The sequence below is a fragment of the Amycolatopsis sp. lyj-346 genome, from assembly GCF_046548975.1.
Taxonomy (GTDB): Bacteria; Actinomycetota; Actinomycetes; order Mycobacteriales; family Pseudonocardiaceae; genus Amycolatopsis.
The window spans coordinates 1,343,351-1,399,593 of the sequence record NZ_JAJPWT010000001.1; the positions used below are offsets into that span (position 1 = coordinate 1,343,351).

General features: G+C 69.8%; 55 protein-coding genes, 3 tRNA genes and 2 pseudogenes (2 of these 60 running past the window's edge). 36 read left to right on the forward strand and 24 right to left on the reverse strand.

Annotated elements, in window-relative coordinates:
- The 3 genes and pseudogenes from ACLJQE_RS06595 to ACLJQE_RS06605 all read right to left on the reverse strand — a co-directional run.
- Positions 1-410 carry the 5' portion of a tyrosine-type recombinase/integrase gene (locus ACLJQE_RS06595; protein WP_410638337.1) on the reverse strand. The gene continues 40 nt to the left of window position 1, outside the view, so the window shows 410 of its 450 coding nt (coding positions 1-410); the start codon lies at positions 408-410; its stop codon lies beyond the left edge, outside the window.
- The gene (locus ACLJQE_RS06600) at positions 338-1,108 is read right to left on the reverse strand and encodes a tyrosine-type recombinase/integrase (RefSeq protein WP_410638074.1); all 771 of its coding nucleotides are present in this window, start codon (positions 1,106-1,108) and stop codon (positions 338-340) included. The genes ACLJQE_RS06595 and ACLJQE_RS06600 overlap by 73 nt, the downstream gene beginning before the upstream one ends.
- A gap of 542 nt (positions 1,109-1,650) precedes the next feature.
- Positions 1,651-1,845, reverse strand: a pseudogene (locus tag ACLJQE_RS06605) (IS481 family transposase); the annotation flags it as partial.
- 324 nt (positions 1,846-2,169) lie between these two features.
- Here ACLJQE_RS06605 and ACLJQE_RS06610 point away from each other — a divergent pair.
- Entirely contained in the window at positions 2,170-2,901 is a 732-nt protein-coding gene (locus ACLJQE_RS06610) for a type 1 glutamine amidotransferase (protein ID WP_410638075.1), read from the forward strand.
- Here the strand turns inward: ACLJQE_RS06610 and ACLJQE_RS06615 are convergent.
- Complete coding sequence (locus tag ACLJQE_RS06615; RefSeq protein ID WP_410638076.1) at positions 2,898-4,109, reverse strand: hypothetical protein; 1,212 nt, start codon at positions 4,107-4,109, stop codon at positions 2,898-2,900. The genes ACLJQE_RS06610 and ACLJQE_RS06615 overlap by 4 nt on opposite strands.
- 646 nt (positions 4,110-4,755) lie before the next feature.
- Between ACLJQE_RS06615 and ACLJQE_RS06620 the strand changes: the two genes are divergently transcribed.
- From ACLJQE_RS06620 to ACLJQE_RS06630, 3 genes and pseudogenes are all read left to right on the forward strand, one after another.
- Positions 4,756-5,334 carry an STAS domain-containing protein gene (locus tag ACLJQE_RS06620; protein ID WP_410638077.1) on the forward strand — a complete coding sequence of 193 codons (579 nt, stop codon included), beginning with the start codon at positions 4,756-4,758 and terminating at the stop codon, positions 5,332-5,334.
- Between the two features lie 102 nt (positions 5,335-5,436).
- A pseudogene (locus ACLJQE_RS06625) lies at positions 5,437-5,985 on the forward strand (acyl-CoA desaturase); the annotation flags it as partial.
- A gap of 25 nt (positions 5,986-6,010) precedes the next feature.
- Positions 6,011-6,322 (forward strand): iron-sulfur cluster biosynthesis protein, encoded by a 312-nt coding sequence (locus tag ACLJQE_RS06630; protein ID WP_410638078.1) that lies wholly within the window; start codon positions 6,011-6,013, stop codon positions 6,320-6,322.
- A 231-nt stretch (positions 6,323-6,553) separates the two neighbouring features.
- On the opposite strand, the gene ACLJQE_RS06635 is transcribed toward ACLJQE_RS06630, so the two are convergent.
- Both ACLJQE_RS06635 and ACLJQE_RS06640 read right to left on the reverse strand, forming a co-directional pair.
- Positions 6,554-7,351 carry a GAF and ANTAR domain-containing protein gene (locus tag ACLJQE_RS06635; protein WP_410638079.1) on the reverse strand — a complete coding sequence of 266 codons (798 nt, stop codon included), beginning with the start codon at positions 7,349-7,351 and terminating at the stop codon, positions 6,554-6,556.
- Between the two features lie 5 nt (positions 7,352-7,356).
- Entirely contained in the window at positions 7,357-8,055 is a 699-nt protein-coding gene (locus ACLJQE_RS06640) for a GAF and ANTAR domain-containing protein (RefSeq protein WP_410638080.1), read from the reverse strand.
- Between the two features lie 918 nt (positions 8,056-8,973).
- On the opposite strand from ACLJQE_RS06640, the gene ACLJQE_RS06645 reads away from it, so the two are divergent.
- Entirely contained in the window at positions 8,974-10,008 is a 1,035-nt protein-coding gene (locus tag ACLJQE_RS06645) for a fatty acid desaturase family protein (RefSeq protein WP_410638081.1), read from the forward strand.
- Here the strand turns inward: ACLJQE_RS06645 and ACLJQE_RS06650 are convergent.
- Positions 10,005-10,559 carry an STAS domain-containing protein gene (locus ACLJQE_RS06650; protein ID WP_410638082.1) on the reverse strand — a complete coding sequence of 185 codons (555 nt, stop codon included), beginning with the start codon at positions 10,557-10,559 and terminating at the stop codon, positions 10,005-10,007. The two genes, ACLJQE_RS06645 and ACLJQE_RS06650, sit on opposite strands and share 4 nt — an antisense overlap.
- A 1,101-nt stretch (positions 10,560-11,660) precedes the next feature.
- Between ACLJQE_RS06650 and ACLJQE_RS06655 the strand changes: the two genes are divergently transcribed.
- A complete protein-coding gene (locus tag ACLJQE_RS06655; RefSeq protein WP_410638083.1) occupies positions 11,661-11,825 on the forward strand; it encodes a hypothetical protein in 165 nt (54 codons plus the stop codon).
- A gap of 150 nt (positions 11,826-11,975) precedes the next feature.
- Here ACLJQE_RS06655 and ACLJQE_RS06660 read toward each other — a convergent pair whose 3' ends face one another.
- Positions 11,976-12,767 carry a hypothetical protein gene (locus ACLJQE_RS06660; protein WP_410638084.1) on the reverse strand — a complete coding sequence of 264 codons (792 nt, stop codon included), beginning with the start codon at positions 12,765-12,767 and terminating at the stop codon, positions 11,976-11,978.
- Between the two features lie 479 nt (positions 12,768-13,246).
- On the opposite strand from ACLJQE_RS06660, the gene ACLJQE_RS06665 reads away from it, so the two are divergent.
- Positions 13,247-13,981, forward strand: a complete 735-nt coding sequence (locus tag ACLJQE_RS06665; protein ID WP_410638085.1) for a hypothetical protein — start codon at positions 13,247-13,249, stop codon at positions 13,979-13,981.
- 125 nt (positions 13,982-14,106) lie between these two features.
- A complete protein-coding gene (locus tag ACLJQE_RS06670) occupies positions 14,107-14,913 on the forward strand; it encodes a hypothetical protein (RefSeq protein ID WP_410638086.1) in 807 nt (268 codons plus the stop codon).
- 117 nt (positions 14,914-15,030) lie between these two features.
- On the opposite strand, the gene ACLJQE_RS06675 is transcribed toward ACLJQE_RS06670, so the two are convergent.
- A complete protein-coding gene (locus ACLJQE_RS06675; protein ID WP_410638087.1) occupies positions 15,031-15,444 on the reverse strand; it encodes a contact-dependent growth inhibition system immunity protein in 414 nt (137 codons plus the stop codon).
- Between the two features lie 258 nt (positions 15,445-15,702).
- On the opposite strand from ACLJQE_RS06675, the gene ACLJQE_RS06680 reads away from it, so the two are divergent.
- Together ACLJQE_RS06680 and ACLJQE_RS06685 are read left to right on the forward strand one after the other, a co-directional pair.
- The gene (locus tag ACLJQE_RS06680) at positions 15,703-16,212 is read left to right on the forward strand and encodes a SixA phosphatase family protein (protein ID WP_410638088.1); all 510 of its coding nucleotides are present in this window, start codon (positions 15,703-15,705) and stop codon (positions 16,210-16,212) included.
- A 108-nt stretch (positions 16,213-16,320) separates the two neighbouring features.
- Complete coding sequence (locus tag ACLJQE_RS06685; RefSeq protein ID WP_410638089.1) at positions 16,321-17,622, forward strand: alginate lyase family protein; 1,302 nt, start codon at positions 16,321-16,323, stop codon at positions 17,620-17,622.
- Positions 17,623-17,677: 55 nt separating this feature from the next.
- On the opposite strand, the gene ACLJQE_RS06690 is transcribed toward ACLJQE_RS06685, so the two are convergent.
- From ACLJQE_RS06690 to ACLJQE_RS06700, 3 genes are all read right to left on the reverse strand, one after another.
- Positions 17,678-18,352 carry a S1 family peptidase gene (locus ACLJQE_RS06690; RefSeq protein WP_410638338.1) on the reverse strand — a complete coding sequence of 225 codons (675 nt, stop codon included), beginning with the start codon at positions 18,350-18,352 and terminating at the stop codon, positions 17,678-17,680.
- A gap of 255 nt (positions 18,353-18,607) precedes the next feature.
- Complete coding sequence (locus ACLJQE_RS06695; protein WP_410638339.1) at positions 18,608-18,979, reverse strand: hypothetical protein; 372 nt, start codon at positions 18,977-18,979, stop codon at positions 18,608-18,610.
- Between the two features lie 22 nt (positions 18,980-19,001).
- On the reverse strand, positions 19,002-19,367 hold the full coding sequence (locus tag ACLJQE_RS06700; RefSeq protein WP_410638090.1) for a hypothetical protein: 366 nt from the start codon (positions 19,365-19,367) through the stop codon (positions 19,002-19,004).
- 444 nt (positions 19,368-19,811) lie between these two features.
- Here ACLJQE_RS06700 and lanKC point away from each other — a divergent pair, with 444 nt between their 5' ends.
- The gene (gene lanKC, locus ACLJQE_RS06705) at positions 19,812-22,379 is read left to right on the forward strand and encodes a class III lanthionine synthetase LanKC (protein WP_410638091.1); all 2,568 of its coding nucleotides are present in this window, start codon (positions 19,812-19,814) and stop codon (positions 22,377-22,379) included.
- Between the two features lie 650 nt (positions 22,380-23,029).
- On the opposite strand, the gene ACLJQE_RS06710 is transcribed toward lanKC, so the two are convergent.
- Both ACLJQE_RS06710 and ACLJQE_RS06715 read right to left on the reverse strand, forming a co-directional pair.
- Positions 23,030-23,443, reverse strand: coding sequence for an acyl-CoA thioesterase (locus tag ACLJQE_RS06710; protein WP_410638092.1), 414 nt, complete (start codon positions 23,441-23,443; stop codon positions 23,030-23,032).
- The gene (locus ACLJQE_RS06715) at positions 23,437-24,768 is read right to left on the reverse strand and encodes a hydroxyacid-oxoacid transhydrogenase (protein ID WP_410638094.1); all 1,332 of its coding nucleotides are present in this window, start codon (positions 24,766-24,768) and stop codon (positions 23,437-23,439) included. Before ACLJQE_RS06715 ends, ACLJQE_RS06710 begins: the two co-directional genes overlap by 7 nt.
- Before the next feature lie 84 nt (positions 24,769-24,852).
- Between ACLJQE_RS06715 and ACLJQE_RS06720 the strand changes: the two genes are divergently transcribed.
- From ACLJQE_RS06720 to ACLJQE_RS06765, 10 genes are all read left to right on the forward strand, one after another.
- Positions 24,853-26,511: a thiamine pyrophosphate-binding protein gene (locus ACLJQE_RS06720; RefSeq protein ID WP_410638340.1), complete on the forward strand. Its 1,659-nt coding sequence runs from the start codon at positions 24,853-24,855 to the stop codon at positions 26,509-26,511.
- A 171-nt stretch (positions 26,512-26,682) separates the two neighbouring features.
- Positions 26,683-26,898 (forward strand): hypothetical protein, encoded by a 216-nt coding sequence (locus ACLJQE_RS06725; protein ID WP_410638095.1) that lies wholly within the window; start codon positions 26,683-26,685, stop codon positions 26,896-26,898.
- 210 nt (positions 26,899-27,108) lie between these two features.
- Positions 27,109-27,312, forward strand: a complete 204-nt coding sequence (locus ACLJQE_RS06730; protein WP_013222289.1) for a cold-shock protein — start codon at positions 27,109-27,111, stop codon at positions 27,310-27,312.
- A gap of 64 nt (positions 27,313-27,376) precedes the next feature.
- Positions 27,377-27,601 carry a heavy-metal-associated domain-containing protein gene (locus ACLJQE_RS06735; RefSeq protein ID WP_410638096.1) on the forward strand — a complete coding sequence of 75 codons (225 nt, stop codon included), beginning with the start codon at positions 27,377-27,379 and terminating at the stop codon, positions 27,599-27,601.
- Positions 27,602-27,802: 201 nt separating this feature from the next.
- Complete coding sequence (locus ACLJQE_RS06740) at positions 27,803-28,837, forward strand: ATP-NAD kinase family protein (RefSeq protein WP_410638097.1); 1,035 nt, start codon at positions 27,803-27,805, stop codon at positions 28,835-28,837.
- On the forward strand, positions 28,834-29,583 hold the full coding sequence (locus ACLJQE_RS06745) for a thiamine pyrophosphate-dependent enzyme (RefSeq protein WP_410638099.1): 750 nt from the start codon (positions 28,834-28,836) through the stop codon (positions 29,581-29,583). Before ACLJQE_RS06740 ends, ACLJQE_RS06745 begins: the two co-directional genes overlap by 4 nt.
- Positions 29,584-29,668: 85 nt before the next feature.
- On the forward strand, positions 29,669-30,931 hold the full coding sequence (locus tag ACLJQE_RS06750; protein ID WP_410638100.1) for a GAF domain-containing protein: 1,263 nt from the start codon (positions 29,669-29,671) through the stop codon (positions 30,929-30,931).
- Positions 30,932-31,257: 326 nt separating this feature from the next.
- Positions 31,258-32,667, forward strand: a complete 1,410-nt coding sequence (locus tag ACLJQE_RS06755) for a hypothetical protein (RefSeq protein ID WP_410638101.1) — start codon at positions 31,258-31,260, stop codon at positions 32,665-32,667.
- A gap of 29 nt (positions 32,668-32,696) precedes the next feature.
- The gene (locus ACLJQE_RS06760; RefSeq protein ID WP_410638341.1) at positions 32,697-33,635 is read left to right on the forward strand and encodes a glutamate ABC transporter substrate-binding protein; all 939 of its coding nucleotides are present in this window, start codon (positions 32,697-32,699) and stop codon (positions 33,633-33,635) included.
- Positions 33,636-33,726: 91 nt separating this feature from the next.
- A complete protein-coding gene (locus ACLJQE_RS06765) occupies positions 33,727-36,384 on the forward strand; it encodes a tetratricopeptide repeat protein (RefSeq protein WP_410638102.1) in 2,658 nt (885 codons plus the stop codon).
- A 28-nt stretch (positions 36,385-36,412) separates the two neighbouring features.
- Here the strand turns inward: ACLJQE_RS06765 and ACLJQE_RS06770 are convergent, their stop codons facing one another.
- Complete coding sequence (locus tag ACLJQE_RS06770; protein WP_208630112.1) at positions 36,413-37,006, reverse strand: PaaI family thioesterase; 594 nt, start codon at positions 37,004-37,006, stop codon at positions 36,413-36,415.
- 238 nt (positions 37,007-37,244) lie between these two features.
- Between ACLJQE_RS06770 and ACLJQE_RS06775 the strand changes: the two genes are divergently transcribed.
- Positions 37,245-38,579 carry an MFS transporter gene (locus tag ACLJQE_RS06775; protein WP_410638343.1) on the forward strand — a complete coding sequence of 445 codons (1,335 nt, stop codon included), beginning with the start codon at positions 37,245-37,247 and terminating at the stop codon, positions 38,577-38,579.
- Between the two features lie 171 nt (positions 38,580-38,750).
- Here ACLJQE_RS06775 and ACLJQE_RS06780 read toward each other — a convergent pair whose 3' ends face one another.
- The 4 genes from ACLJQE_RS06780 to ACLJQE_RS06795 all read right to left on the reverse strand — a co-directional run bounded on the left by ACLJQE_RS06780 (position 38,751) and on the right by ACLJQE_RS06795 (position 41,472).
- Positions 38,751-39,230, reverse strand: coding sequence for a hypothetical protein (locus ACLJQE_RS06780; RefSeq protein WP_410638103.1), 480 nt, complete (start codon positions 39,228-39,230; stop codon positions 38,751-38,753).
- A gap of 5 nt (positions 39,231-39,235) precedes the next feature.
- Positions 39,236-39,790 carry a SigE family RNA polymerase sigma factor gene (locus ACLJQE_RS06785; RefSeq protein WP_410638104.1) on the reverse strand — a complete coding sequence of 185 codons (555 nt, stop codon included), beginning with the start codon at positions 39,788-39,790 and terminating at the stop codon, positions 39,236-39,238.
- 4 nt (positions 39,791-39,794) lie between these two features.
- On the reverse strand, positions 39,795-40,103 hold the full coding sequence (locus tag ACLJQE_RS06790; protein ID WP_410638105.1) for a hypothetical protein: 309 nt from the start codon (positions 40,101-40,103) through the stop codon (positions 39,795-39,797).
- Between the two features lie 169 nt (positions 40,104-40,272).
- On the reverse strand, positions 40,273-41,472 hold the full coding sequence (locus ACLJQE_RS06795) for a L,D-transpeptidase (protein WP_410638106.1): 1,200 nt from the start codon (positions 41,470-41,472) through the stop codon (positions 40,273-40,275).
- Positions 41,473-41,938: 466 nt separating this feature from the next.
- Between ACLJQE_RS06795 and ACLJQE_RS06800 the strand changes: the two genes are divergently transcribed.
- Complete coding sequence (locus ACLJQE_RS06800; protein WP_003097368.1) at positions 41,939-42,142, forward strand: cold-shock protein; 204 nt, start codon at positions 41,939-41,941, stop codon at positions 42,140-42,142.
- Between the two features lie 123 nt (positions 42,143-42,265).
- On the opposite strand, the gene ACLJQE_RS06805 is transcribed toward ACLJQE_RS06800, so the two are convergent.
- A complete protein-coding gene (locus tag ACLJQE_RS06805) occupies positions 42,266-42,709 on the reverse strand; it encodes a hypothetical protein (protein ID WP_410638107.1) in 444 nt (147 codons plus the stop codon).
- A gap of 855 nt (positions 42,710-43,564) precedes the next feature.
- On the opposite strand from ACLJQE_RS06805, the gene ACLJQE_RS06810 reads away from it, so the two are divergent.
- From ACLJQE_RS06810 to ACLJQE_RS06835, 6 genes are all read left to right on the forward strand, one after another.
- On the forward strand, positions 43,565-43,819 hold the full coding sequence (locus tag ACLJQE_RS06810; protein WP_387050698.1) for a hypothetical protein: 255 nt from the start codon (positions 43,565-43,567) through the stop codon (positions 43,817-43,819).
- 158 nt (positions 43,820-43,977) lie between these two features.
- Positions 43,978-44,754, forward strand: coding sequence for an SCO6745 family protein (locus tag ACLJQE_RS06815; protein WP_410638108.1), 777 nt, complete (start codon positions 43,978-43,980; stop codon positions 44,752-44,754).
- Between the two features lie 117 nt (positions 44,755-44,871).
- A tRNA-Glu gene (locus tag ACLJQE_RS06820) sits at positions 44,872-44,944 on the forward strand.
- Between the two features lie 38 nt (positions 44,945-44,982).
- Positions 44,983-45,056: transfer RNA gene (locus ACLJQE_RS06825), tRNA-Asp, on the forward strand.
- A gap of 31 nt (positions 45,057-45,087) precedes the next feature.
- A tRNA-Phe gene (locus tag ACLJQE_RS06830) sits at positions 45,088-45,161 on the forward strand.
- A gap of 151 nt (positions 45,162-45,312) precedes the next feature.
- The gene (locus ACLJQE_RS06835; protein WP_410638109.1) at positions 45,313-46,104 is read left to right on the forward strand and encodes an arylamine N-acetyltransferase family protein; all 792 of its coding nucleotides are present in this window, start codon (positions 45,313-45,315) and stop codon (positions 46,102-46,104) included.
- Here the strand turns inward: ACLJQE_RS06835 and ACLJQE_RS06840 are convergent.
- The 3 genes from ACLJQE_RS06840 to ACLJQE_RS06850 form a co-directional block, all read right to left on the reverse strand.
- Positions 46,098-48,422: an EAL domain-containing protein gene (locus ACLJQE_RS06840; RefSeq protein WP_410638110.1), complete on the reverse strand. Its 2,325-nt coding sequence runs from the start codon at positions 48,420-48,422 to the stop codon at positions 46,098-46,100. The genes ACLJQE_RS06835 and ACLJQE_RS06840 overlap by 7 nt on opposite strands.
- Positions 48,423-48,486: 64 nt before the next feature.
- A complete protein-coding gene (locus ACLJQE_RS06845; protein ID WP_410638112.1) occupies positions 48,487-48,822 on the reverse strand; it encodes a hypothetical protein in 336 nt (111 codons plus the stop codon).
- Positions 48,792-49,202, reverse strand: coding sequence for a rhomboid-like protein (locus ACLJQE_RS06850; RefSeq protein ID WP_410638113.1), 411 nt, complete (start codon positions 49,200-49,202; stop codon positions 48,792-48,794). The genes ACLJQE_RS06845 and ACLJQE_RS06850 overlap by 31 nt, the downstream gene beginning before the upstream one ends.
- A 167-nt stretch (positions 49,203-49,369) precedes the next feature.
- On the opposite strand from ACLJQE_RS06850, the gene ACLJQE_RS06855 reads away from it, so the two are divergent.
- A complete protein-coding gene (locus ACLJQE_RS06855; RefSeq protein WP_410638114.1) occupies positions 49,370-49,903 on the forward strand; it encodes a hypothetical protein in 534 nt (177 codons plus the stop codon).
- Here ACLJQE_RS06855 and ACLJQE_RS06860 read toward each other — a convergent pair whose 3' ends face one another.
- Complete coding sequence (locus tag ACLJQE_RS06860) at positions 49,904-51,235, reverse strand: nucleobase:cation symporter-2 family protein (protein WP_410638115.1); 1,332 nt, start codon at positions 51,233-51,235, stop codon at positions 49,904-49,906.
- A gap of 118 nt (positions 51,236-51,353) precedes the next feature.
- On the opposite strand from ACLJQE_RS06860, the gene ACLJQE_RS06865 reads away from it, so the two are divergent.
- The 6 genes from ACLJQE_RS06865 to ACLJQE_RS06890 form a co-directional block, all read left to right on the forward strand.
- On the forward strand, positions 51,354-52,493 hold the full coding sequence (locus ACLJQE_RS06865; RefSeq protein WP_410638116.1) for a 5-methyltetrahydropteroyltriglutamate--homocysteine S-methyltransferase: 1,140 nt from the start codon (positions 51,354-51,356) through the stop codon (positions 52,491-52,493).
- A 91-nt stretch (positions 52,494-52,584) separates the two neighbouring features.
- Positions 52,585-52,905, forward strand: a complete 321-nt coding sequence (locus ACLJQE_RS06870) for an NIPSNAP family protein (protein WP_410638118.1) — start codon at positions 52,585-52,587, stop codon at positions 52,903-52,905.
- Complete coding sequence (locus ACLJQE_RS06875; RefSeq protein ID WP_410638120.1) at positions 52,902-53,684, forward strand: IclR family transcriptional regulator; 783 nt, start codon at positions 52,902-52,904, stop codon at positions 53,682-53,684. Before ACLJQE_RS06870 ends, ACLJQE_RS06875 begins: the two co-directional genes overlap by 4 nt.
- A gap of 57 nt (positions 53,685-53,741) precedes the next feature.
- Positions 53,742-54,956, forward strand: a complete 1,215-nt coding sequence (locus tag ACLJQE_RS06880; RefSeq protein WP_410638121.1) for an NAD(P)/FAD-dependent oxidoreductase — start codon at positions 53,742-53,744, stop codon at positions 54,954-54,956.
- A complete protein-coding gene (locus ACLJQE_RS06885) occupies positions 54,956-56,128 on the forward strand; it encodes a 4-hydroxybenzoate 3-monooxygenase (protein ID WP_410638122.1) in 1,173 nt (390 codons plus the stop codon). The genes ACLJQE_RS06880 and ACLJQE_RS06885 overlap by 1 nt, the downstream gene beginning before the upstream one ends.
- A 52-nt stretch (positions 56,129-56,180) precedes the next feature.
- Positions 56,181-56,243 carry the start of a Clp protease N-terminal domain-containing protein gene (locus ACLJQE_RS06890; RefSeq protein ID WP_410638124.1) on the forward strand. Its footprint extends 663 nt past the window's final position, so only the first 63 of its 726 coding nucleotides appear in the window; it begins with the start codon at positions 56,181-56,183; its stop codon lies off the right edge, out of view.

The following is a 56,243-nucleotide window of genomic DNA, read 5'->3' on the forward strand; positions in this document are numbered from 1 at the left end:
AGGACGTGGGGGATGGTGGCTTCGGCGGCTCGGCAGGCCGGGTCGGGTAGGACGCTGACGTAGGTGTCGGCGGTCAGCGCGATGCTGGAGTGCCCGAGCATGGCTTGCACGGTTTTGAGGTCGTTTCCGGCGGCCAGGGAAAGGCTGCCCGCGCCGTGCCGTAGGTCGTGCAACCGGATCGGCGGCAGGCCGGATTTGTCGTTCACGGCGCGGAATAGGTAAGTCAGATGTTGCGGTGTGAGCAGGCTACCGGACCGGGTCGTGAACATGAAGTCCTGCGATCCAGGATCGACGTCTGTGGCGACGTTTTCCCGGTACTGACGGAGCAGGGCGATGGTTACGCTGTCGAGACTGATGACCCGGTTACTGGCTTCGCTTTCGGTTTGCCGATTTCGAGGTGTCGGCCGTATTGGTGGATCTGGTGGGAGATGCTCAGCAGGCCTTGTTCGAGGTCGATGTCGCACCACCGCAAACCCGCCGCTTCGCCACGGCGGAGCCCGAACAGGGCGATGAGATGAAACAGGGGATAGAGCGGGTGGTCGTGGATGTGCTCGAGGAATGCGCGGGTCTGCTCGACGGTCCAGACCGCAACCGGTGGTCGTTGCCCGGTGGTCTGCCATTGCGCAATCCGGGGCGCGGTCCACACGACTGCGTGCGGGCGTCCGCCGGTGGGCACGTGGGCGTGCCAGGCCGGGTTGGTGGGGAGGAGGCCGCGCCGCACGGCGGCGTTGAGGGCTGCCCGCAACGTCGCGTGGACGTGCCGCAGCGTGCCCGGCCGTAGTGGATGGCCGGACGCGCCGCCGTCGCGGATGAGGTCGGCCACCATCGCCTGGATCCGGTCCGCGGTCAGCTCCCGCACCAGGACACCGCCCAGACAGGGGATCAGATAGTTCTCGACGCTGGTGCGGTACGAGCACAACGTGGAGTCCCTCAGATGGACGAGCGTTGCCAGCCACAGGCGCAGCCACTGGCCTACGGTCACCGTCGCGTCCGCCAGCTCCCGTCCGCCGGTCGCGCCGAACCGCTCTCGTTCGCTGCGTGCGGCCTCCGCGGTGGCGAATCCGCCGCGCCGCGGCTGCCGTCGCCGGCCGTCCGGCCACGGTGTCACCTCCAGGCGGTAGTACCAGCTCCCGTGCCGTTCCCGGGCTGCTCCGACACCCGCACCGCTTGAACACACCCGCCGACGAATCCACTTCCACGTCCGTTCCAAAGATCAATAGAACCCGGCTCGGCCATCCTCGCGTCCATGGCGCAAGTCCAGCTGCGACCTCAAACCCGGTGCAGCGATTGGCTGGGGTGGATGAATGACCCGCGTGCCGCACGTCAGCGGTCGGAGTTTCGCTACGACGAGGCCGAAGCTTGAACCATGCCTGGCTCCCTCGCCGTGCCGATACCGCGGCGGTGGCAAGGGAGCCAGGCATGGTTCCCGCGCAGGGCGCCTTCGTCGAACTGGGCACGTGGGGAGTCTGCGGATGCTGGCTGAGCAAGTTGCCTCCAGCGGGAGCCCAGCACGTCAGCGTCTCACGGCGGCCAAGCGCGATCCGACGTCGAACCCGATGCGCGGCGACGAGAGTTCCCGGTACTTCGGACTCGCGAGATCGAACTCGGCCACGGTGACCAGATCGATGTGCGCTGTTTCCACAAGCATGGCGGCCGGTGGGGGCGCGTGCGTCTGTGAACGATGCCCGCCTCGCGCAGCGCGTCGCACCAGAGGCAAGACTTGTAGCAAGGCTCGTTGTCGGTCAGTACCCGCGCGACGGTGACCCCGGCGGCGGTGAAGAACGCGACCGCGGTTTCCTCGGTCTCATCACCCAGGATCTCGCTGTAAACCAGCCGAGAATGATCGGCCGCCTCGCGACGTCGGGTGCCACTGGGCCGGCTCCAGCCTGCCACTTCCGGCGTACAGCAACCGTCGACGTCGAGTGACACGGTCAGCACACGTCAAAGCGGCGGACAAGTGGTAGCGTGACTGGCATCCGGCAAGACGGATTCCGGGGCCACGTTTCTGCTTCGCAACAGTCCGGCCCCGATGGAGATCCGCCTGATGTTCGCTGCAGTGCTGCCCGGCTGGCGAGTATCGGCCGGCCGGGTGACGTACCGAGGATGCGCGGCAACTTCATCAACGGCGTCAAACGACGCCCTCCGTGTGACCACGTCCTAGGGAGGCGTATGCGCGCACTGTTTGTGCTGCACGACGCGGCATCGGAAACCGGGCTCATCGGCGCAGCGCTCCGCGAGCGTGGATGGCAGGTCGACGAACTGGTTGTCGTGCCCCAGGAACGCCACAACCAGCCTAATGTGACAAGGTCGTTTCCGGACAGCGCAGATTATGATCTACTCGTGCCGATGGGCGCGCCCTGGAACGCCAACGACGACCAGCACATCGGTAACTGGTTACGACCTGAACTACGTTGGCTGGCCGACACTGTTGCCGATGGTGGCGCAGTGTTCGGAATCTGTTTCGGCGCTCAAATCATGGCCAGGGCGCTGAGTGGCTCCGTGCACAGGGCGCCGGCGCCGGAAATCGGCTGGTGCACCATCGACTCCGACGAACTGGCCGCCGGACCGTGGTTCCAGTGGCACTTCGACCGCCTCACCGCGCCGGATGGCGCGACGGTCCTGGCCACCAACCAGGCTGGTACACAGGCATTCCGGATCGGCCGCAGTCTCGGCGTGCAGTTTCATCCCGAAGTGACGACGGCCTGCATCACACGATGGAGCGAAAACGCCGGTTCCCAGCACCTGCGGAACCTCGGCATGACAGTAGAAGCAATGATCGCCGACGCGGACCAGCACGCCGACGCGGCACCAGGACGTGCGAGTGCCTTGGTCTCGTACTATCTGAATCAAGTCTTTCCGCCTCAAGCCGGATCCACCGGCAGATTCGCTGACGTGTCCTAGGATTGGCCTGGCTGGAGGCGCAGACCGGTCAGCAGGGTCGCGTCGGCGTTTGACATTCCGTCGATGTGCTCGCCGTCCCAGTTCATGTCGCCGACGACGGCGACGATTTGGCCTATGTGCTCGCGGAAGCTCTGTCCGACGGAGTGACACATAGCCAGCGCCGAGTACAGCGTCGGCAGCGGGTCGTTCCAGCCGCTGCCCGCGTCGCGGACCTGCGCGAGGTCGTCGATGGACTGGGGCAGGCGTTCCAGCTGGTCGGCGAAGCCGTCGGCCAGCACGGCGAGCGAGAGCTGTACTTGGCTGCCGGGCTCGAGCACGAAGGTCTCCGGCCGCGGGGCGAGCAGCCCCGCCGCCAGCTCCTCTCGGGGCATCAGCAGCAGGCCGTCGGTGGCGCGGGGATTGCACTCCACGAAGGTGAGCCCGTCATCGGTGATCAGGAAGTCGAAAGAGATCTGGCCGGTGTAGCCGAGCTCGGCCACGATCGGTTCGATCAGCTTCAACGACTCGGCGGCGTCGATCGCCTCGAACTGGATGCCGGTGCTGTGCCTGCGCTGCCGGGGGATCCGGTACATCAGATGGGAGCTCACCCGGCCCTGGTGGGCGGTGCTGTAGGTGCAGACCGTCTCACCGTCCAGGAAGGGCTGCACCAGCCACGGGGATGCTGGCGTGGGGTGAACGTCGTCGATCTCGAGTGCATCGGCCAGCGGGCCGGTGTTGGTCAGGCAGCAGACCCCGCCGCGTGAGAAGACGCCGCGGGCGAAGTACCGGTCGAAACGACCGGTAGTCTCGCGCAGCTCCTCGTCGGAGGCCACCACGACCGTCTCGGGGATCGGCAGCCCGAGATGGGTGACCAACCGAGCGAAGGCTCCCTTGTCATGCAGCCGGGCGAGCGTCCTGAAGGGTGATGCGAACACTTTGGTGGCCTGGCTGAACCGCTCGATCTGGGTCGAGATGTAGAAGGCCTCCTCGTAGGCCGGCACGATCACGTCGATCTCGTGCTCCCGGACGATCCGCTCCAGCTCGGCGAGGAAGCCCGCGGTGTCGCTGCGCGGCGAGGGATAGACGAAATGGCCGGCAAGGTACTTGGAGTGGTTACCAGGCGACAGTACGTGATCGTCAGCGGCGTAGATCTCGCGGCCTTCGGCCGCGAGCTTGCGCACCATGCCCAGCGCGAACGGCATCCGCGAGCTCGTGATCAGCACCTTCACAGGTCCACCCTCCGCTAGCGAACGACCGAGACGAAGGACTGAGCGAGCACGAGCAGCCCGCCCAGCGTCACCGGGGCGCGTCCTGGCGACCGCTCGCAGCCAGCTTCGCACGTTTGGCCGGGTTGCCGTCAGCACCAGACAGAGCAGAGCAGATGATCGCCAGCTGACGCGAGTCGGTCTACCGGTCGCGGACGCTCAGCGCGGATCGACGCTGGAACTGTTGTGTAGCAAGTGAAATTGCCCACCTGGCTAGTGATGATCAGAGTTGCTGAAGCCCTGATACCACGCAGAACGGAAGGCGCTTCCGGTGAGATGGTTGCATGCGTGGACGCGCGCGACAACGTGCGCCGATGACCCGGCCACGTGTCGTGCGCAGGGCTGATACCTGTGATGACACTGGCCGAACAGGCGGGTCTGTCCGAATCAGCCACCGTGGCTGTGCCTGGCCATTGACAGGCAGAAACCGGCCCGGAAACGCCGCTGCGGCCTCGGCATCGCGGTATGATCCAGGTGACAGCGCCGGAGCGCCCAGTCCCTGCCCTCGCGACGATCGACCGCCAACGACGGCCGCATCTGTCCATCGGCCGCGCGCTCGTCATCACAGCGGTGAGGATCAGTAGCGGTCGGTAGGCTGAGGAGCCCGATCGTGAAACTCAAGAAACTCGATCTTCGCCGTCGGCGATCACCGGCAGCCGTACCGCCGGCGATCCCCATCGCACACAGCCGCAGCGGCGGTAGGACAGAGCTCGGTGTCGTTCATGCGGTCATCGAGATGCCGGCCGGCGGGCGTGAGCCCCCGATACCCCGGCACCCGCCGCTGACCGTGGCGACCGAGCAATGCGGACGGACGCTCGTGCTCCTCGTGGACGGCGACATGGACCTGCACACCGCCCCCGCGGTGCACCAGGCGCTCGAATCGGCGTTGAGCAAGAGGCCGCAGCGGCTGGTCGTGGACCTGTCCTTCGTCCGGTTCCTGAACTCGGCGGGCCTGGAGGTCCTGCTGGCCGCGCACCGGCAGGCCGCGCCGCGCACGGATCTGCGGGTGGTCGCCACCACCCGCGCGACCTGGCGCCCCATTCAGATCACCCGGCTGCACGAACAACTGGCCATCCACACCTCGCGGGCCGAAGCCATCGCCGCGCCCGCCCGGCGCGGAAATGAAGACCGCCCTCCCCGAGGGGAAACCCGCCAATCCTTCTCATCGCTCGAAGCGACACCGTCATGACCCCTACCGAACACACCTCGCCGTCACAACTCTTCCCGTCCGGACCGAAACCCATCGTCGACGGGGAGCATTCCCGGGGTGAGCTGGTCACCGCTGGCGTAGGCCCACGGGTTCTGGCACGCGCACCTGGGCTGGCTCTTCGGCCGCGACAAGACCAACATCGCCCGGTTCGCACCGGATCTGGCCGCCGACCCCGACATCCGCGCGGTCGACCGGCTCTTCCCGCTGTGGGTCGCGGCCACCGTTCTGGTGCCCGCCGCTCTCGGCGGCCTGATCGGCGGGTCCTGGTGGACGGCGCTGACCGCGTTCCTCTGGGCCGGGCTGGCGCGGGTGTCCCTGCAGCACCACGTCACCTGGTCGGTCAACTCGATCTGCCACATGATCGGCAGCCGCCCGTTCGCCAACCGCGACCGCTCCGCCAACTTCTGGCCTCTGGCGATCCTGTCGATGGGCGAATCCTGGCACAACTCCCACCACGCCGACCCCACCTGCGCCCGCCACGGCGTGCTCCGCGGGCAGATCGACATCTCCGCCCGCGTCATCCGGATCTTCGAGCAACTCGGCTGGGCCACCAAGGTCCGCTGGCCCACCCCGCAACGCCTCGCCAGGATGACCGCCCCACGGAGCGACAACGGGAAGCCTGCCGGGTGAACCACACCAGTTCCGCGATCACCGGATGCAGAAGGCGAGACCGTCGATGTTCACCATGACCGAATCGGCCACCGAAGCGATCAACCAGCTCACCGCGGCCCAGAACGTCCACACCGAAGGCGGCCTGCGCCTGACCCTCGACGGCCCTCCCGAGGAGGGCGCCGAGCTGAAGGTCGAGGTCGCCGCGCACCCGATGGCCGGCGACCGCGTCATCACCACCGCGAACACTCAGGTGTTCCTCGGCCGCGAGACCCGGGTCCACCTTGCCGACAAGGTCCTCGACGTCCGCAAAGACATCGACGGGCACTACACATTCCTGATCACGACCCCGAACTGACGCACGATTCGAACTCGACGTCTTCGAGGGCTTCGATCTGCTCATCCAGGGACTGGACGGCGTCGAAGTGTCTTCGGTGGGAGCCGCCATGTCCAGCCACACCACGGCGGTGGGATCGGCGAGGTGCTCGGAGATGTCGGCGACCGGGAAGTCTTCGGCTTCCAGGGCGCCGTCGCGGTAGAGCCGGGTTCGCGCCATGGCGGGTAACGGTAGTTCCGCGCGCGGGAGTCGTCAGGGGCGTGACCGGGCGGCGTAGGCGATGATCGCCTGGACGTCTGCGGTGCCGTCGGCGACGTCGCGGGACAGGTCAGCGAGCCGCCGGTTGTGCGCGCGGGCGTAGCCGCGCAATGCGCTGAAGGCGTGTTCCATGTCCGGGTCTCCGCTTTGTGCGGAAAGCGCGCCCTTGGCCTGCTCGATGATCACGCGGCTGTTGAGAGCGGTCTGGAGCTGCTCGGTGAGGATCTCGCCCCGGTCGATGGTGCGGTGTTGCAGCAACCCGATGGTGGCGACGTCGGCCAGCGCCTGGGCCAGGACGGTGCGGTCCGGGTCTTCGGGCACGGGGTCGCCGTTGAACAGGGTCAGCGCGCCGATGACCTGACGGCGCAGCCGCATCGGGATGGCTTGTGCGGCCCGGAATCCGGCGGCATCTGCTGCTGCTGTGAAGCGCGGCCACCGGTCGGCGTCGCGGTGGAGGTCGGTGCTGAGCACGGGACGTCCGCTGCGGACGCATTCGATACACGGCCCGTCGTCGGCCTGCACCGCGAGGGTTTCCAGTAGCCCGGCCCGTTCGGAGGACGCCGCGGCCATGCGTAACCGGCCGTCGGGGTCGGTCAGGACGACACCGGCGGCGGAGACTTCCATCAGGTGCAGGCACTGCTCGACGAGGGTGCGCAGGAAGTCGCTGACGTCGAAGTCATCGACCAGGGTGTCCGCGAGTTCGACGAACGTGCGGGCGAGGAGCCGTTCACGGTGTGCGGCCGTGGTGGTGCCGACCGGTGCGGACGCGGCGTCATGCGGGATTCCTGGCATGTCTGTCACTCTTCCGTCTGTAGGTGCAGCTCGTGGCCGACGATTCGCCTGCCCACCTCGTTGAGGGTCAGCTGGTGGGCGTAGGCGTGGGCGCGGATCCGCAACAGGGCGTCGCGCACGCTCACGCCCAGCTGGACCGTGAGGACGCCGGTGGCCTGATGGACCGCGTTGTGCACATCGCCCTGCCCCAGCAGCCTCGTGCTGCCCGGCGCCTCGACATCGGCCAGCAGAGCCACCGTGGCGGCCTCGGCCAGCGTGAACGCACCGGAAAGCTGCTGCCCGGTCAGCGGCCCCGAAGTGGTGCGGTGCAGGTTCAGTACACCGAAGCGGGCCGCGCCGACCTGCAACGGGAGTGAGCAGACCGCCGCCACGCCGAACTCGGCAGCGCCGGGAGCGAACACCGGCCATCGGCGATGTTCGAGCTCGAGATCCGGCACGATCACGGGCCCCCCGGAATTGTAGGCGTCCACACTGGGGCCTTCACCCACGGTGAGCTGCAGGTCCTCCAGCTTCACCCCGACTTCGTCGGTGGCGTGCAGCAAGACCTGGGAACCCTCGGTCAGGGGGCCGCCCATCACGCTCACACCGGCTCCGGACACAGCCAGTTCGGTGACACACAGCTCACAGATGCGCCGGACCACCTCAAGGCCGCCGCCCGAGTCGCCGAGAAGCGCCAGAAGCCGTTCAGAGCCGCTATCGGCCATGGCAGGCCTCGTTCCAGCGGCGGCTGAGGCGAGTACATCCGACCTTGTTCACGTTTGCGCAGCACACACCGACTGGGGACGGGTGGGGTTCCTCGCCGCACTCACCATTCATCATGATTCGGACCCTCGGCTCGCCGTACTCGGACGTCAGCACCAGGGACCGGGGTGCCACCACGGCCCATTCTACTCATCGCCGGTTACAACGCAGTCAGAAGTGCGACGGTCCGGTAGCTCTTCGGTTCGGGCACGGTTTCGGATCTTGTGGAAGTCAGTCAGCTTGCCTCCCAGTCGAGACCGCGTTCGTCGGGCCTGACCCCGGCGGTTGACTGGTCCAGCACCGGGCATCGCCTGTACACGGCATTGGCCTGCACATGGCGACCCGAATGGAACCCGCAAACAGCCGGCACAGCAGCGCGGGGGATGCGGCTTCCGCAGTTCGACGTTACGCCGACTGCTCGGCGCCCTCACATGGGGCGGCTGGAACGCCGTCAGCTTTGGTAGGGGTGCGGGCGCGCGATCTTGACCGCACGGAGACGATGTAGAGCCGCCTGCATCCGCCGACGACGGTTCTCCACCATCGGTCCTCCAGGCGCTCGACCTTCGTGCGACTACCCGCAGCTTACGGCTCCGACACGCGCAGGTAGCGACGAACGGACTCGCCTGTCCGGCGCGCGTCGGCCGGTCTCCGTGATCGAGCGGTTGGTCACGGGGCAGCGTCCCTCGTCACCACAGGGCGTTATCCGGACGGTCAAGGCGCACCGCCACAAAAGTCGTCGCGTCGCGCGCTCGGAGAAACGACACCCGATCTGATCTTGTTTACCGCCGAGCAGGTCCGGGAACCCGCACCGGGTAAAGAGTGGGTGCCCCAGTCCCCGGCGCCGCAGGACTTGGGGAAGGACATACATGACTGCGTCTCCGATGAGCGCCGAGGCTGGCGCGCGCGCGACGTCGCGCAACGACTTCGGTGATCTCGGCCGCCTCGTGCGAGGCGAAGGATTGCTCGACCGGCGTTATGGTTACTACGCGGTGAAGATCAGCCTCACGCTGCTCGCCCTGGTCGGCGGTTGCGTGGCGTTCGTGCTGCTGGGCGATTCGTGGTGGCAGCTGGCGACCGCGGTGTTCTTCGCGGTGATGTTCGCCCAGATCGCGTTCCTCGGCCACGACGCGGGCCACAATCAGATCTTCCGCACCGGCCGAGCCAACGACCGCCTCGGCTACGCTCTCGGCGGGGTCATCGGCATGAGCTACGGCTGGTGGATGGGCAAGCACACCCGGCACCACGCCAGTCCCAACCACGAGGACGACGATCCCGACATCGACATCCCGCTGCTCGCCTTCACCCGCGGGCAGACCGGCGACAAGCGCGGGCTCGTGCGCTGGACGTCGAAGCACCAGGCGTTCCTGTTCTTCCCGCTGTTGCTGCTGGAAGGGCTGAGTCTGCACTGGTCCGGCATCCAGGCCGTACGGGACGACAAGGTCAAGCACCGCCGGCTCGAAGCGGTGCTGCTGTTCGCCCACATCGGTATCTACCTCGGCGCGGTGTTCGTGGTGCTGTCCCCGCCGGTGGCGCTGGCGTTCATCGCCGTCCACCAGGGACTGTGGGGCGTGTACATGGGCTGCTCGTTCGCGCCGGGCCACAAGGGCATGCCCACCTACACCGACAAGACGAAGCTCGACTTCCTGCGCAAGCAGGTGCTCACCAGCCGCAACGTCCGCGGTGGCCCGTGGGTCGACTTCACCCTCGGCGGCCTGAACTACCAGATCGAGCACCACCTGTTCCCGAGCATGCCGCGCGTCAACCTGCGCCGCGCGCAGCCCCTGGTGCAGAAATTCTGCGCCGACCACGGGATCGACTACGCCCAGTGCGGGCTGTTCAAGACCTACTACTACGTCCTGCGGCACCTGCACGAGGTCAGCGCACCGCTGCGCGCCGGGAGCGCACCGGCCCGCTAGCCGCGGAGTCGAGCGCGCTCAGCGCTATCGGCTGCGGCCCGTCGAATCGCCTGACCTACGGTGAGATCGGTACCGACGGGAGCGGTCAGCGCCGCGTCAAGGGAGTCGTACACCGCTAGGTACTGGTCCAGCTCCGTGAGGCTCAGCGGCCGCCGGGTGACCCTGCCGGTGGCCACCACCCGCAGCCAGGTCCGCTGCTCGGCTCGCCGGCGGGCCTCGACCAGGACGGTCAGTCCGGCGCACCCCAGGAACCGGACCTGCGACAGATCCACCACCACCAGGCGCGTACGCGCCGCTAACGCGTGCTCGAGAACGTTGTGCATCTCGGGCGCGGTATGGGCGTCCACCTCCCCTGCCACCTGTACGACCAGAGACCGCGGATGGCGCAGCGCAGTAACCGTCAGCGGTACCGGGTACCGATCGTCGTCGCTGGGACTCCCCGCAGGCGCGGGGTCCTCCGCGGGGACGACGCGAAGATGACGGTTGACGTTCTGTCCAGGGTTTGTCACGACCAGCTCCAGATCTGGCCGACCGCTACTCGCCTGCCGCACCCACGGGTACGGGCCTACGAGACAAGTGCAGCCTGCTCACGAACGGTGTTCGTCGTGAGAGCGAGGTCCAGGCACTCCCGGCGGGGAGTTACCACCTTACCGCCTTTCGAATCTCGCAGCGACTGGTCGTGAACCCGATCGCGCAGCCGCGCAATTCCAGGCTTGTGATCCCAGCGCACAGGGGCATGTCCAGCAGCGATGAGGGACCAGGCGCTCGGAGTTCGGGACCACCGTGGACGCCGGCGCCGCGCCGCTTCCACCCACCGTGCCGCTCTGCCGACCAGACATCACGTACCGCCCTGGTCGGCCTGCGCCGTCGCGTGACGACCACACCCGGTCTCGTCGAATCCCAGCTGCCGAGTGCAGGCGATGCTGGCCTGGACGGTAGGTGAACTTCAACCTCGGCGAGGTGGCGTGGGGCGAAGAGTTTGCTGATCGATCATCGGGGTACTTGGGGCTTACAAGCGCTGCCCCAGCCCCCGGCGGCACGAATCCGTGCGTCGACTTGGGAGCGGCAGTGGTGACCGACAGCGACAACTCCAGGCTCTGCCGGACGCTGCTGCAGCGGGCTGGGCAGGCCACACCACCGCGTTCGCCGAACTGTACGACCGCACCGCACCAGAGGTGTTCGGGCTGCTCTGCGGCATCCTGGAGGACGTGAACCAGGCCGAAGACAGCACCCTCGAGGACCGACGTTGGTGACCCCGAGCATCGCCGTTTCCGGGCAGGCCTGGACCTCTTCGGTGTGGACGAACCCGCCGTGGGTGAGCTGGGTGTAGCCGCGGCCGGTGCCGCCGCTGGCCTCGCGGATGGCCTGCTGGACGGTGTGCAGCGGGGTGCGGGTCTCGGGCATCGGCTGCAACGTCCACCCGGTCACGGCGCCGGCGCCGTAGAGGTGCCGCAGCTGCTCGGCCATCTCGCTGGTGCCGATGACGTGCAGCACCCGGCCAGGCACGACCCGGCACACCCGCGCGGTGCCGAACGGGGAGTCCTTGGCCAGCCGGTCGCCGGCGGTTTCCCAGTGCCCGGGCTGGTCGTGGAAGTCGAACGCCTCCGCGATCGGGCTAGAGCCACGGTGAGGGGGGCGTTGTCGGTGAGGTCGTGGGTCAGGGTGGCCAGGACGCGCAGTCCGGCCCACAGCAGTGCCCGGAGCTGCTCGCGGCTTCGCCGTTCGTCGGCGTCCTCATCGAGGTCGTCGCTGCGGCGGTTCCATTGCAGCTGATGACATTCGCCGACATTGTTTTCCCGCAATCTTTTAATCCGTAGGTTCTGGGTTCGAGCCCCATGCGGCCCACCAGAAGACCAGGTCAGAGGCGGCCTGGCTGTCAAGGAGCCAGGCCGTCTCCCCGGCTTTGCGGCGGCCGACGCTCGCGACCGCCGCCCGGTCACCACAACGAAGATCTGCCTGTGGTGGGACTATCGCCGGAACCAGCGCCGCCGCTTCGGTGAGTCTTCGGCAGGGTCGGTCGGCTGCAGTCCCAATCTTCCGGTCAGGAAGAACGTCCCAGTCACGACGTTGCCGCGCGCGGGTGGTTGCTCGAGGTCGGTGGTCGCGATAGCGACGCCGAGCTCGATCCCGGCGATGGTGCGGACCCGGATTCGATGGAATGCCGACCCGGTAACGGTGTTCACGGGAGTGTCGACCTCGATGACCTCGCCGGCGAACAACGCGTGGGCGGAGGGCGTCCAGCCGGGCGAGGGTTCTGCGAGCTGGAAACTCCCGGAGGGGATGAAGTGGTCGGCGGCGAACTTCGGCCCGTCATCGTCCTGAGAGGCGAAGTATGCCTCGGCATCGGCGTGCACGGTGACGTCTTCGGCCAGCGCCGCCAGCACCAGGGATCCGGTCTCGAGCCGCCCGCCGAAGTGGGCGAGGACCGCTCGGTCTTCCAGCTCCACCGCGACGGGACAGACCAGCTCCCCGTCGACGCCATCGAGGAGTTCGAGCATCGCGGTCTCGTCATCGACGAGGCGAACGTCGCGCACCGGCACAGCGGGCGTTGTGCCGGCCAGGCACGGCAGCAGGAAATCGATCTTGCCGTTGCGGACCTGCGCGACCAGCCTGGCGCCCGAGGGATCGGTCCAAACGTGCTCGCTGATCTTCGTGGCGATCTGCCGGGCTGCGCCCGCGTTGATCAAGGAAACGACCCGCTCCCCGAACTCCTCCTGGCTGGTGACGCCGATCCCGATCGCCTCGAAGTGGCTGGACACCGATCACTTCCCCCTTGTTCTACCGTCCACTGGAGACTAGTACCGGGCGGAAACAAGGTCATCCTGGTTTACGTGGATGACCGCGTGTGGCGAGTGTCGTCGGCGGGAGGGTGCAGGCGAGGCCGCGGTTCACGCGCAAGTCACTCGATCGGGTCAGTCGGAATCGGTGAGATTCCGTGGTCTTGTCGCTAATTCGAGTGAATCGGACGCAATCGCGCTCGACGTACACTTGCCGGGTTCGCCGATGGATCCCCGCAGGTCAGCCACGCGGCTGTCGGATTCGATTCGAGCGAATTCCGATTTGTATCGTCCCGAGAGCGGGGTATGGCGGAAGCGGAGAACGGGTTGCGGTTATGGTGAAGCGGCCGATCGGCGTGATTGATCGTCGGCGGCGGAAGAGTCGGTGAGCAGGCGGGATCGCGATCGTGGCGGGTGCGGCTAGGCGGGGAGACGACACGGCGAACGCCGGTCGGATCCTGGTGCGCGCGCTGGTCGTGACCGGAGGTGCCGCTGCGGCTTGCGCATTCGCGTGGTTGACGGCCACGGCATCGGCCAGCACCGTCACTGATATCGCGGACGGGCCGCTCGGAAAAGGTTCCCCGGCTGTCGAGATAACCACCGATGACCCGCAACCGCCCGTACTCGTGCAGGTAGCCGACTCGGCTCCCGCGGTACAAGGCGCTCGCGACGCGGCGGCTCGGCTGGTCGATCGCCTGGAGACGAACGTGCCCTACGCGGTGGACGCGCTTCCCGCGACCGTCGCCGCGGTCGGGCGCATCGCCGTGGCGGCGACCGAACTGGCGAGTGCACCGACCGATGGCGTCCGTGACGACGCCGAAAAGCCGGCGGCCGGCCTCGACACCCCGGCGCCGGACGACGCTTCGCGCGCACCGGTGAACAGTCTCCCGCGTGAGCGATCAGCCGACATCTCCTCCGCGATGCTCCCTCTTCGTGTCGTCGCGGCCGAGGTTGCGGGTCAATTGCCGGCTGACGACCGAGCCGACCACGGAGCAGATGATCTCGGCGGACGGTCCTGGCCGCCGTCCTGGACGGTTTCGGCGAATGCCGGTCCCGCATCCGGACATGACCGCGGTTGTGGCGACGTCGCCCAGCCAGATGCCGGGGAACACCCGCAGCAGTGGTATCGCAAAACTGGTGTGCAACACCGTGCCGTCACGGCGGCAGAAATTCAGCCCGGCGTCACGCCCGACTGATACATCTCGGCGCGCCGGCTCTGATGCCCGCGTCGTGTTCGATTGCCGACTTCACCAGTTGGCGCCTCTGTTTTATTTGCGAATCGGTCTGTCATTTCATTACCTTGATCCAAGGAGTATTTGTCATGCGCATTCACACGAAGCGGACCATGCAGGTCGCACTGGTCAGCGGCGGCCTGCTGCTGGTGGGCACGGGCAGTGCCTCCGCGGCCGTGGCTGTCGACCCGGGTGTTGCTGATTCGCCCCTGGACCAGCTCGTCACGCAGCCTGCGCTTCACGGCGTCACCGATGACCTTCAGGCGGCGCAGCCGCTGGAGCAGGCCTCGACCGGCCTGGACCTGCGGCACCCGGCCCAGGCCCTCGACGCGGTGCTGCACACGGTGCCGGTGCACCTGTTCGAGCAGGAGCTGGCGCCGAGCGCCGAGGTCGTCGGCGACCTGCCGGAGCACGACCTCAATGCACCGCTGGGGAGTGAGCTCGCGGCAACCGACCTGCCGGCTCTCCCCGTCGCCGTGCCGCTGACGGCAACTCCGAACACGGCGCCGGAGCGGGCCACGCTCATGCCGGTCGACGGCGAGTTGCCGGTGCTGTCGGCGCTGCCGGTGCACGGAGACGTCTCCGGCCGGCCCCTCGACCCCGAGGAGGGCACCCGGGTCACCGGCCTGCACACCTCCGCCGGGCTGGCCGAGGCGGCGGCGCCGGGCCGGCCTCCGGCCGAGCCGACCCACGACCAGCGTGCGGACACGTCCGCGGCGGGGCTTCCGCTGCTGGGCGGGCTGCTGCCGAACATCAACGGACTTCTCCCGACGCAGGCGCCGGCCCTGGCCGGAGTGCCGGAGCTGGCCTCGCTCAACTCGCTTACTCACCTGGCCGGGAGCACACCGCTGACCCACGGCAGCCGCTACAACACCGGTGCGGTCACCGCACCGTGACCCCTCCTGCGTAGGTAACAGCGCAGCGCACTCACACACTCAGGGCCGGAAGCACATGCGCTTCCGGCCCTGAGCCGTGTCCACGGTCGAAAAGGTGGGGACGTACCTGAGCGGATGTCAGCTGCGGAATGTATGGATCTTCTGCCGGATGGTGTCGTGGTCGTCGAGGTTGCCGAGGGTCTCGAACGCGGTGATCACGGCTGATGTGCGACTTTCCTGGTCGGGGTGCTGCTCCCAGTACGCTCGCGGAATCTGCAGCACGGCGGTGAGCAGGTCGCCGGGGTAGAAGTCGCCTTCGGCGAGTGGGTTCCGCTCGAGGTGGGTCAGTGCGATGGGGACCAGGACGGCGGGGCTCTCCTGCTGGAGAAGCAGGACGCGGAGGTCTTCGATGTCCATCGTGCCGATCGGCTTGTGGCGCAGCTCGTAGACGGTCTTGATCAGCCGGGTCGCGTCGGCTGGCGGGTCGCCCCAGTGGTGGTCTTCGATCTGTTCGAGGGTGAGCGATTCGTCGACGTCAGGACTGGTCCCCATGGCTCCTCATGCTAGCTGTCGCGTCGTTGCCGACGGGTGAACCGGTGCCCGCAGTCGGCTCAGCCGCGTGGTTCCGCGCCGTGCCAAAGGGGTCCGCGTCCGCAGCCAGGAGTCCCTTGTGCCGGGCCTGGTTCAAGAGACGCCAAGGACTTCACCACTCAGGTGACCAGCTTCCTGGCCGCCTGACCCACCTCCGGTGTGGGAACCGGGGCCCTGGAGCGACCCGCTCCATGGCCCTTGGCCGTTAGGGTGGCGGGCATGGACGCGACCAGGTGGCTCATCGTTGTCCGGCACGCGAAGTCGGACTGGTCGGAGGGCCTGCCCGACCACGAGCGGCCCCTCGCGCCGCGTGGTCTCCGTGATGCGCCCAGGCTCGGCCGGTGGCTCGCGGAGGAGGGGCACGTTCCCGAGCTGGCCGTCTGCTCCACCGCGCGCCGCACCCGGGAAACCTGGCTGCGCGTGAGCGACGAACTTCCCGCGCCGCCGACCGTCGAGTACGACGACGATCTCTACGGCGCCGACGTTCCCGAGTTGCTGAACGCCGCCCGCCGGACGCCCTCCGGCGTCACCACGCTCGCGCTCGTCGGCCACGAGCCCGGAGTCAGCGACGTGACCCTGCACCTCGCCGGGCACGGAGACGAGACGTTGCCGGTCCAGACCAAGTTCCCCACCGGTGCTGCGGCCGTGCTCGCGACCACGGATCCCTGGGACGCCCTCCGCACCGCCCGGCTCGTCGCCTTCTTCCGGCCTCGCGACTTCGCCGGCTGACGGTCCGGCAGTCCGGAGGTCTGGACCAGGCGTTGCGCTGCGGATGTTCACATGCGTACGCTCCATTCACTATTGAGTCTTCTGTTCATATTTGTGAATGGAGCGGACATGGTATTCCGCCACACCGTCGTGGCCACACTCGCCGCCTTCGGCCTCGTCGCTTCTTTCGCCGCGCCGGCCGAGGCCGCGTCCCTACCCGCCGGCTGCACCGTTCCGGTCATCGGGCCGGTGTGCGCGCCGCAAACCGCCGTCCTCGACGGCAAACAGCTGCTGGGCACGAAGTTCGCCGCTCTCGTCGGCGAAAAGACGTCCCGCACCGCGCTGAACAACCTGCTCGCCGCCGCGAAAACCGACCTCACGGCCGGACCGTGGAGTGTCACCTCGAAGAGACAGGTCCCGCCCAGCGGCGACAAGCACGACTACCTCAGCCTCGCGCCCTACTGGTGGCCGACAACGCAGCCGACCGCGGAAAACCCGTGGGGCTGCCCGTTCGTGCAGCGCGACGGCCAGCGCAACCCGAGCGTCGACGAAATCACCGACCACGCCTACCGCGGCCGCGCGTTCGCCGCGATCTACCGGCTCGCGCTCGCCTGGTACCACACCGGGGACGCGCGGTACGCCCGGCGCGCGGCCCTCGACCTGCGCACGTGGTTCCTCGACGCGGCCACGAAGATGAACCCGAACATGAACTTCGCCCAGGGCATCCCGTGCAAGGTGGACGGCCGCGGCATCGGCATCATCGAGTTCGCCTACACGTTGACCCAGGTCGCCGACGCCACCGCGATCCTGGCCACCGGTGCGCCCGGCTGGACGAAGACCGACCAGGCCGGCATGACCGGCTGGTACACGCAGTTCCTGGATTGGTTGCGCACCAGCAAGAACGGAACCGACGAAGCCAGGGCCCAGAACAACCACGGCAGCTTCTACGACATGCTCGTCGCGGCGCTCGCCCTCGGCACGGGACAGCGCGAACTGGCCGCGGCCGTCGCGCGGGACGCCGGGCCGAAGCGGATCGCGTCGCAGATCCAGGCCGGCGGCTTGCAGCCGCAGGAGACGAGCCGGACCCGCAGCTGGCACTACTCGACGTTCAACCTGGTCGCGCTGACCCGGCTCGCGCAGATCGGCCGGCACGTCGGCGTCGACCTGTGGCACTACACGGCGCCGAGCGGCGCGACGCTGTTCGCCGCGGTCGACTTCCTGATCCCGGCGGCCACGCGGGGACAGCCGGCGTGGCCGTACCCGGAGCTGGACTTCCGGCCGTACGCGGCGCTGGACGTCCTGCACGCCGCGGCCGACGTGGGTGACCAGGCGGCCCGTTCGGCCTTGCCGCGGGTACCCGTGCCGCCGGGCGGCGACCTCTACCCGGTGCGGCCGGCTGCGGAACAGCTCGACGACATTTCGAAGTCCTGACGTTCCGGCGCGGAAAGAGCCCGGCCGTTCGCGGCCGGGCCCTTTCCCGGCGGAATCAGACGCCCGCCACCTGCGAAATCCAGCTGCGATAACGCGTGATGTTGGTGTACGCGGTGTTGTTCACCCGGTCACTGGTCGACGCGACGCCGACCTGGCGGCCGGAGGCGAACATCGGGCCACCGGAGTCGCCGCCGGCGGTGATGCCGTTGACGCGGTTCGCGCACACGGCGACGCCACCGTTGTAGTCGCTGCAGCTGATCGAGTTCACCCGCACGGTCGCGACCTTGAGGTAGCGCGACTGGCAGTTGATCTCGGAGCCGCACTGGCTCGTTGCGCCCCAGCCGTAGACCGAGACGTTCTGGCCGACCGAGACGTCACCCACGCTGCCGAGCGGCGAGTAGGTGGCGTTCACCGAGGTGGTGAGCCGGACGATCGCCAGGTCGGCGGAGCCCGGGTACCGCGTGATGGTGGAGCCGGTGGCCATCGTCCCGCCGCTCGACTGGTCCAGGCTGCCGATGCGGAACGTGTAGGTGCCGGCGCTGCTGACGCAGTGCTTGGCGGTGAGGATGTACTGCGGGGCGATGATCGTCGCGGTGCAGTTCTGCCGGCCGTTGACGAACAGGCGGGCGGCCCAGGGCCCGCTGGTGGCGTTGCTGCCGCCGATGATCGACGGCTGGGCCTGCGGGGTGCTGTCGGCGACCGCCGGACCGCCGAGGCCGACGACGGCCAGTGCGGTGCTCGCGGCCAGCAGGACGAACTTGCCGAATTTCACGCTCACTCCTTTTCACGCGGGGGAGAACCGCGTGGGGAAAGCCGGTGGGGACCGAACTCGAAGATTGTCCGAGTTTTCGGTGAATGTCCGGAACCGACGAAAGTCGCCGGTCGAATCCGTATTTATTTCCCGGAGTGGGCTACGTGCAGTTCCCGTACTGTTCCGTGCTCGGTACGGGGCGAGCCGTTCGGGACGAGCCGTTCGGGGCGACGGTCAGGCGGCGACCTTCGCCGGGGCGGTCTTCCGCAGCCAGTACAGCCCGACGACCGGCAGCACCAGCGGGATGAACAGGTAGCCCTCGCCGTAGCCGGACCAGACGGTCGGGTGCCGGAAGGCGGCCGCGTCGACGAGGCTCAACGTGCCGATGGACAGCACACCCAGCAGTTCGACCGAGCAGGCGACGAGGGCCACCCGCCACCAGCCGTCACCACGCCGGGCCAGCGCGATGGTCGCGACGATGTAGACGGCCGCGGCGAACGCCGAGAGCAGGTAGGCCAGCGGGGCTTCGTGGAACTTCGTCCCGATCTGGACGCCGGCCCGCGACGTCGCAGCCAACGCGAAGATCGCGTACACGGCCACGAGCACCCGTCCGGGGCCGCTGGCCGTCCTACGCTGTTGCTCCACTCCACACCTCGCTCAGTCGCAGCACCATCACCGGGACGGCCAGGCAGGCGATGCCGAGCACGGCGGTGCTCGAACGGCTCCGCTCGGCCAGCGCCCAGGCGGCGCCGACGGGCAGCACGACCAGGCAGCCGATCAGGTAGGCCAGGTAGGTGGCCAGGCTGCCGGGCCGGTCACCGCCGGCGAGCAGCACGATGCCGATCACCAGCTGCGCGACCAGCAGCAGCTCGAGGATCGCGAGCGCAATCAGGAGCGGATTGTCCGGAAGCCGGTTCCGAGCCGACTGGACGAAGCTCCAGAGCGCGACGAGCGTGGCAGCCACGGCGACCGTCACGGCGAATCCGAAGATCACCCGTTCCTCCTTCCGGTCCGCCGGCCGCCAACTTACTCCGTGGTACCGGCGGGCCTGTCCGCCGAGGTGCCGCGGCGTGGCGCGGACCACCACCGTGGGCGCTGCGTGCACCTCGCCTCCGACGCGAACGGCGGCCATCGGGTAAATCGGTCACCGGCCGGGCTTGATGGCATTCTGCCAATTCGGCGGAAATGCGGCGCGGTCCCTCGGTGGACCAGCGGAAATGCCGAAAAGATCTTCACGTTACACCCCTATAGTGTGGTGTTCCGACTGGACAAAATCACCCAGGGTTCTGCTACCAGCGGGTACCCGTCCTTTTTACTTACCTCGGATAGCCCAGTTGAACCGCCGGGTTGGCGGATTGGCCCAGACCTGCTCGGCATGGGGGAATATTCTCGTCCCAGGACTGTGACGTCCGCGGACTCGCGAGGAGGGGTATATCGGATGGACCTGCGCTATGAAGCATTTTGCTTCGCCGACCCGCTGTTCTACGACGAACAGCAGGAAAACGGCGCGCCGGTCGAAAGTTTCGCGATGGCGCTCCCGGCGCCGGACGCCGGCTGGGGCAGCACTGACCGTGGTGTGTGGCGCGAGCTCTGCCCTGACGGTCGTGTCCTCCCCGCTCAGGGCTGGCAGATCCACGTTGCCGCCGGCCTGGACAACGCAGGCCGTGTGCTCGCGCAGGTGTACGAGTGCTGCAACGAGCACGCGGTCGCCTACAAGCACCTCCGTTCGCCGCTGACGTTGCTCGCGCGAAATTCGAAATACGCGTCCGGCGACAGCGGAGTCGAGCTGGCGACCATTTACCCGGCCGACCACAACGAACTCGAGCGCGTACTCGCTGACCTGTCAACGCGGCTGGAGGGCGAACACGGCCCCGGCATTCCGAGCGCGTTGCGGTACGGCGACGGACCCCTCTACGTGCGTTACGGCGGATTCGCCGAACAGTGGGTCGAACACAACGGCAACCGCGTCCCGGCAGTCCGCAAGCCGGACGGCCGTCTGGTCCCCGAGAAGCGGGAACCGACGTTCTCGGTGCCCGACTGGGTCAAACTCCCGGCCTGTTTGCGAAGCAGCATGCCCGCACGCAAAGGAGAGGCCCCGGCTCGGTTCCCCTACCGGATGGCGAGGCCACTGCACATCTCGAACGGCGGCGGCAGCTACCTCGCCGACCCCAAGGCGGGTGGTGACCAGGTCGTCCTCAAGGAGGTCCGCCCGCACGCAGGCCTCGACGAGGCGCGGATCGACGCCGTCGAACGGCTCCGCCGAGAGCACGACGTGCTCAGCCGGCTCGACGGCATCCCGGGCGTGCCGCGGGTCGTCGAGCGGTTCACCGTCTCGGAGCGCCACTACCTCGCCACGGAGTACCTGCCGGGTACCTCCCTGACCGGCTGGCTGCGCCGCAACTACCCGATGACCAGGTCAAACACGACGACCAAGGACCTCGCTGCCTACGCCCGGCGCGCGCTGGACATCGTCGAGCGGGTGGAGAAGACGATCGCGGAAGTCCACGCCCGCGGCATCGTCCTGGGTGACCTGCACCCCCGGAACATCTTGATCGACGAGGACCACCACGACCGGATCTCCCTGACCGACTTCGGGTCGGCGTTCGACGCCGAGTCCGCCGGCCGCGTGGCGCCGGGCACGCCCGGCTTCCGCGCTCCGGCCGACCGCCGCGGCTTCGCGGTCGACGAGCACGCGCTCGCAGCGTTGCGGCTGTGGCTGTTCCTGCCGCTGTCGCCACTGGCCGAGCTCGCTCCGGCGAAGCTGCGCCGTTTCGCCGACTTCGTCCAACGCCGGTTCCCCCTGCCTGAGGGCTACGCCGACGCCGCAGTCGCGGTGCTGGCTCCCCGGGCAGTGCCCGCGGAGCCGGCACCGGACCACACCGAGCTCGACCACGACAAACCGGACTGGACGCTGGTCCGCAAGCAGATCGCCGAGGCGATCCTGGCCGGCGCCACGCCCTCGCGCCAAGACCGGCTGTTTCCCGGGGACATCGAGCTGTTCCACGTCGGCGGTGCCTGCTTCGGCGTCGGCGCGGCCGGCGTGCTGCACGCCCTCGACGTCGCCGGTGCCGGCCGCTTCCCCGAGCACGAACGCTGGCTCGTCGAGGCGGTCCGTCGTGAGCCGCCGACCCGGCCCGGTTTCTACGACGGCAGCTCCGGCATCGCCTACGTGCTGGAGAACTTCGGGCACCACGACGAGGCCGGCAAGCTGCTGGCGTCGTCCGCGCGGCTCGTCGAGCAGACGACCGACCACTCCCTGGAGCGCGGGCTGGCCGGCATCGGGCTGACCATGCTGCACTTCGCGACGGTCCGCCAGGACAACGAGTTCGGGCGCCAGGCGCTGACCACGGCCGTCCGGCTGGCCGAGTCGCTCGAGACCGCGGCGCCGCCGGGGAACTCGGCCCGCGCCGGCCTGCTGACCGGCTGGGCCGGGCCGGCCCTGCTGTTCATCCGGCTCTTCGAGCGCACCGGCGAGCCGGCCTGGCTCTCCTTCGCCGATCAAGCGCTGTGCCGCGACCTCGAAGAATGCGTCGAGGCCGACGACGGCTCGCTGCAGGTCCGCGACGGTGCCGCCCGCACGTTGCCCTACGTCGGCGTCGGCAGCGCCGGGATCCTCCTGGTCGCCGAGCAGCTGGCTCGGCACCTCCCGGACACGGAGTCCGGTGACAGCCTGCCCGCTTTGCGGGAGGCGTGCCTCGGCGAGTTCGCCGTCCAGCCGGGCCTGCTCGACGGCCGGTGCGGGCTGGCGGTCGCGTTGGCCGCGAATCCGGAGGCCGCGCAGGCGGGCCGCGCGGCGGCGATCGACCGGCACCTGGCGTGGCTGGCCTGGTACGCGGTGCCGCACAAGGGGGGCCTCGCGTTCCCGGGCAGCCGATTGCTGCGCCTCTCGATGGACGTCAAGACCGGCGGTGCGGGGATCCTCCTTTCTCTGGCTTCGCTCCTTGACGGCAAGGAGGTGTTGCCCTTCGTGGGTGACGCGCCGTCTTCTCCGGCTGCCGGTCACTGACCGGACCCGCTACGACGGCCGGTGCAGGCAGCCCACCGCCCAGTGGCGGGAGGCGGCTGCCTGCGGTAGTGGTGCGGGCCGTCGGCGGGGCGCCTGCCGGCGACGGGCCGCGACCACTACCGGGCCGTCTGTGGTGGGAGCGATTCGCGTCGTCGGCGGGGCGCCTTCCGGCGACGACTTCGCGGCCTCCACCCGGCCACCTGGGGCAGTGGCGCGTCCGCTCCCGGGGCGTCTGCCGGAAGCGGACGCGCGACCACTGTTGGTCCACTTCTGTGGTGGGTGCCGCCACCGTCGCCGGGACGCCTGCCGGCGACGGGTCCGGGACCACTCTCGAGCTGTCGGCTCACCACTCTGCCGCTGCAACCGGATCGACGCCTAGGCCGCCATCCGTGTTACTAGCCGATCCGGTGAGGAAACAGCTCGTCCACTGTGGACCGATCTCGTGCGCTTTCCAGCTTATCGCCGTCGAGGGGGCGGGGAACCCCTCGACGCGAATCTGTGGACAACTTGCGGGTGTCCGGGCCGCCTGTGGACAACTCGGGCCGATCAGCCGGTTCTGTCGGTGCCGTGGTGCATGATCGGAAGTGCGGGAAGAACACGTCCCGGAATCGACACCGTCGGAGAGAGGAGGTGACACGGCGGCGGTGCCGTCATCCGGGTTGCAGTGCTTCCAGCGCCTCGCGCAGCTTGCCGGAGACCGGTGTCGGCCGGCGGGACTCGCGGTCCACGAAGACGTGCACGAAGTGCCCTTCCGCGACCAGGGACTCGTCGGCTGCGTACATCCCGATCTCGTAGCGGACGCTGGACTTCCCGAGGTGCGCCACCCGCAACCCGACCCGCAGCGAACCAGGAAAGGAAACCGATGAGTGATACCCGCAGTGCGACTCGACGCACAACCCGATCACCGCCCCGGCTTCGATGTCGAGGCCGCCCTGCTCGATGAGCCACGTGTTGATCACGGTGTCCATCAGCGAGTAGTGGACGACGTTGTTGACGTGCCCGTAGACGTCATTGTCCTTCCAGCGCAACGGAACCGTCTGCCAGTGCGGGTACCCGTTCACCACAGCGATACCGACTCGCGCAGGATGCCGGCAAGGTCGTCCGCGGACGCCTCGCGCGGTGCGGTGGCCAGCAGGCGCTGCTGCTTGAGGGTTCCCTCGACGAGGGAGTCCACATCGGACTCCGTGTAGCCGACGGCGCCGATGCCGTCCGGGATGCCGATCTGCTGCATCAGGTTGATCAGCACCGCGGGCAGGTGGTCGGCGAAGTCGCCGGGCCACTCGAAGTCGGGTGCCAGCAGGCGGGCGACGCGCAGGTGGCGGTCCGGTGCGGCGTCGAAGGTGAAGCGGAACGCGGCGGGCGCGGTCAGGGAGACGGCCATGCCGTGCGGGACCATGGGTTCTTCGCCCGGGTAGCCGTCCGGGTGGAAATCCCTGACCTGACCGGCGATCGGGTAGGCGTTCGCGTGGGGGATGTGCACGCCGGCGTTGCCGAAGCCGAGGCCGGCGAACGTCGCGGCCAGGGCCATGGCCTCGCGGGCCTTCAGATCCGAACCGTCGCGCACGGCGGTCGGAAGGGCCCACGACAGCAGTCGCAGCGACTGCTCGGCGAACATGTCGGCCAGGGGGTTCGAGCCGCAGTACGGCACGCGCTGCTCCGGGCGCTTGCGCTCGAACTCGGTGTACGGCTTGGCCGTGTAGCTCTCCACGGCGTGGCAAAGGATGTCCATGCCGCTGGCGGCCGTCACTCCGGGTGGCTGGCTGACGGTGAGCCGCGGGTCGACGACGGCCAGGGCCGGGCGCAGCCGCAGGTGGCTGATCCCGCTCTTGACGCGCAGCGACAACACGTCCAGGACGCAGACCGTGGTGCTTTCGGAGCCCGTGCCGGTGGTGGTGGGCACCGCGACCAGCGGCTTCAGCGGACGGGCCGGTGCGCGGCCACCGCCGACGGGGGCGTTGACGTAGTCCATCAGGTCGCCGTCGTTGCTCGTCAGGAGGTTCGCCGCCTTGGCGGTGTCGATGGCGGACCCGCCGCCGACGGCGACGAAGGCGTCGTACGGGCCGGTTCCGCGGGCGAAGTCAACCGCCTTCTGCATGCTGACATCGGTGGGTTCGACGTGTACGCCGTCGAAGATCTCGGTTTCGATGCCGTAGCCCGCGATGCCGTCGGCTATGCGGCGGGGCCAGCCGGTCGCGGCCACCTGCGGATCTGTCACGACGAGCACGCGGTGCGCGCCGTACTGGGTCAGGTCGTAGCCGATCTCGTCGCTGGCTCCGGTGCCGTACTTCAACGCCGGTGCGCCATAAGTAAAAACAGTTTCATGTTCGGTTGCGGCCAAGTTGGTGGTCCTCGCTCCCTTGATCGGCTGGCAGTCGGTCAAAGCGGACATTCGGCCTATCCTTGTCCGGTTTCGGTGAAGATCACTTGACTGCACTGAACGGTGCCCGCCTAAGCTCTCCTCATTAGATACCAACTGGGAGCGACCGTCGCCCAGACGGCCGTGCGGATCCTGACCGAGGCGCGTGTCCGCCGCGTGTACGCGGTGGTCGGTGAGTCCTTCCTGGAACTGCTCGACGCCCTGCAGCGGGAGCGGGAGATCACGCTGGTCTCGGCGCGCCACGACGCGGGCGCGGCGTTCATGGCGGAGGCCGAGGGGAAGCTCACCGAACGTCCCGCCGTGCTGCTCGCCAGCCGGGGGCCGAGTGCGGCGAGCCTGGCCATCGGCGTCCAAACGGCGTACCAGGACGAGACGCCGATGGTCGTGCTGCTGGAGATGCCGGCGATCGGGCCGATGTCGTGGTCGTCGGGGGAGCTGCCGACCTCGGACCTCACGGCCATGTTCGAGTCGATCGCCAAGTCGACACTGCGGGTGACCGACCCGGACGGGCTGCCGGCGCTGCTCGCGCACGCCCTGACGACGTCGCAGGAAGGACGGCCGGGGCCGGTCGTGCTCGGCGTGCCCTGCGACGTCTGGGGGATGCCCTACGACGCGGCGAAGCCGATGGCGCGGGTGCGGCCGCCGGCGTCCGGGACGCTGGGCCGTTCGGCTGACGCCGTGGCGCAGCTGGTGGACGAGGCGAAGTACCCGGTGGTCATCGTCGGCGGGCGGGCGCGGTCGGCGCGGGACGAGCTGATCGCCGTCGCCGACGAGCTCGCGCTGCCCGTCTACAACGCCTTCCGGCGGCAGGACGCCTTCCCGGAGAACCACGCCCGCTACGCCGGTCACCTCGGGCTCGGCATCCCGGCCCGGCAGCTGGACGCCCTCGAACGCGCGGACCTGGTGCTCGCGCTCGGCACCCAGCTCGACGAGGTGACCACCCAGGCCTACCGCTACCCGACCGCCCAGCAGACGCTGGTCATGGTCGGCACTGGCATCGACGTCAGCCCGAAGCGGCGGGGACTGACCTTCCGCGTCGACTCCGAGGTCGAACCGTTCCTGCGGGAGCTGCGGGAGGTGGCGTTGCCGCGGACGCGGCGGGCTTCGGCGGCGAACGCGGCCGTCCACACCTTCATGACCCCGCCCGACACCAGCGGGAACACCCGGGTGCACCCGGTCGACGTCGTCCGCGCGCTACGGAAGCTGGCGCCCGAGGACACCATCGTGACCAGCGACGCGGGCAACTTCGCGCAGTTCATGCACCGCTACTGGTGCTTCACGGCGCCGCGCAGCCAGCTCGGCCCGAGCAACGCCGCGATGGGCTACGCCGTGCCGGCCGCCGTCGCGGCGAAACTGACCGAGCCGCGGCGGACCGTCGTGGCCATGGTCGGGGACGCCGGGACGCTCATGACCGGCCAGGAGATCGAAACGGCCGTCCGGTACCGGGCGCCGGTGATGGTGGTCGTCTTCCAGAACGGCGTCCACGGCGCGCTCGCCATGCACCAGGCCCGCACCTACGGCCGGCTGACCGGGGTCTCCATCCCGTTGACCGACTTCGCCTCGTGGGCGCGTGGGCTGGGCGCGGCCGGGTACACGGTGGACGATCGTGAAGAGCTCGAGCCCATCATCGCCAGCGCGCTGGTGCGGCAGCGGCCGTGCGTCATCGACGTGCGCACGGATCCCGACGTGGTGACCCCGGACGTGCGGATTTCCGCCCTGCTCGGCCAGGTGCGCCCGCAACCTCCCGCCCAGTAACGGTTTTGCTCTGTTTCGTTCCAGAAAAGCTGGGAATGTCGTGTGGTAGCAGGGCGTTGGCTCGGGTAACCTGACGGTGTTCCGGTGGTGGTTCGCCGCTGAACCTTCCCGGCCGGGTCCCGGCGGGAGACAACCGGGTTTCTGTCGGTGCCGCATGGCACCATCACGGTCATGACCCGCGTGAAGCGGGCAGGGAACGAGGGGAGTTTCGACGTGACCGATCACCAACACGCATCCGAACCGGCGCGGAAGGCCTCCGGCGTCGTACCGGTGCTGTTCAGCGCCAGCGCGGAAGCTCACGACGACGCGGTGGTGGCCGCGGAGCGGGACACGACTTGGCGTTCGCCGTTCGCGACCGAGGGGCTCCGCCCGGCGAGTGGCGAATAGCTCACCCCTCCCGGGGGAAGATGACTTGTCCGTCCCGGCCGGAGTGTGCTTTACTACTTAAGGTCTCGATTTTTGTGTTCGTGTTGAGTCACGCTCGCAGAACTCAGCGGGCGTAGTGTCTCCTCGCCGAGGAAGCAAACCGTCCGGGTGCAGACCCGGGTCGCCGATGTGGCTTCCTGTTTTTTTGGTGTTACACATGGAGATTTTTTTATGACTCAGGGCACTGTGAAGTGGTTCAACTCCGAGAAGGGGTTCGGCTTCATCACCCCCGACAACGGTGGCGGCGACGTCTTCGTTCACTACAGCGAGATCCAGGGTAACGGCTTCAAGAGCCTGGAAGAGAACGCTCGCGTCGAGTTCGAGATCGGCCAGGGCCAGAAGGGCCCGCAGGCCACGTCGGTCACCGTGATCTGACTTTGATCTTGGGAAAGGGCCGTCACCCGTTCGGGGTGGCGGCCCTTTTCGTACGCTGCGCACCATGATCGAGCACGGATACACCGTTTCCGGGATGAGCTGCGGCCACTGCGCCCAGTCGGTGACCGAAGAACTCACGTCCCTGCCCGGCGTGGCCGAAGTGGACGTCGACGTCGCGGCTGGCCGGGTCCTCGTGCGGGCCGAAACCGCCCTGGCGGAGGACGACGTCCGGGCCGCGGTCGCGGAAGCGGGCTTCACCTACGAGGGCGTTGCCGACCTGGTCCCGTAGCCCGGGCCCGGACCTCGTCCCGGGTCGTCCTTTCCTCCGCGGCTCCAGGTTGGACAGTCCACTGGAGATCACTGGGTGAGACGCGCACTGTGATCTGCGTCGCTTCGGTCGCGCGCCCGCGGGCACTGCAACGCCCTGCAACCCTTCCGCTTCGCCCGATTGCGGAGTCTCCTGTCCTCCGGTGAAAGAACGGGAGGTCAGGTGGGCGAAACGGTGGCGGGGATCGTCGCGAACCCCGCTTCGGGGCGGGACATCCGCCGGCTGGTCGCGCAGGCGTCGGTGTTCCCCACCGCGGAGAAGGCGAACATGGTCCAGCGATTGCTGGCGGGGTTCGCCGTCACCGGGCTCGACCGCGCCCTCGTCTCGACCGATCTCGGCGGGATCTCCGCCGCGGTCCTGCGCGCGCTCGGCCGTGGTGGCTCCTGGCCGAAGGTCGACTTCTGCGAGGACGACGCCCTCACCGGCACCGCTGCCGACACGACGAACGCGGTGCGCCGCATGGTCGAGGCCGGCGCCGGGGTCATCGTCGTCCTCGGCGGGGACGGGACCGCCAGGGTCGCCGCCGCGGCCTGCGAAGACGTGCCGCTCCTCGCTCTCTCCACCGGGACCAACAATGTCTTCCCACAGATGCGGGAGGCGACCGTCGCCGGCCTGGCCGCCGGGCTGATCGCCACCGGGCAGATCGATCCCGACCTCGTCACCCACCGCGTCAGCGTGCTCGAAGTCGTCACGAAGGCACGCCGGGAGATCGCGCTCGTCGACGTCTGCGTGTCGCTGAGCAGGCACATCGGGGCGCGGGCGCTGTGGGACCCGTCCTCGCTCACCGAGCTCTACTGCACCTTCGCCGAGCCGGACGGTATCGGCCTCTCGAGCGTTCCTGGCCAGCTCTGCCCGAGCCCGCGGTCGAGCCCGGACGGCGTCGCGCTGCAGCTCGGGCCGGTCGGGGAGACGCCGTACGTCGTGCAGGCGCCGATCGCGCCCGGGCTCGTGCTGCCCGTCGGGGTGCGCGGCTGGGGGCTCCTGCGGCCCGGCGTGCGCGTCGAGCTCGCCGCGGCGGGCGGAGTCATCGCGCTCGACGGCGAACGGGAACTCGAGCTCACGACCGGCGAGAGCGCGTTCGTGGAGCTCAAGCCGGACGGGCCGTGGGTCGTCGACGTCCGGGCGGCGATGGCGGAGGCGGCGCGGAAGGGGCTGTTGCGCGCGGACACCGATCTGGGGAAGGAGCGCCGGAAGTGACGGACGCCCTCCGCGGTGCGTACCGCGTGATGCGGACCATCCGAGCCGTCGAAGAGCAACTGCGCGCGACCGGTGACGGCGGCAACCCGTACGCCGGCGAGGAAGCCCTGGCCGCGGGCGTCTGCCTCCACCTCGACGGCCGCGACGCCATCGCCGGCACCCACCGCCGGCACGGCGAGCGCATCGCCAAGGGCGTCGACGTCCGGGCCGTCGTGGCCGAGATCCGCCACCACCGGCTGGTCGCGCCGGACACGCTCGGCGGCGTCCCGCTGCTGATCTGCGGCGCCGCGATCGCCGCGAAACAACAGGACACCGGCGGCGTCGGGGTGGCCTTCCTCGGCGACGGCGCGGGGACGGCGCCGGAGGCGCTGAACCTCGCGTCGGCCTGGCACCTCCCCGCCATCTTCGTCACGGACGACGCCGGCTACGCCGATCGGGTGGCCGGGCTCGGCGTGCCGGGGGTCGTCGTCGACGGATCCGACTTCTTCGCCGTGCACGAAACGGCAGGAGAAGCGGTCCGCCGCGCCCGCGACGGCGGTGGCCCGACGCTGATCGAGGCCGGCTTCCCCCGGCACGTCGGTGACTGCCTCCAGCGGTTCCGCAGCCGCGTCACCGACACCGGTGAGCTGCGAGAACAGGTCCTCGACGCGATCGACGCCGAGGTCGTCCGGCTCGTCGGAGACTCGGTCGCCGCGCCCCGGCCGGCTTCGGACGACGGGGAAACCGACGTCTACGTCTCCTATTGACGCGGCCGAACCCGCGACGCGCGCCACCTACCGATCACCCGGCAGAAAAGGCAGACTCCGAGGAGGCACAGCACAAGGAGCGGCGTTGGGGCAGCGAGACCTCGAGGCGGCGTTGCCGGTCGGGGCGGATCCCCGGCGGCACGCCCGTGTCCTCGCGCAGGTGCACGAGGCGGCCCTGAACGGCCGGGCGCTGCCCAGCCGGCTGCGGCCGGTCATCGGCGCGTCCTGGCAGCGGATGCGCCGCCTCGGCCTGGACCCGGACAGCCGGGCCGCCGCGCCCGTCCTGAACTTCGAACAGCTGGAAGCGCGCCGCCGCGCGAGCGGGCTGGCCGAGGCGCTGCCGGTCCTGCGTGGCGGCCTGATCAGCCTCGCCGAGCAGGCCGCGCACATCATGGTGATCGCCGACGCCGGTGGTGCCGTCCTCTGGCGTGAGGGCAGTGCCGCGGTCCGCCGCCGCGCCGACGCACTCGGGTTCGTCGAGGGCGTCGACTGGCAGGAGGAGTCCGTCGGCACCAACGCGATCGGCACCGCGCTGGTCGCGCGCAGCCCGATCCAGGTGTACTCCGCCGAGCACTACGTCCGCGCCCAGCACTCCTGGACGTGTGCGGCCGCGCCACTGCACGACCCGCGGGACGGCAGGCTGCTCGGCGTCGTCGACCTCTCCGGGCCGGCCTCGACCGTCCACGCGACGACGTTGGCGCTGGTCGACGCCGTGACGCGGCTCGCGGAAGCCCAGTTGCGCACCGCCCACCTCACCGAGCTCGAACGGCTTCGCGGCTTCGCCGTTCCTGTCCTCGCGAAGGTCGGCGGACGGGCAATGGTGGCCGACGAGCACGGCTGGGTCGCCGCGGCGGCCGGGCTCGCGCCGGTCGACCGGGTCGCGCTGCCCACCGGCCTCGGGACCGGGCGGGCCTGGCTGCCCGCGTACGGCGGCTGCTCGGTCGAGCCGGTGCCCGGCGGCTGGCTGCTCCGGCTGACCGAGCACGACGCGGCCCCACCCACCCGCGTCGTGCTCGACGTCCGCTCGCCGCGTGAGCCCGAGCTCACCGTGGCGAGCGCGGCCGGGACCTGGACGCACCGGCTCAGCCCACGCCACGCCGAAGTGCTGTACGTCCTGGCCAGCAGCCGTGACGGCCGGTCGGCGTCCGAGCTTTCGGCCGACCTGTTCGGCGACGCCGGCCGGACGGTGACCGTCCGCGCCGAGATGTCCCGGCTGCGACGGCACTTCGGCAGCATCCTCAAGGCGAAGCCGTACCGTTTCGCCGACGACGTCGAGGTGGTGGTCCGGCGGCCACCGGACGCCGAAGCCGTGCTCCCGCACTCGCTCGCCCCGGCCATCCGCGGCTGACCTTCCCGGCTGATCAAAAGTCCGATGTGGACGGTTTACGAGCACGCCAAGGCGTTCACCCGGACAGGTGAAAGGATGGCATGCGTGAGCGGCTCGCCCTCGCCACCGGCGCGGGCCGGCGGAAGTCCGGACCTGATCGCGGTGTGCCCCGGAACACGTCCGCCCAGATCACGTGCTGATGACAGCGGGCGGTGCCGGTGGCTGCGCGCGCGGCGACTCGGCTACCTTCTGCGGGTACGGCTCACAGCGATCTTTTTCGGGGGCTCCGGGTGGCCACGCCCCCGGCCTGGGGCGAGGCCCCGGATGGCAGGGGGAGGAATTCGGGGATGACCAGCACAGCGACGGCCCCGGCGCCCGCGCCGGGACCCCCGCCGTCGCCACCGGGCAACCGCGACCGCACCGGGGGCCGCAGCGGCCTGCTGGGGCTGCTCGAGCTGCCGGGCCAGGGGGTCCGCGCCGTCATCCGGTCCGCGGCGACCACGCCCGGCAGGCTCACCGTGATCGCCGTCGGGCTGGTGCTGCTGGCGCTCGTCGCCGGGCTCGTCGCGACGCTGTCGGTGCAGGACCGCGACGACACGATCAGCGGCGTCATCGACCGCCGTGAGCCGCTCGCCGCCGCGTCACAGCAGGTCTACCGCTCGCTTTCGGACGCGGACGCGACCGCCGCGAGCGCGTTCCTCTCCATCGGCACCGAGCCGCCCGAGCTCCGCCAGCGCTACGAGCGCGACATCGCCGAGGCCGGCGCCGCGCTCGCCAAGGCCGCTTCCGACGCCGCGGACGTCGCCGCCGCGGCCGCCCCGGTCGACATGCTGAACCAGCAGCTGCCCGTCTACACCGGGCTCGTCGAGACGGCGCGGGCGAACAACCGCCTCGGCTACCCGGTCGGCGCGTCCTACCTGCGCGAGGCGTCCGAGCTGATGCGGGCGAAGATCCTGCCCGCCGCCCAGGACCTCTACCGGGTCGACACCGAGCGGCTCATCGAAGAGCAGGACAGCGCCACCGGTTTCCCGTGGCTCGCCACGATCCTGGTGATGGCGCTGCTGGCCGCGCTGATCGTCGCCCAGGTCTACCTGACCCGGCGCACCAACCGGCTGCTCAACGTCGGGCTCGTCGTCGCGACGGGCGCCGTCGTGGTGTCGCTGCTGTGGGGTGCGGTCGCGCTGGTCGTCCAGGGCAGCCTGGTCGGCAGTGGCCAGGACGACGGTTCGCACCGCGTCGACGTGCTCGTCCGCGCGCGGATCGCGGCGCTGCAGGCCCGCGCCGACGAAACGCTGACGCTGGTCGCCCGCGGCGACGGCGGCGCGTACGAGAAGGACTTCAGCGCCAAGGCGGTCCAGCTGGTCGGCGAGGACGGCCAGGGCGGTCTCCTCGGCGAAGCCCGCGGCCTGATCAAGGACGGCGAAGGCGCCACGAAGGTCGCGGACGCCTCGACGGCCGCGAGCGACTGGCTGAAGGCACACCGGCAGGTGCGTGCCCAGGACGACGCCGGGGCGTACCAGGAAGCCGTCGACTCCGCCGTGCAGGAGAGCGCGAAAGGCGGCTCGGCGCCGGCGTTCCGGCGGCTCGACGACAGCCTCCAGGCGGCGATCGACGTCGGCAGGCAGGACTTCCTCGACGACACCTACAACGGTGACCGCGCGCTGACGTTCCTCGCACCCGGCTTGGCCGTGTTGGCGATCGTCGCCGCGGCGGGTGTCACCATGGGGATCCGGGAGCGACTGAGGGAGTACCGGTGAGCAGGCGGGGGAACACGGTCCGGGCGGGTGTGCTGGCGGTCGTCGCGCTGCTGGCGGCGTCCTGCGGCAGCCCCGGGAAGCCGGTCGACCCGGCGCCGGTCAGCAACGCGGCGTGGCCGCAGCCGGCGCACGTCGGCGGCCCGGACGCGACGGCCGGCGGCGGCGCGGACACCAGCTGCAACCCGCTGGCCAGCCTCTCACCCACCAGCACGACCGTCCCCGACAACTCGACGATGTCCGACATCAGGAAGCGCGGCAAGCTGATCGCCGGGGTCGACCAGACCACCTACCTGTTCGGGTTCCGCAACCCCACCTCGGGCAACCTCGAGGGCTTCGACATCGACATGGTCAATGCGGTCGCCAAGGCGATCTTCGGCTCGGCCGACGGCCACGTCCAGTTCCGCGCGATCCCGTCGTCGCAGCGCGAGGACGTCCTGAAGAAGCACCAGGTCGACATCGTGGTCCGGACCTACAGCATCACCTGCGCGCGCAAGAAGGACGTCGAGTTCTCCTCCGTGTACTACGTGGCGGGCCAGAAGATCCTGGTCCCGAAGGAGTCGAAGGCGCAGAAGCTGGCGGACCTGAGCGGCAAGCGGGTGTGCGCCACCAAGAAGTCGACGTCGCTGGCGAAGATCGCGACGGACGCGGCCAAACCGGTGCCGGTTTCGGTGGACAACTGGTCCGACTGCCTGGTGATGATCCAGCAGGGCCAGGTCGACGCGGTGTCGACCGACGACACCATCCTCGCCGGGATGGCCGCGCAGGACTCGACGCTCGAAGTCCGCGGCGAGCCGCTGACGCAGGAGAACTACGGCATCGGCGTGCCGAAGGACCACGAGGACATGGTCCGCTACGTCAACGCGGTGCTCGAGCAGATCCGCGGCAACGGCGTGTGGCAGGACAGCTACCGCCGCTGGGTGGAACCACGCCTCGGACCGGCTTCGCCGCCGTCGCCGCAGTACCAGTGAACGCTGCAGGACCAGGTAATACAGCAGTACCAGGTAATACAGCGCGACCAGGAGCGATCTCCGCAGGTCGCAGGGGATCCGGGAGGTAGCAGTGTCGGAGGAGCCGCGCCGTCCTCGGCACGCCGCGCCGGACGAGCCGCAGCAGGAGGCCGCGCCGAGCTGGCAGCCGCCGCCACCGGTGCGGTGGGAGACGCCGGAGCCGTCGATCTCGGGCCGCCTCGACGAGGGCGACCCGTCCGGTGGCCAGGAAACCGTGTTCCACGCCCCGGTGCAGCGTCCGCCGACGCCGCCGCGCGGGCAGCCGTCCGCCGCCCGCCCGCCGATCCCGGGTGCCGAAGACCCGACCCGCCCGCCGGGCAGCATCGCTCCCGTCGCGCCGCCGACGCAGGCCCTGCGCCCGGACCCCGACGCGCCGCAGCCGACGAGCGTCCTCGCCGCGCCGGCGCCGGAGACGCAGAGCATCATGCCGCCGACGCCGCGGCCGGACACCGGTCCCGGCGCCCCGCTGCCGGACCCGGGCACCGAAAGCGTCCTGCCCGAGCGCACCAGCGAAGGCCGGCACACGGGCACCGGGACGGGAACCGGCACCGGCACCGGCACCGGAACAGGGACCGGCAGCGGCTCGGGCTCCGGCGCGTTCCCCGGCACTTCGCGGCGGACGTCGTCGCGGACGTCCCGGTCACGGCGTGGCCGCCTCGGCGCCGGACTGGTCGACGTGCCGCCGGTGCCCGCGCGCGATCCCGCGTCCGCGGTGCTGACAAACCCGGTGGTGTCGGAGGAAAAGCGGTTCTGCGGCAGCTGCAACGCGAAGGTCGGCCGCGGCAAGGACGGGCAACCCGGTTCGCCGGAAGGGAAGTGCGAGAACTGCGGCGCGCCGTTCTCGTTCCTGCCGAAGCTGCAGCCGCACGAGCTCGTCGGCGGCCAGTACGAGGTCCTCGGCGCGATCGCCTACGGCGGCCTCGGCTGGATCTACCTGGCGCAGGACCACAACGTCAGCGACCGCTGGGTCGTCCTCAAAGGACTGATCGACAGCGGTGACCCGACGGCGCTGGCGGCCGCGGCCAACGAGCAGCGGTTCCTGGCCGAGGTCGAGCACCCGAACATCGTCAAGATCCACAACTTCGTGCAGCACCCCGACGCCCACAGCGAGACGACCGTCGGCTACATCGTCATGGAGTACGTCGGCGGCCAGTCGCTGCGTCAGCTCGCGCTGGCGCACCACCGGGAAAGCCGCCGTCCGGAGCCGCTGCCGATCGGCCAGGTGATCGCCTACGGCCTGGAGATCCTGCCCGCGCTCGGCTACCTGCACAGCCAGGGCCTGCTCTACTGCGACCTCAAGCCGGACAACGTCATCCAGACCAACGAGCAGCTGAAGCTGATCGACCTCGGTGCGGTCCGCCGGACCGACGACTACGAGAGCCCGCTGTTCTTCACCACCGGCTACAGCGCGCCGGAACTGCCGACGCAGGGCGCGTCGGTGGCTTCGGACCTGTTCACCGTCGGGCGCACGCTCGCCGTGCTGAGCTTCGAGTTCACCGGCTACACGGCCAAGTTCAAGACGACCCTGCCCGGCCCGGACGCCGTCCCGCTGTTCGCGCTGTTCGGTTCGTACTACCGGTTCCTGCGGCGCGCGACGCATTCGGACCCGGACCGCCGGTTCCTCTCCGCCGAGGAAATGGCCGACCAGCTCACCGGGGTGCTGCGCGAGATCATGGCGCTCGGCACCGGAAAGCCGCGGCCCGGCGCCTCCACGGTGTTCGGCCCGGAGAGCCGCACGTTCGGCGCGCAGCTGGTGGTGCCGGAGGCCGGCGCCAGCGTGCCGCTGCCCGGCGCGGCCGAGGTCGTCGCCGGCCTGCCGATCCCGCAGGTGGACACGGACGACCCGGCGGCGGGCGTGCTCGCCACCACGACCGCGCTCGACCCGCGGGCCGCCATCGAGGCGCTGGCCGGCGCGCCACGGGAGTCGATCGAGGTCCGGCTGCGGATTGTGCGCGCCCGGATCGAGCTGGGCGAGTTCGCCGAAGCGCAGCGGCAGCTGCAGGCCGCGCAGTACCTGGCCATCAAGAACGGCTTCCCGCACGACTGGCGGATCGACTGGTACCGCGGCCTGATCGAACTCGCGGGCGGCCGCTCGCGGGTTGCGCACGTCGCCTTCGAGGCGGTGTACGACGACCTCCCGGGCGAAATCGCCCCGAAGCTCGCTCTGGGGGTCAGTGCCGAAGGCGTCGGCGACTACTTCGCCGCCGCGCGGTTCTACGAACTGGTCTGGCGGACCGACCGCACCTACGTCAGCGCCGCCTTCGGCCTCGCCCGCGTGTACCTGGCGCAGGGCGCGCGGTCGAGCGCGGTCGAGGTGCTCGAGACCGTGCCGCCGTCCTCGACCCACTACGTCGACGCGCAGGTCGCGGCGATCAAGATCAAGACGACGGCGACCAAGGCCAACGGCCGCGAGACCCCGGTCACCGAGCACGACCTCCTCGACGCGTCGGCCCGGCTCGAGCGGCTCAGGCTGGACGTCGAACGCCAGACGCGCCTCAGTGCCGGTGTGCTCGAAGCCGCGCACGAATGGCTCAAGCAGGGTGAGCCGACGCCGGGCGCGCGCGTGCTGGGGTGCCGGCTCGAGGAACGCGAGCTGCGGTTCGGCCTCGAGCGCTGCTACCGGGCCCTGGCGCGGCTGGCGGGCACGGTCAAGGAGCGCATCGAGCTGGTGGACCGGGCCAACGCGATCCGCCCGCGGACACTCACCTGAGGCTGAGCTTTCACGTGAAAGCTCAGCCTCAGGGGTTGATCTCCCAGTCGCGTTCGGCGCGCTCACGCTGGTTCTTCTCGTGCTGCGCGGCCAGCTTCTCCAGCGCCTGCGGGTCGCCGTGGGTGTTGAAGTGCTCGAAGCCGACGACGACGAACAGCGCCCGGGCGCTGACCGCGATCGGGCCGTCCTCGGCGTCGAGGCGGCCGTCCGCGCTGACGTAGATCTTGCGGCCGGCGATGCCGTCGAGCCGGGCCTCGATGAACAGCGTCGAGCCGACCGGGACCGGACGGCGGAAGTCCGTTTCGAGCTTGCCGGTCACCGCCGGGCGGCGCATCAGGTTGCCGACCGTCGAGCCGAGTGCCTCGTCGAACGCGCAGGCCAGCAGGCCGCCGTGGGCGAGGCCCGGCGCGCCCTGGTGGGCCGCGGTGACGGTGAACCGCGAGTGCACGACCTGGCCCTCCCCGACGGTCGAGCGCAGGTGCAGCCCGGCGTCGGCCTCGTCGCCGCACCCGAAGCACTCGGCGAAGTGCACGCCGAGCTCGGTGCCCGGCTCCGGGGCCTTGGGGTGCGGGACGGCGGGCTCCACCGCCACCGGCGGCCAGGGTTGAGAAACACGACTCATGCGCTGACGTTAACCGGCGGGTAGCCGGCCGCCGCGCGCGCCCCGAGGACGCCGGCGAGCCGCCCAACTCTCTCAGTAGCCGGAAAGTTCCCCACCGTAGACAATTCTCGGCTCATGCTGCCGGCGCCGGGAAGCCGGTCAAGACTGGGCCGATGAGCTCGAACGGCCCAATGGGCACTGCACGGGAGGAGTCGTCGCCGGCATGAGCGAACCAGCAGCAACGACGGGCAAACCGTCAGTGGACGAGAGAACCGTCAAGCGCGCCGTGTGGGCGTCGGCCATGGGCAACGCCACCGAGTGGTACGACTACGGCGTCTTCACCTCGGGTGCGATCGCGGTGAGCATCGGTACGCAGTTCTTCCCCGGCGAGGGGAACGCCGTGCTGAAGTCGCTGGCGCTGCTCGCGGTCGGGTTCATCGTGCGGCCGTTCGGCGGGGCGTTCTTCGGCCCGCTCGGCGACAAGCTCGGCCGCAAGCGGGTCCTGGCCATCACGATCCTGCTGATGTCCGGCTGCACGTTCCTGGTCGGCATCCTCCCGACGTATGCCGGCTCCTACAGCATGGGCATCGCGGCGCCGATCGCGATCCTGCTGCTGCGGATCATCCAGGGCTTCTCCACCGGCGGCGAGTACGGCGGAGCGGCGACGTTCATCGCCGAGTACTCCCCGACGAAGCGCCGAGGCTTCTTCGGCAGCTTCCTCGAGCTCGGCACGCTGGCCGGCTACGTGCTCGGCAACCTCGTGGTGCTGTCGGTCACGTTGTCCTTGTCGTCCGAACAGGTCGACGCCTGGGGCTGGCGGATCCCGTTCTTCGTCGCGCTCCCGCTCGGCCTGATCGGGCTCTACCTGCGGAACAAGCTCGAGGACACCCCCGAGTTCCGCCGGATGGAGGCCGCGGGCGAGGCGCCGAAGAAGGCGCCGCTGAAGGAGATCTTCGTCCGCAACTGGCGGATGATCCTCAACCTGATCGGCATCGTGCTGCTGCTGAACGTCGCGGACTACCTGCTGCTGACCACGATGCCGACGTACTTCACCGACACGTTGAAGATCAACGACAACACGGCGACGTTGATCATCATCGCGGTCGAGGTCATCCAGATGGCGATCATCATCCCGCTCGGCGCACTGTCCGACCGGATCGGCCGGAAACCGCTGCTGCTCACGGCGGCCATCGGGTTCCTGGTGCTGAGCTGGCCCAGCCTCAAGCTCATGCAGTCCGGCAGCATCCTGTGGCTGTTCGTCGGGTTCCTGATCGTGGCGCTCCTGCTCGTCCTGATCCTCGCGGTGATCGGCTCGACGTTCCCCGCGATGTTCCCCACCCGGGTGCGCTACGGCTCGTTCGCGATCGGCTACAACATCTCGACGTCGCTGTTCGGCGGTACCGCCGGGGTCATCGTGACCGCGCTGATCAAGAGCACCGGCAACGAGGACTGGCCGGCGTACTACCTGATGGCGGCGGCGCTGATCGCGATCATCCCGATCATCAAGATCCCGGAGACGTCGCAGGTGCCGATGGACCAGATCGACTCCGAGGACAGCGGCGGCAAGCTGGCCTCCGCGGCCGCTCAGCGCTGAGCGGCCGCCGGAAAGACGTGTGCCCCGTCCGGATCACCGGGCGGGGCACACGTGCGCCGTGGGTCGGTTCGCGTCGCGGCGAGGAGTGAAGCGACGGCGGCGCCACGAACCGCCCCGGTATTTCGCGGAAACCCACGAAGGCGTGGTGATCTGCCGCACGTGAAGAACCGGCTAGCGCGTCGTGGTCGCCGTCGGCGCGTTCGGCCGGGTATCGGCCGGAACCGAGGAGGGCTGGGTGGTCGTCTGCGTCGGACGGCTCGTCGGCCGGTTCGCCGACGGCGCCTGCGGGACCACCGTCCGTCCCGGCCGCAGTGTGCTGCGGTCGGGTGCCGCCGACGGCGGCGCGATCGACGTCGCCGGGACCGGGAGATCCGAGGGCGGCGGGAGGGAAGGGGTGGTGGCGATCGTGGACAGCCCGGGGCCGGCGGGCTGCACCGGAACCGGTGGCCCGGCGCGGTGACCGGCCAGGAAACCGGCCACCGCCAGGACGACCGCCGTCGCGGTCGAGGTGCCCGCGACGGCGAGGCGCTTGCGTCGTCGCCGGACCCGGCCGCCGCGCTCGATCACGTCGGTCGCGTCGAGGCGCATCGGCGGCTGCGGGCCGCCGGCCGCACCGGTCAGGATCGCGCGGACGTCGTCTTCGGGGTCCATGTTCGTCACCTCCCCTCCGAAGGTGCGCTGAAGGTCAGCGCACCGTAGTGCGGGCCGAGCCGGTTGCGCAGCGTGGCCAGGCCGCGGGAAGCCTGGCTCTTCACCGTGCCGGTGCTGCAGCCGAGCGCCTTCGCCGTCTCTTCGACGCTCAGGTCCTCGAAGTACCGCAGCACCAGCACGGCGCGCTGCTTGGGGGCCAGCACGGCCAAGGCCTGCCGGACCAGTTCGTCCCGGTCGCTCGCGGCCGGCCCCGCCGGAAGCTCCGGCGGGGCATCGGTGAGCCGCTCCCGTTTCCACCTGCTGCGCCGGTGCTCGGCGAGGAACGTGCGCAGGACGACCTTGCGCGCGTAGGCGTCCAGCGCGTCGTGCCGCGACAGCCTCGGCCAGGCGAGGTAGAGCTTGAGCAGCGCGGCCTGCGTGAGGTCTTCGGCCTGGTGCCAGTCCCCGCAGAGCAGGAAGGCGGTCGACCGCAGGCTGTGCGCGCGCTCGCCGAAGTACCGGGCGAACTCGCCGTCCCACGGCGAGCCCGGCCCGGTCGACGGACGGGAGCGGGAAATCACCTGGTTACCGGGTCTCCCACACGGCCGGCAGGTTCAGGTCACCGGTCGGCCCGGCCGGGACGGCCCGGGGGACGCGCGGAGCCGGGCCCGTCCGGGCGGGCCGGCTGGAGTCGCGCGGCGCGGGCTGGGCGGCCGGGACGGTCGGACGGGTCGTCCTGTCCGGGGCGGGGGCCACGGTCGGCGCGCCCGGCCGGGTCTCCTGGGTCTGGGTCGGGGCCGGCGGCTGCGCCTCCGAAGCCAGCGCGATGCCACCGGTCAGGGCGCCACCGGCGAGCACGAGCGCGCCGAGGGTCAGGGCGATGCGGATACGCAAGACAGCTCCTCATTCTCGCGGGCGCGGCTGGGGATCGCCGCGCCTCTGCCCGTAGTCATGCGGCGGGCGATCACCGGGGTTGCATCGGATTTCGCGGGTTTTCGGCGGAAACGCGAACGGCCGGGAAGCCCGCGGTGGACTTCCCGGCCGCCCGGTGTTCGCCGGTGGTTCAGCGGGCGAGCGCCGACAGCTTCTGCCAGCTCGCCCAGTCGTAGGTCCAGTCGCTGTAGTCGCCGTCCCTGGCGTCCAGCGTCTGCGTGCTGCCGGTGATCTCGACGGGGTCGCCGACGAGCACGCCGTCGTAGTACTCCTTGGCCCGCGCCGGGGAGAGGTTCAGGCAGCCGTGGGAGACGTTCTTCTTGCCCTGCGCCCAGATCGACGCCGCGAGGCCGTGGATGAACTCGCCGTTGTTGGAGATCCGGACCGCCCACGGCACGTTGACGTCCGTGTAGTTGTACTGGGGGTTGCTCATCGAGTACGTCGCGTGCTTGGACATGACGACGTGCACGCCGCTGTTGGTGACGCGGCCCGGGTCGGAGTCGAGGCCGTAGCTCACCGGGTAGTCCGCGATCTGCTTGCCGTCGCGGATCACCTGCATCGTGTGCTGCGTGGTGTTGCCCTTGACGATCTGCGAGCGCCCGATGCTGAAGCTGGCCGACACGTCCTGCTTGCCGTACACGCCGTCGCCGATCTTGACGCCGTAGATCTTGGCGTTGACCTTCACCTGCGTGTTGGGCTTGAAGTACTCCTTCGGCCGCCAGTGCACCGAGGTGTCGCCGTTCAGCCAGGCCCACGAGCCCTCGGTCTTCGGCGTGGTCTCGACCGACAGCGCCTTCTCGACGGATGCCTTGTCGGTGACCCGGCTCGGGAAGGTCAGTGCGATCGGCATCGCGATGCCGTACGTCTGGCCGTCACCGACGTTCAGGCTGGCCGCCAGCTGGCGCTTCGGCTTGACCGTGGTGAACGCGCCGCCGATGGGCACGTTCTTGCCGTCGGTGCCCTGCGCCTGGCCGGACCAGGTGTAGGTCTTGCCGTAGCCGAGCTGCTCGGTGGTGGTCCAGCTCTTCTTGTCCGGCGACGTCTGCCCCTGGACCTGCTTGCCGTCCGGGTTGGTCAGCGTGACGGACATGATCGTGCCGTCGGCGACCTGGACGCCGACCGGTTCGCCGGGCGCGACGTCCTGGGCGCCACCCGCCGGTGTCACCGTCAGCTTCGCGGGCTGCGCGCTGGGTGCGGGCGAGCCGGTCGGGCCCCCGCCCGAAGAACCGCTTGCCGAGACCGTCGGTTCGCTGCTGCACGCCCCGAGCGTGAGCGCAGCGACCAAGCCCAGCGCCACGGCAGCGCCCCGACGCCGCGTGGAAATCCTCACCGTCACACCTATCCCCTTTGCCCCTTTGGTGCTCTCCCCTTCGAGACGCCTCGTAGGCCGGGTACGTTGAGTAACCTTGACGTGACGAGTGTCACAACAGTGGGGGAAAGCGTGCACGGAGGGGGCACAGCCGACTCCGAGCCGTATCCGGTGATCACGGGGCCGCTGCACTGCGCCAGGCCGGCCAGTGGGTGCGACGGAACCGGGTGGGAGCCCTACGACGTTCCGGTGACCTTGGTGCGCAGAGCCGGTTTTCGCCTCGATCACGGGGTTCAACTTTGGCCAGATCCCGGTAGTCTGCTCTCAGGCCGTCGTTTTGCGTGTTCGTGGCTTCACACTCGCGGAACTTCTGACGCGAGCCATGGAGCCGACCCGCTCTTGACTCGTCTCGTTGGAACCGCCCGGGACGGTCGGGGTGCCGCTTCGGTGGCATTCGAAGCGGATCTGTGTAACGAGGAGTACAGCGGTGGCGCAAGGCACTGTGAAGTGGTTCAACGCGGAGAAGGGCTTCGGCTTCATCGCGCAGGACGGCGGCGAAGGCGACGTGTTCGTTCACTACTCGGAGATCGAGGGCCGCGGTTTCCGCACTCTCGAAGAGAACCAGCGAGTGGAGTTCGAGGTCGGCCAGGGCCAGAAGGGGCCGCAGGCCCAGAAGGTCCGCGCGATCTGAGACGGGGCTGAACAAGCCTCACAGGCCCTTTGCGCGTCTTAAGGCCTGAGTGAAGGGCCCCCGGCAATCTGCCGGGGGCCCTTCCTCATGAGGTCTGTGTCGGGCGTGCTGTGTCGGGCGTGCTCAGTGCCGCGCGACGGCCGGCGCGTCGAAGGCGTCGGCGGGGAAGTGGAACTCGTCGGTGAGGTCGCTGACTTCGGCGGCCCCGGTCTGCTGCCGCTGGTCCTGCACGGAGGAGGCCTGCCCCTCCCAGTTGAGCCGCTCCAGGATCCACTCCTGGGCGAGCGCCTGCGGCGAGATCTGCCGCTCGGCGGCGATGTCCTTGAGCTGCTGGTTGGCCACCAAGCTCATCCGCAGCTGAATGACCTGGGCCTCACCGAACCGCTTACCGGACCCGGTGCTCTCGAGATCGTTCTCCGGAGCCAGCGCGGCCAGGTAGGACGTGAGCTCAGTGTCCTCGACGACACCGTCGTCCGCAGGCTTCGCGGCACCACGATGACGCCCGGAAGACGCGGCGGCTTTCAGGTTCGTGCGGCTGCTCAAGCGGCCAAGGGAGGGAAGGGGCACGAACGCCACGATAACGTTTGCATCTCGCCACACAAACCACTGTGAGCCACGACACGCCCCCAACATTCCCCATTCAGCCCAACCCCCACCCATTCAGCCCAACCCCCCACAACCCAAAGCAACCCCCCACTAACCCACCGAGTCGATCACCCCCCACAGAAAATCTCCCCACTTCACACAAACCCGCCGCCAAGGGCCAAAGGGGCAGGGGGCAGAGGGGCAGAAAGGCAGAGGGCAAGCCCAGGGGCATCACTGAGGGAGCGCGAGGGCAGAGGCAGCTGAAGGGGGCAGAGGCGGCTTCGGAGGCAAGCGACTTGCGTGGCGGAGCGCCGCGCAGCGAGCGGAGTTCCCTGTCATCGGCATGCTGACTGCCAGACAGGCACCGCTCGCAAGGGCGCACAGCGCCCGAAGCGAAAACCCGGCAACGCTGGAAGCTGAGCCCGAGGCACCGTGGGGGGTCCGGGGGGCTCGGCCCCCCGGGCGATACGACGGAATGCGGGTGCCCGTGCGAAGGGCGAAGCCCGAAGCAGGAGCACACAAATGGAGGACCCCCGCGCCAGGGGGAGGAACGCGGGGGTCGGAGGGGATCTCCACAGGCGCTGACCGGGGGTGTGTCAGCTCTTCGATTGTTGCACGAGTTGGGTGGTTGGGCGAGTGGAGAGCGGGAAATTTCCCCGGGTGGTGTCACTTTGGTGCCGGGGGTGACGCTCCTTCGGGTGGGGTTCTTCTTCGATGTTGCCGATTGCGCTGCGTTGAGCGGAGCGTGGCCTCAGGTTCACTCTCCGGGGGGCTGTGTGTGGTGGCCGGTGCTGGTTAGCCTCGCGGCCAAGTTGTTGTGAGCCGTGTGGAGGGGCTATGAGCGGGTCTGTTGAAGTGCGGCAGTTCCTCCTTCGGTACGAAGGTGCCGATGGGGGTAGTGCACCGTTTGCCGGGGCGTTGCCGGCGCAGCGGAGTGGGGCGGCGGATGCGCAGCGGGTGTCGGATGATCAGGTCCGGCGGGCTCGGCTGGCGGTGGCGCATGGTGCGCTGGGGGTTGAGGACTGTGGTCAGTTGCTGGAGATGCTGGGTCTGAACCTGGATGAGGATGGGCAGGCGCCGGTTCAGCGCTGAGTGGTGTTGTGGCCGGGGGTCCAGTGGGTTCCGCTGGACCTGTCCGGTGATATTTCCGCAGGTTGTGGTGCTTTCCGGGTAGTGGTTGGCGGGTTGCCGCCGGCGTTTGACGCACGTTTGGTAACAGTGTTACGGTGGCGGTGCCGAAAGGGGGCATCGTGACGACGATCGAAGGCGCGACGGGGCTGGCCCACCGGATCCGGCCGGTGGTGCAGGTGCTGGGCGGGAAGTTCATGACCTCACCGGAGCTGGCCGCGGTGGAGGCGGAGGCCGGGCTGCCGCCGCGTTCGCTGTACGTGCGGGGACGCTCGGCGGTGCTCGGCGACGTCCCGCCGAAGGTGGCCGCGGAGCTGTTCGGCATCTTCCCGCACTGGCTGTTCGAGTTCGTCCTGCCGACGGCGACGGCGGCTCTCGATGCGCCGGCCGCGGTCCGCGCCTACGCGGAGTCATCGGCTCGGTGGTCGCGCGTCAATCTTTCGGCCGTACCGGAGCCTGGCCGCCTGGCGGAGTTGCTGTTCCGTGTCGTCGACGTCGCGGACGCCAGCGGGTTGGCGCTCTTCGCGGGCTGGAAGAACGCCGACCGTCCCGACGGCGACGTCGAGCGCCTCGGCTTCGCGCTGATGGTCTTCCGTGAGCTGCGCGGCGGGCTGCACTTCGCGGCCCTGCGGGCACTGGGCCTGTCGGTGCCGGAGGCGGTGATCGCGGACCCGGAGGGCGGCCGCGCGCGCCTGCTGCGCACGGCGTGGCCCGAGGATGCGGCCGACGAGCTGGTCGCGTCGGCGGAGCGCAAGCCGGACCTGCGCGACCGGTGGCAGCGAGCCGAGGCTCTGACCGACGAGCGGATCGGGGAACTCCTGGCGTCGGCGCTGTCGGAGCCGGAGCAGGCCGAGCTTGCTCGCCGGCTGGCGGACCTCGGCGAGTTTGTGCAGGTCTGAGGCTCGCTGGAGGCTTAAGGAACCCCCTGTGCAAAGCGGTGGCGGCGTGCCCTATGCTTGTAATCGCTCCCAGGGGAACCTGAGAGCGCGGTCGGTCGGTCACCCGAAACCGACCGGGCTCCCATCGTTCAGCGGCCTAGGACTCCGCCCTTTCAAGGCGGCAACGCGGGTTCGAATCCCGTTGGGAGTACGCAGTACTGTAGTAAAAGCAAGACTGTAGTAACGCAAGGCCCTGTGGCGCAGTTGGTTAGCGCGTCGCCCTGTCACGGCGAAGGTCGCGGGTTCGAGTCCCGTCAGGGTCGCAAGATCGTTCGGCTCCTTGCCGGCGTTCCCGGCCAGGTAGCTCAGTTGGTACGAGCGTCCGCCTGAAAAGCGGAAGGTCGCCGGTTCGACCCCGGCCCTGGCCACGCTGGTAGAAACCGCCTTGACTCAGGTCAGGGCGGTTTCCTCGTTTCCGGGGTCGCCCCGGCACCCAACCCGGGCGGCGGCCAGGTCGAGGTGGGAAAGATCGTCCACGGAAGTTGACCTCCAGTGTGGTCGAGGTTCCACCATGGAGCCATGACCACCGAAGGGGAATGGGGCACCGGCGCCGTCGACCTCGACACCTATCTCGCGCGCGTCGGGCAGCCGCGGCGGGCGCCGTCCGAAGCCGCCCTCACCGAACTCATGCGGGCCCACGTCGCCGCCGTTCCGTTCGAGAACATCGACGTCGTTCTCAAGCAGCACCAAGGGATTTCCCTCGACGTCGTGAGCGCGAAGCTCGTCGGACGGCGGCGGGGCGGCTACTGCTACGAACAGAGCGGCCTCTTCGCCGCCGTTCTCGAACAGCTCGGCTACACCGTGCACCGGCTTTCCGGGCGCGTGCAGCCGCGGCGGCCCGGGCCCTACACGCACATGACCCTCGTCGTCGACGTCGACGGCCGGAGCTTCCTCGCCGATGTCGGGTTCGGGGCCGGCATCACCGATCCGATGCCGCTCGTCGACGGGCAGGAAACCGACCAAGCCGGGTGGCTCCACCGCCTCCGCCACGAGAACGGCTGGTGGACGCTGCAGAAGGGCGACGAGGACATCCTCGACTTCCGCCTCAACGAGATGCACCCCATCGACTACGAGGTCTACCACCACTACACCTCGACGCACCCGAAGTCGCCGTTCACCGGGCGGCTGGTGATCATGCGGATCGAGCCGGGCGTCAGCCGCAAGCTGCTCGGCCGGGAACTCACCGTCGAAAAAACCGACGGCAGCAGCGAAACCACCACCATCGCCCCCGACGAGCTCGACGCCACCCTCAAGGACCTCGGCATCGAGCTGACGGCGGACGAACTGGAGCGGCTGAAGCTGGTCTACTGACCGAACAGCTCGGCCGCCGGCACCGGACGGCCGAGGTGGTAGCCCTGCGCCTGGTCGCAGCCGAGCCGGCGGAGCAGCTCCAGTTGCTCCGCTGACTCGACACCTTCGGCGATCACCGTCAGGTCCACCGCGTGGGCCATTGCGATGATGCTCGTGACGATCGCCTCCGCGTCCCGTGACTCGGCGATCCCCGTGATGAACGAGCGGTCGATCTTCAGCGTGTCCAGCGTCAGCCGGCGCAGCTGCGCGAGCGACGAATAGCCGGTGCCGAAGTCGTCGATCGCCAGCAGCACACCCAGCGATCGCAGGGACGCCAGCACTTCCGCGGCCGCTTGCTGGTCGCGCATCAACGCGCTTTCGGTGACCTCCAGGCACAGTGCGCCCGCGGGCAGCCCGGTCGCCGCCAGCGCGTCCTGGACCGCGGCCACCAGGTGCGGGTCGTCGAGCTGGCGGGTGGACAGGTTGACCTTCAGCGTCAGGTCCAGGCCGTGGTGAACGCGCCGCGCGGCGAGCTCGCGGGTCGTCGCGCGCAGCATCTCCTTGCCGATCACGTTGATCAGGTCGCTCTCCTCGGCGAGCGGGATGAACTCCGACGGCGGGATCGCGCCGTGCCGGGGGTGGGTCCACCGCAGCAGCGCCTCGACCGCGACCATCTCGCCGGTCCGCAGGTCGACGACCGGCTGGTAGGCGGGCCACAGCTGGCCGTCGTGGACCGCGTCGCGCAGGTCCTGCTCCATCCGCAGCCGCCGCTGCATCCGCTCGCGCAGGCAGACGTCGAAGAAGTGGTGGCGGCCGCGCCCGAGCGTCTTCGCCTGGTACATCGCGACATCCGCGTCGCGCAGCAGGTCCTCGGCGCTGCGGCGGTCGTCGCGGCCGACGAGCACGACGCCGATGCTCGCGTCGAGGTGCAGCTGCCTGCCGAGGACGCCGATCGGCTCGGTCAGCGCGGCCCGCAGGTGCTCGGCCAGCGCGTGGACCTCGCCTGGATCGGTGACCTCGGCGGTGACGACGACGAACTCGTCACCGCCCAGCCTGCCGACCAGGTCTTCGCGGCCCGAGCCGCGGCGCAGGCGTTCCCCGACGATCCGCAGCACCTGGTCGCCGACGGAGTGCCCGAGCGAGTCGTTGATGACCTTGAACTTGTCCAGGTCGAGGAACAGCACGGTGACCGCGCCCCGCTCGCGGACGTCGAGCCTGCCGAGCACCAGGGTCCGGTTCGCCAGCCGGGTCAACGGGTCGTGGGTGGCGTCGTGCGCGAGCTGCGCGCTGATCGCGCGGGTCTCGGTGATGTCGGTGAACGACGTGACCACGGCCATCGCCGCCGGGTCGTCCGGATCGAGCAGCCGCGAGGTCAGCGACACCCAGACGTCGCGGCCGTCCGGCCGGCGCAGGCGGACGACCAGTCCGTTGTGCGTGACGCCGGTCCGCCGCGTCTGCACCGACGGCAGCTCGTCCGGCGGGATCCACTGCCCGGACTCGGTGAACAACGTCAGCGTGTGGCACGGGACGCCGATCAGGTCGGCTTCGGCGACGCCGAGGATCCGGCAGGCCGCCGGGTTCGCCGCTTCGATGAGCCCGCCGGCGCCCATCACGAGCACGCCTTCGTCGAGGGACGCGACCACCGTGCGGTAGTTCTGCTCGGCCCGCCGCCGCGCGGTTTCGTCGGCGCAGACGAGCACGTATCCGTCGTTCATCTCGGCTGCCGAGACGCGGACGGCCAGGGGAGCGCCGTCCCGCCGCCGGTGCACCGCCTCCGCGACGCCGCCGCCGCGCCGGATGGCCGGCAGGTCGAGCGGTGCGCCGACGAGCTCGCCCGCCCGCCGCCCGACGGCCTCCGCCGCGGTCCAGCCGTACACCGCCTCGGCGGCCGGGTTCCAGCTGGTCACGACGCCTTCGCCGGTGGTCGCGATCAGTGCGTCGCTGACGTGCGACACGAGGGCGGCCTGGTAGCGGAGGGCGTCGGCGGCCGCCTTCTTCGCGGTGATGTCGCGCATGACGACCTGGTACGCGGCTTCGCCGTCGAGGCGCACCACCACCGTTTCGACGGCGAACTTGCTGCCGTCCAGCCGGGACATCAGCGCTTCGACCGGCTGGCTCGCCTGCCCCGGCTTCTCCAGCCGGGCGAGGTTCTCGATCACTGTGGCCCGCGCGTCCTCGGCGACGAAGTCGGTGAAGCGGCGGCCGACGACTTCGTCGGCGGAGCGCGCGGCGAACACCTCGAGGGCCGCGCGGTTGGCGTAGGTGAGCACGCCGTGCTCGTGCACGCAGATCGCGTCCGGACTCAGCTCGACCAGTTCGGCGAGCGAGTCGGCCTCCATGTGCGTCCGTCCCCGTGAAGTCGGCGTGTGGCCCGTCGATTACACCACCGACTCCGGCCCCTGCCTACCCGGCGGAATCCGGGCCCGGCCTGCGGATGCGCGCCCGCAGCCACGGCCCGCAGACCAGCAGCCCGAAGTGCGCGGCGACCGCGTGGCCGAGCAGCGTGACGATCGAGTCGAGGCTCGCCGGGGCGTCGCTCAGCCAGATCACCGCGATGAACGCCTCCATCGCGGCCAGCGCGAGCAGTCGCGTGCGGCCGGGCAGGAAGAACACGAGCGCACCGGCGGTGGTGAAGAAGCCGTAGCTGACCCCGATGTCGAGCCAGTGCCCGGCCGAAGCGGGCAGCACGTGCGCGCTGATCAGGGCCATCACCGGCAGTTCGGTGGCGAGCGTGGCCACGACGTGGCCGGAGAAGAACACCAGCGCCGTGCGACGGGCGCCGAACCGGCGCTCCAGCGGGCGACGGCGATCGCGAAGATCAGGGCGTAGGCGAACCAGCTCTCGCCGGGCAGCCAGATCGCGCTGCTCAGCAGCGACGTCAACGGGCGCCGCCACAGGTTGTGGGCGTCCGTACTGGACAGCTCGAGCAGCCGGGTCGCCACCGCCGGCTCGGCGAAGGCGAGCAGCAGCGTCGTGCCGAGCAGGACGACCAGGTAACCGAAGGTGAACGGCGTCGTCTTCGGGTTGGGGACGTACCGGAGCACCGGCCACGGGCCGCGGCGCGCAACGGCGATCGGCCGTCCGGCTCTCCGCAGCACGGACCGAGCTTCCGTCGTCATGCTGGGAGTATCACGAGCGTCGGCTTAGAAAACGCTGTGGATGTCACTCACCGTCAGACCTTGCATTACGTGACGAATTTTTGCCGCACCTTCACCCATTCGGGGGCCTTTTACGGTAAGAATACGGCCACGATCGGCCGAACGGCCTCTCGGGAAGGTCTGCCGAGGTGAACGACGAGATATCGATCGCCGAGCTGCTCGTGCGCGAGGGCTGGGGCGACCGTCCGGGACCGGGCCAGTCACGCTGGCGCGTGGTCGCGGTGATGCTCGCCGTCATCGTGGGCTGCGGCGCCGCCGCGACCCTGGTCGCCTTCGGCGGCAAGGAACGCCAGGACGCTGCCCCGGTCGACCAGATCCAGGTCATCCCCTTCCCGCAGCGCACCACCGGGCTGGGCGGCGCCGACCAGGCCACGGACTCGCCGTCCGAGGGCGGGATCGGCGGCGGCACCGGCGGCGACGTCGTCACGGCGTCGAACGAGCACCGCGGCACCGTCACCGAGGTACCGGGCCGCGACCCGGCCACCACCGAAAGCAACAGCACCGGAACGACGACGCCGGCCACCACGCCGTCCGGCGCCGACCCCTCGACCACGGGCACGCCGACGACGGGGAACCCGCCGCCGTCCGGCGGCCGCCCGCCGACCCCGACCACCACGCCGCGAGCCGAGCCGTCGTGCGTCCTGCTGATCATCTGCTGGTGATCAGGGCGCGTTGAGCAGGTCCGGCTCCGCGCGGCGGCCGAGGTGGTTGAACAGCAGGTTCAGCGCGAACGCCAGCACCGCCGCCACCGTGATCGAGCTGCCGCAGATGGTCTGCAGCCAGGCCGGGAAGTACTGGAAGATCTTCGGCGCGAACGCCGGCAGCAGGCCGACGCCGAGGGCGACCGCGACGATGAACGTGTTGTGGTTGCCCGAGAACTCCACCTTCTTGAGGTTCTGCGCGCCGACCGCCGCGACCATCGCGAACATCACCACCGCGACCCCGCCGACCACCGGCTGCGGGATCGCCGCGATGAACGCGCCGATCTTCGGCACCAGGCCCATCAGCACCAGGATCCCGCCGGTCACCGCGACCACCCAGCGGCTGCGCACGCCGGTCATCCGCACCAGCCCGACGTTCTGCGCGAACGCCGTGTCGGGGAAGGAGTTCATGACGCCGCCGAGCACGGCCGAGAAGCCGTCGGTGGCCAGGCCGCGCGCGAGGTCGGAGTCGGTCGGCGGCCGCCCGGTGATCTCCCCGACGGCGATCATGTCGGCGGTCGACTCGGTGAACGTCACCAGCATGACCACGCACATCGACAGGATCGCCGCGATCGGGAACGTCGGTGCGCCGAAGTGGAACGGCGAAGCGAGCCCGAACCAGCCGGCCGCGTGCAGGCCGTCCCAGTGCACCAGCCCCATCGGGATCGCCACCACCAGCCCGATGGCCAGCGCGAGCAGCGGCCCGATCTGGTTGGCGAACCCGCGCAGCACCCGCGTGAACAGCACGAGCAGCGCGAGCACGCCGAACGCGAACAGGAGGTGCGGCAGGGCCGCGTAGTCCGGCGCGGCCGGATCGTTGCCCGCGATCAGCCCGGCGCCCGGGCCGAGCAGCGAGACACCGATGACGAGCAGCAGCGTCCCGGTCACCAACGGCGGGAAGAACCGGATGAGCTTCGCGAACGGCTTCGCGATGATCAGCCCGAAGACGCCGGACACCAGCATCGCGCCGTAGACCGCGGGCAGGCCGTACTGCGACGCGATGAGGATCATCGGGTTGACGACGCTGAACGTCGCGCCCGCCACCACCGGCAACCGGATGCCGAGGATCTTCCCGATGCCGACCGCCTGTATCAGCGTCGCGATGCCGGCGACCAGCAGGTCGGCGTTCACCAGCAGCCCGATCGTCGCCGCGTCCAGCTTGAGCGCGCTGCCGACGATCAGCGGCACCGCGACCGAACCGGCGTACATGATCGACATGTGCTGCAGGCCGAGCAGCGCGAGCCGCCCGGCGGGCAGGCCCTGGTCGACCGGGTGCACCGCGGCTTTCGTCATGATCAAACCCCTTTCCGGCACACAGCCAACGCCCCGCGCGTAACCGTGGCAAGACCCGGGTGTGATGATCATGTTTCGGGGGGCGGCGCGAAGGCCGGGAATGTGTGACCATCGGTGCATGACTTCGGGTGGCATTTCCCAGGTGGGCCCGCCGTTCCGCGCCGATCACGTGGGGAGCCTGCTGCGGCCCCCGGTGCTGCGCGACGCGCGAAGGCGGCACGAAAGCGGTGAGATCGGCGCGGAGCACCTCCGCGCGGTCGAGGACGACGCGATCCGCGACGTGATCAAGATGCAGCGGGCGGCCGGGCTGAGCTCGGCGACCGACGGCGAATTCCGGCGCGGCTCGTGGCACATGGACTTCATCTACGCGCTCGGCGGCATCTCGAAGAGCGACCAGCGGCTGCACGTCAAGTTCCACAACCTGGCAGGCGACCTCGAGTTCAGCCCGCCGGGCCTGCAGGTCGACGGCAAGGTGCGGCTCGACGAGCCGATCTTCGCCGACCACTTCCGGTTCCTGCAGTCCCATGTGGACCCGGGCGTGACGCCGAAGCTGACCATCCCGTCGCCGAGCATGGTCTACTACCGCGGCGGCCGGGCCGCGGTCAGCGAGAGCGTCTACCCGGACCTCGAAGAGTTCTTCGCCGACCTGAGCGCGGCCTACCGGCAGCAGGTCACGGCGATGGCCGGCCTCGGCTGCCGGTACCTGCAGCTCGACGACACGAGCCTCGCCTACCTGAACGACCCGGCGCAGCGCGAGCTCGTCGCGCGGATGGGCGGCGACCCGGACACCCAGCACCTGCGCAACATCGCGACGATGAACGCAGCGCTCGAAGGGCGTCCCGAGGGCCTCACCGTGACCACGCACCTGTGCCGCGGCAACTTCCGGTCGTCGTGGGCCGCGGAGGGCAGCTACGAGTTCGTCGCCGAGGCGTTGTTCGGCGAGCTCGCCGTCGACGGCTTCTTCCTGGAGTACGACGACGAACGCTCCGGCGGATTCGAGCCGCTGCGGTTCGTGCCGAAGGACAAGAAGGTGGTGCTCGGCCTGGTCACGACCAAGCGGCCGGAGCTGGAGGACCCGGACGTGCTGGTGCGGCGGATCGAGGAGGCGTCCCGGTACGTCGACGTCGACCGGCTCTGCCTGTCACCCCAGTGCGGCTTCTCCTCGACGGAGGAGGGCAACGACCTGACCACGGACGACCAGCTGCGCAAGCTGGAGCTGCTCGTGTCGACGGCCGACCGCGTCTGGGGCGGCCACTGAACCTTATTCAGCCGTCGGCCGGCGCGAGAGTCACCGTAGGATCGCGCCCGGCGGTGCCGTAGCGCCAGCCTAACCAGAATAAGGTTCACTGATGATCACCTGCGTCGTCGACTACGTCATCGACCCCGCGAAGCTTCCCGACTTCGAGCGCTTCGCCGCGGCGTGGATGCGCCTGGTGCAGCGCGAAGGCGGCATCCACCACGGCTACTTCCTGCCGTCGGAGGGGGCGAGCGACGAGGCACGGGCGTTGTTCAGCTTCGAGAGCCTGGCGGCGTACGAGCGCTACCGCACGCTGTTCGGCGTGGACCCGGACTTCATCGAGGCCGACAAGATCCGCGAGGAGAGCGGCTGCGTGCTCCGGTACCGGCGCACGTTCATGCGCCCGCTGCTCCCGGACGACGAAGAAGGGTGAGACACAGTGCGCCGCGGCCGCCTTCGGTGGTGGATCGCGTCCTCGATCTGCTGGGCGCCTTCACCGCCGAGCGGCCGCGGCTCACGCTGTCCGAGCTCAGCCGCCGCGCCGGGTTGCCGCTGTCGACCACGCACCGGCTCGCCGGCGAGCTCGTCCGGCGCGGTGCCCTCGTGCGCGACGAAACCGGCGCCTACCGCGTCGGGCTGTGGCTGTGGGAAGTCGCCTCGCTCGCCCCGCACGGCGCCGAGCTGCGGGAGAGCGCGATGCCGTTCCTGGAAGACCTCTACGAAGCCACCCACCAGAACGTGCAGCTCGCGGTGCTCGACGGGCCGGACGTCGTCTACGTCGAGCGCATCTCCGGCCGGGGCGCCGTCAACGTCCTGACCCGCGTCGGCGGGCGGCTGCCCGCGCACGCCACCGGTGTCGGCCAGGTCCTCCTCGCGCACGCTCCCGCCGAGGCACAGGAGGAAGTGCTGGCCGGCCCGCTCAAGACGTTCACGCCCAAGACGATCGGCTCGCCCGCGCGGTTGCGGCGGGTACTGGCCGACGTCCGGCGCGACGGCTACGCCATCAGCGACGGGCAGGTCGAGCTCATCGCCCTGTCGGTGGCCGCCCCGGTCCGGGACGCCGGGGACGACGTCGTGGCCGCCGTTTCCGTGGTCGTCCCGGCGGCGGGGACCGATCCGCGGACGCTGGTCCCGGCGGTGCGGGCCGCCGCCCGGGGGATCTCGCGGGTGCTGGGCGCGCCGCGGCCGTCCGGGGAACCACGCCTCGACTGACCAGGGCCCGTTGTGATCGGATGAAGGCGAGAGCTGCCGGATGGGTGAGGAGAAGGAATGACCACCGTGCTCGTCGTCGGTGCCGGTCAGAGCGGGTTCCAGGCCGTGGCTTCGCTGCGGGACCGGGGCTTCGACGGCCGGGTCGTGCTGGTCGGGGACGAGCCGGGCGTGCCGTACCAGCGGCCGCCGCTGTCGAAGGCCTACCTCGCCGGGACCGCCGGGCTCGAGCAGCTGCACCTGCGCGGTGCGGACTTCTTCGCCGAGAAGGACATCGAGCTGGTCGAAGCCCGCGTGAAGCGCATCGACCGCGAAGCGGCGAAGGTGTCGCTCGAAGACGGCCGCGAGCTCGGCTACGACTACCTCGTCCTGGCCACCGGCGCCCGCAACCGGACGCTGCCCGTGCCCGGCGCGGACCTCCCGGGTGTGCTGACCCTGCGCACCCGCGACGACGCCGACCGGCTCCGGGCGTCCCTCGAACAGGCCGCGAACGTCGTCGTGGCCGGTGGCGGGTTCATCGGGCTGGAGTTCGCCTCGCACGCCGGCCGCCCGGTGACGATCGTCGAGGCGCAGGACCGCCTGCTCAACCGCGTCGCGACACCGGAGATCTCCGCGTACTTCGCCGACCTGCACCGCACCGCCGGGCACACGGTGCTGCTCGGCCAGGGCGTCGCGGCGTTGCACTGCGACGAGCGCGTCCGCGAGGCCGAGCTGGCCGACGGCACCCAGCTGCCCGCCGACCTGGTCGTCGTCGCCGTCGGGGTGGTGCCCGAGACCACCCTCGCCGAGGCCGCCGGCCTGCCGGTGCGCAACGGCGTCGTCGTCGACGCGCACCTGCGGACGGCGGACGAAAAGATCTTCGCCATCGGCGACTGCGCCAACTTCCCGTGCGTGCAGGCCGGCGCCGAGACCCGGCTGGAGTCCGTGCAGAACGCCGTCGACCAGGCCCGTTGCGTGGCCGCGGCGATCACCGGCACCGCCGAGCCGTACGCCAGCCTGCCCTGGTTCTGGACCGACCAGGCGGGTGCCAAGCTGCAGATCGCCGGCCTCCTCTCGGGCGCCGACCGGACGGTGGTCGCGGGCGATCGGACCGAAGGCAAGTTCTCCGTGCTGTCCTTCCGCGACGACGTCCTCATCGCCGTCGAGTCGGTGAACCGCCCGGCCGACCACATCGCCGCGCGCCGCCTCTTCACCGCCGAGCCGAAGCCCGCGTACGCCGACCTCGAAGCCAGCGCCTTCGACCTCAAGGCGCACCTGAAGTCGCGAGCGGCGTGATGCGCACGCAGGTCGCCGTCATCGGGGCCGGCCCGGCCGGGCTGCTGCTGTCGTTCCTCCTGCACGAAGCCGGGATCGACTGCGTGGTCCTGGAAGCCCGCGACCGCGAGTACGTCCGGCAGCGCGTGCGGGCCGGCGTCTGCGAGCAGCCGACCGTCGAGCTGCTGACGTCGCTCGGCCTCGGTGAGCGGCTGGCGGCCGAAGGGATGCCCCACGAAGGGCTGTCCCTGCGGTTCGACCGCGCCGACCACCGGATCGCCCTCACCGAGCTGACCGGGAAGGCGATCACCGTCTACGGGCAGCAGGAGATCGTCAAGGACCTGATCGACGCGCACGAAGCCCGCGGCTACCCGGTTTCGTTCGAGGTCTCGGACGTGCGGTTGTCCGATGTGGACTCCAACCGTCCGCGAGTTCGTTACCTCGACGGGGAAGGCAATGCGCAGATCATCGAATGCGACGCCGTGGCGGGCTGTGACGGCTTCCACGGCATCAGCCGTCCGTCCATTCCGGACAGTGCGTTGACGGTGTACGAGCGCGAGTACCCGTTCGCGTGGCTGGGCGTCCTGGCGCGGACGCCGCCGTCGCACCACGAGCTCATCTACGTCCACCACGAACGCGGGTTCGCGCTGCACAGCATGCGGACGCCGGAGATCACCCGGCTCTACCTCCAGGTCGATCCGGCGGATGCCCTGGACGCCTGGTCCGACGACCGGATCTGGGCCGAGCTGACCGCGCGGCTGGAGGTGGACGGCGACTTCACGCTCCGGGAAGGCCCGATCCTCGACAAGGGCATCACGCCGATGCGCAGCTTCGTCGCCGAGCCGCTGCGGCACGGGCGGCTGTTCCTGGCCGGCGACGCCGCGCACATCGTGCCGCCGACCGGCGCGAAGGGCATGAACCTGGCGATCGCCGACGTCCGGGTGCTGGCGCGCGCACTGGAAGCGTTGCTGGGCGGCGACGAATCCCTCGCCGCGGCTTACTCGGACACCTGCCTGCGCCGGGTGTGGCGGGCGGAGCACTTCTCCTGGTTCATGACGACGATGCTGCACACCGACCCGCACGCGGACGGCTTCGCGCGGCAGCTCCAGCTGGCGCAACTGCGCTACACGACGTCGTCCCGGGCGGCGGCGACCAGTCTCGCCGAGAACTACGTCGGGCTGCCGTTCGACTGAGAGCGTCAACCCATGGTTGACGACAGAAGATCGTCAACCTAGAGTTGACGGCATGACCTTACCCAACCCCGTCAAACTCGACGACCTCATCAGCGCCATCAAGAGCAACAACGAC

Coding starts and splice junctions, on each gene's coding strand:
- ACLJQE_RS06755 (WP_410638101.1), top strand. CDS start 31,258: ATGACCAGCACAGCGACGGCCCCGGCGCCCGCGCCGGGACCCCCGCCG.
- ACLJQE_RS06730 (WP_013222289.1), top strand. CDS start 27,109: ATGACTCAGGGCACTGTGAAGTGGTTCAACTCCGAGAAGGGGTTCGGC.
- ACLJQE_RS06670 (WP_410638086.1), top strand. CDS start 14,107: ATGCGCATTCACACGAAGCGGACCATGCAGGTCGCACTGGTCAGCGGC.
- ACLJQE_RS06835 (WP_410638109.1), top strand. CDS start 45,313: ATGACCACCGAAGGGGAATGGGGCACCGGCGCCGTCGACCTCGACACC.
- ACLJQE_RS06675 (WP_410638087.1), bottom strand. CDS start 15,444: ATGGGGACCAGTCCTGACGTCGACGAATCGCTCACCCTCGAACAGATC.
- ACLJQE_RS06880 (WP_410638121.1), top strand. CDS start 53,742: ATGACCACCGTGCTCGTCGTCGGTGCCGGTCAGAGCGGGTTCCAGGCC.
- ACLJQE_RS06685 (WP_410638089.1), top strand. CDS start 16,321: ATGGTATTCCGCCACACCGTCGTGGCCACACTCGCCGCCTTCGGCCTC.
- ACLJQE_RS06630 (WP_410638078.1), top strand. CDS start 6,011: ATGCAGAAGGCGAGACCGTCGATGTTCACCATGACCGAATCGGCCACC.
- ACLJQE_RS06640 (WP_410638080.1), bottom strand. CDS start 8,055: ATGGCCGATAGCGGCTCTGAACGGCTTCTGGCGCTTCTCGGCGACTCG.
- ACLJQE_RS06860 (WP_410638115.1), bottom strand. CDS start 51,235: ATGACGAAAGCCGCGGTGCACCCGGTCGACCAGGGCCTGCCCGCCGGG.
- ACLJQE_RS06635 (WP_410638079.1), bottom strand. CDS start 7,351: ATGCCAGGAATCCCGCATGACGCCGCGTCCGCACCGGTCGGCACCACC.
- ACLJQE_RS06865 (WP_410638116.1), top strand. CDS start 51,354: ATGACTTCGGGTGGCATTTCCCAGGTGGGCCCGCCGTTCCGCGCCGAT.
- ACLJQE_RS06680 (WP_410638088.1), top strand. CDS start 15,703: ATGGACGCGACCAGGTGGCTCATCGTTGTCCGGCACGCGAAGTCGGAC.
- lanKC (WP_410638091.1), top strand. CDS start 19,812: ATGGACCTGCGCTATGAAGCATTTTGCTTCGCCGACCCGCTGTTCTAC.
- ACLJQE_RS06840 (WP_410638110.1), bottom strand. CDS start 48,422: ATGGAGGCCGACTCGCTCGCCGAACTGGTCGAGCTGAGTCCGGACGCG.
- ACLJQE_RS06735 (WP_410638096.1), top strand. CDS start 27,377: ATGATCGAGCACGGATACACCGTTTCCGGGATGAGCTGCGGCCACTGC.
- ACLJQE_RS06715 (WP_410638094.1), bottom strand. CDS start 24,768: ATGTCCGCTTTGACCGACTGCCAGCCGATCAAGGGAGCGAGGACCACC.
- ACLJQE_RS06850 (WP_410638113.1), bottom strand. CDS start 49,202: ATGACGACGGAAGCTCGGTCCGTGCTGCGGAGAGCCGGACGGCCGATC.
- ACLJQE_RS06870 (WP_410638118.1), top strand. CDS start 52,585: ATGATCACCTGCGTCGTCGACTACGTCATCGACCCCGCGAAGCTTCCC.
- ACLJQE_RS06610 (WP_410638075.1), top strand. CDS start 2,170: ATGCGCGCACTGTTTGTGCTGCACGACGCGGCATCGGAAACCGGGCTC.
- ACLJQE_RS06885 (WP_410638122.1), top strand. CDS start 54,956: ATGCGCACGCAGGTCGCCGTCATCGGGGCCGGCCCGGCCGGGCTGCTG.
- ACLJQE_RS06810 (WP_387050698.1), top strand. CDS start 43,565: ATGAGCGGGTCTGTTGAAGTGCGGCAGTTCCTCCTTCGGTACGAAGGT.
- ACLJQE_RS06770 (WP_208630112.1), bottom strand. CDS start 37,006: ATGAGTCGTGTTTCTCAACCCTGGCCGCCGGTGGCGGTGGAGCCCGCC.
- ACLJQE_RS06780 (WP_410638103.1), bottom strand. CDS start 39,230: ATGGACCCCGAAGACGACGTCCGCGCGATCCTGACCGGTGCGGCCGGC.
- ACLJQE_RS06725 (WP_410638095.1), top strand. CDS start 26,683: ATGACCCGCGTGAAGCGGGCAGGGAACGAGGGGAGTTTCGACGTGACC.
- ACLJQE_RS06645 (WP_410638081.1), top strand. CDS start 8,974: ATGAGCGCCGAGGCTGGCGCGCGCGCGACGTCGCGCAACGACTTCGGT.